This is a genomic window from Actinoplanes utahensis (genome assembly GCF_016862455.1).
Classification (GTDB): Bacteria; Actinomycetota; Actinomycetes; order Mycobacteriales; family Micromonosporaceae; genus Actinoplanes; species Actinoplanes utahensis.
Window position 1 is genome coordinate 1 of record NZ_BOMZ01000102.1, and the last position, 46,493, is coordinate 46,493.

36 protein-coding genes are annotated in these 46,493 nt (G+C 71.6%); 24 read left to right on the forward strand and 12 right to left on the reverse strand.

Annotated features, from left to right (window positions below):
• Nucleotides 1–150: 150 nt before the first annotated feature.
• Nucleotides 151–552: a response regulator gene (locus Aut01nite_RS35825; protein WP_043532569.1), complete on the reverse strand. Its 402-nt coding sequence runs from the start codon at nt 550–552 to the stop codon at nt 151–153.
• Complete coding sequence (locus tag Aut01nite_RS44520; RefSeq protein WP_063958884.1) at nt 549–3,644, reverse strand: response regulator; 3,096 nt, start codon at nt 3,642–3,644, stop codon at nt 549–551. Before Aut01nite_RS44520 ends, Aut01nite_RS35825 begins: the two co-directional genes overlap by 4 nt.
• Nucleotides 3,645–3,721: 77 nt before the next feature.
• Between Aut01nite_RS44520 and Aut01nite_RS35835 the strand changes: the two genes are divergently transcribed.
• From Aut01nite_RS35835 to dapB, 5 genes are all read left to right on the forward strand, one after another.
• Complete coding sequence (locus Aut01nite_RS35835; protein WP_043532567.1) at nt 3,722–4,654, forward strand: bifunctional riboflavin kinase/FAD synthetase; 933 nt, start codon at nt 3,722–3,724, stop codon at nt 4,652–4,654.
• 114 nt (nt 4,655–4,768) lie between these two features.
• Complete coding sequence (gene rpsO / locus Aut01nite_RS35840) at nt 4,769–5,038, forward strand: 30S ribosomal protein S15 (RefSeq protein ID WP_043532565.1); 270 nt, start codon at nt 4,769–4,771, stop codon at nt 5,036–5,038.
• Between the two features lie 193 nt (nt 5,039–5,231).
• Complete coding sequence (locus Aut01nite_RS35845) at nt 5,232–7,574, forward strand: polyribonucleotide nucleotidyltransferase (RefSeq protein WP_043532563.1); 2,343 nt, start codon at nt 5,232–5,234, stop codon at nt 7,572–7,574.
• Complete coding sequence (locus tag Aut01nite_RS35850; protein WP_043532561.1) at nt 7,575–8,906, forward strand: M16 family metallopeptidase; 1,332 nt, start codon at nt 7,575–7,577, stop codon at nt 8,904–8,906. It begins immediately after the preceding gene.
• 201 nt (nt 8,907–9,107) lie between these two features.
• Nucleotides 9,108–9,866 carry a 4-hydroxy-tetrahydrodipicolinate reductase gene (dapB, locus tag Aut01nite_RS35855; protein WP_043532559.1) on the forward strand — a complete coding sequence of 253 codons (759 nt, stop codon included), beginning with the start codon at nt 9,108–9,110 and terminating at the stop codon, nt 9,864–9,866.
• 53 nt (nt 9,867–9,919) lie between these two features.
• Here the strand turns inward: dapB and Aut01nite_RS35860 are convergent, their stop codons facing one another.
• A complete protein-coding gene (locus Aut01nite_RS35860) occupies nt 9,920–10,483 on the reverse strand; it encodes a GNAT family N-acetyltransferase (RefSeq protein WP_043532557.1) in 564 nt (187 codons plus the stop codon).
• A gap of 42 nt (nt 10,484–10,525) precedes the next feature.
• On the opposite strand from Aut01nite_RS35860, the gene Aut01nite_RS35865 reads away from it, so the two are divergent.
• The 5 genes from Aut01nite_RS35865 to Aut01nite_RS35885 all read left to right on the forward strand — a co-directional run bounded on the left by Aut01nite_RS35865 (nt 10,526) and on the right by Aut01nite_RS35885 (nt 16,567).
• Nucleotides 10,526–11,752: a winged helix-turn-helix domain-containing protein gene (locus Aut01nite_RS35865; RefSeq protein WP_043532555.1), complete on the forward strand. Its 1,227-nt coding sequence runs from the start codon at nt 10,526–10,528 to the stop codon at nt 11,750–11,752.
• Nucleotides 11,753–11,757: 5 nt separating this feature from the next.
• The gene (locus Aut01nite_RS35870; protein WP_043532553.1) at nt 11,758–12,297 is read left to right on the forward strand and encodes a DUF2752 domain-containing protein; all 540 of its coding nucleotides are present in this window, start codon (nt 11,758–11,760) and stop codon (nt 12,295–12,297) included.
• 26 nt (nt 12,298–12,323) lie between these two features.
• Nucleotides 12,324–13,217 (forward strand): 4-hydroxy-tetrahydrodipicolinate synthase, encoded by an 894-nt coding sequence (gene dapA, locus Aut01nite_RS35875; protein ID WP_043532551.1) that lies wholly within the window; start codon nt 12,324–12,326, stop codon nt 13,215–13,217.
• Between the two features lie 13 nt (nt 13,218–13,230).
• Nucleotides 13,231–14,919, forward strand: a complete 1,689-nt coding sequence (locus Aut01nite_RS35880; RefSeq protein ID WP_043532549.1) for a ribonuclease J — start codon at nt 13,231–13,233, stop codon at nt 14,917–14,919.
• Nucleotides 14,920–15,007: 88 nt separating this feature from the next.
• A complete protein-coding gene (locus tag Aut01nite_RS35885) occupies nt 15,008–16,567 on the forward strand; it encodes a S1 family peptidase (RefSeq protein WP_043532722.1) in 1,560 nt (519 codons plus the stop codon).
• Nucleotides 16,568–16,637: 70 nt separating this feature from the next.
• Here Aut01nite_RS35885 and Aut01nite_RS35890 read toward each other — a convergent pair whose 3' ends face one another.
• Nucleotides 16,638–17,063, reverse strand: a complete 426-nt coding sequence (locus tag Aut01nite_RS35890) for a YbjN domain-containing protein (protein ID WP_083999995.1) — start codon at nt 17,061–17,063, stop codon at nt 16,638–16,640.
• 86 nt (nt 17,064–17,149) lie between these two features.
• Between Aut01nite_RS35890 and Aut01nite_RS35895 the strand changes: the two genes are divergently transcribed.
• Entirely contained in the window at nt 17,150–19,672 is a 2,523-nt protein-coding gene (locus Aut01nite_RS35895) for a DNA translocase FtsK 4TM domain-containing protein (RefSeq protein WP_043532545.1), read from the forward strand.
• Here the strand turns inward: Aut01nite_RS35895 and Aut01nite_RS35900 are convergent.
• From Aut01nite_RS35900 to Aut01nite_RS35910, 3 genes are read right to left on the reverse strand one after another with little or no spacing between them, the layout of a single operon-like run.
• The gene (locus Aut01nite_RS35900) at nt 19,669–20,121 is read right to left on the reverse strand and encodes a DUF3291 domain-containing protein (protein WP_043532543.1); all 453 of its coding nucleotides are present in this window, start codon (nt 20,119–20,121) and stop codon (nt 19,669–19,671) included. The genes Aut01nite_RS35895 and Aut01nite_RS35900 overlap by 4 nt on opposite strands.
• A gap of 32 nt (nt 20,122–20,153) precedes the next feature.
• Nucleotides 20,154–20,801 carry a helix-turn-helix transcriptional regulator gene (locus Aut01nite_RS35905; RefSeq protein WP_043532541.1) on the reverse strand — a complete coding sequence of 216 codons (648 nt, stop codon included), beginning with the start codon at nt 20,799–20,801 and terminating at the stop codon, nt 20,154–20,156.
• A complete protein-coding gene (locus Aut01nite_RS35910) occupies nt 20,798–22,024 on the reverse strand; it encodes a putative hexosyltransferase (RefSeq protein ID WP_161790753.1) in 1,227 nt (408 codons plus the stop codon). Before Aut01nite_RS35910 ends, Aut01nite_RS35905 begins: the two co-directional genes overlap by 4 nt.
• Before the next feature lie 141 nt (nt 22,025–22,165).
• Between Aut01nite_RS35910 and rimO the strand changes: the two genes are divergently transcribed.
• The 6 genes from rimO (at nt 22,166) to pspM (ending at nt 27,162) form a co-directional block, all read left to right on the forward strand.
• Nucleotides 22,166–23,629, forward strand: a complete 1,464-nt coding sequence (gene rimO / locus Aut01nite_RS35915) for a 30S ribosomal protein S12 methylthiotransferase RimO (protein ID WP_043532539.1) — start codon at nt 22,166–22,168, stop codon at nt 23,627–23,629.
• Nucleotides 23,626–24,213, forward strand: a complete 588-nt coding sequence (gene pgsA / locus Aut01nite_RS35920; RefSeq protein ID WP_043532537.1) for a CDP-diacylglycerol--glycerol-3-phosphate 3-phosphatidyltransferase — start codon at nt 23,626–23,628, stop codon at nt 24,211–24,213. The genes rimO and pgsA overlap by 4 nt, the downstream gene beginning before the upstream one ends.
• Before the next feature lie 19 nt (nt 24,214–24,232).
• Nucleotides 24,233–24,724, forward strand: a complete 492-nt coding sequence (locus tag Aut01nite_RS35925) for a CinA family protein (RefSeq protein ID WP_043532535.1) — start codon at nt 24,233–24,235, stop codon at nt 24,722–24,724.
• 159 nt (nt 24,725–24,883) lie between these two features.
• Nucleotides 24,884–25,264: a helix-turn-helix domain-containing protein gene (locus tag Aut01nite_RS35930; protein ID WP_043532533.1), complete on the forward strand. Its 381-nt coding sequence runs from the start codon at nt 24,884–24,886 to the stop codon at nt 25,262–25,264.
• Between the two features lie 225 nt (nt 25,265–25,489).
• Nucleotides 25,490–26,350: a PspA/IM30 family protein gene (locus tag Aut01nite_RS35935; RefSeq protein WP_204037871.1), complete on the forward strand. Its 861-nt coding sequence runs from the start codon at nt 25,490–25,492 to the stop codon at nt 26,348–26,350.
• Between the two features lie 29 nt (nt 26,351–26,379).
• Nucleotides 26,380–27,162, forward strand: coding sequence for a phage shock envelope stress response protein PspM (gene pspM, locus Aut01nite_RS35940; protein ID WP_043532531.1), 783 nt, complete (start codon nt 26,380–26,382; stop codon nt 27,160–27,162).
• Nucleotides 27,163–27,362: 200 nt separating this feature from the next.
• Here pspM and Aut01nite_RS35945 read toward each other — a convergent pair whose 3' ends face one another.
• Both Aut01nite_RS35945 and Aut01nite_RS35950 read right to left on the reverse strand, forming a co-directional pair.
• Nucleotides 27,363–28,154, reverse strand: coding sequence for a DNA-formamidopyrimidine glycosylase family protein (locus Aut01nite_RS35945; RefSeq protein ID WP_043532529.1), 792 nt, complete (start codon nt 28,152–28,154; stop codon nt 27,363–27,365).
• A 448-nt stretch (nt 28,155–28,602) separates the two neighbouring features.
• Nucleotides 28,603–29,391, reverse strand: coding sequence for an SAM hydrolase/SAM-dependent halogenase family protein (locus Aut01nite_RS35950; RefSeq protein WP_043532527.1), 789 nt, complete (start codon nt 29,389–29,391; stop codon nt 28,603–28,605).
• 73 nt (nt 29,392–29,464) lie between these two features.
• Between Aut01nite_RS35950 and Aut01nite_RS35955 the strand changes: the two genes are divergently transcribed.
• Nucleotides 29,465–30,394: an LLM class F420-dependent oxidoreductase gene (locus Aut01nite_RS35955; RefSeq protein ID WP_043532525.1), complete on the forward strand. Its 930-nt coding sequence runs from the start codon at nt 29,465–29,467 to the stop codon at nt 30,392–30,394.
• 223 nt (nt 30,395–30,617) lie between these two features.
• Here Aut01nite_RS35955 and Aut01nite_RS35960 read toward each other — a convergent pair whose 3' ends face one another.
• On the reverse strand, nt 30,618–35,165 hold the full coding sequence (locus Aut01nite_RS35960; RefSeq protein WP_425551449.1) for an ATP-dependent helicase: 4,548 nt from the start codon (nt 35,163–35,165) through the stop codon (nt 30,618–30,620).
• Between the two features lie 285 nt (nt 35,166–35,450).
• Here Aut01nite_RS35960 and Aut01nite_RS45150 point away from each other — a divergent pair, with 285 nt between their 5' ends.
• The gene (locus Aut01nite_RS45150; RefSeq protein WP_373871563.1) at nt 35,451–38,618 is read left to right on the forward strand and encodes a serine/threonine-protein kinase; all 3,168 of its coding nucleotides are present in this window, start codon (nt 35,451–35,453) and stop codon (nt 38,616–38,618) included.
• A 6-nt stretch (nt 38,619–38,624) separates the two neighbouring features.
• On the opposite strand, the gene leuE is transcribed toward Aut01nite_RS45150, so the two are convergent.
• Both leuE and Aut01nite_RS35975 read right to left on the reverse strand, forming a co-directional pair.
• Nucleotides 38,625–39,290 carry a leucine efflux protein LeuE gene (leuE, locus tag Aut01nite_RS35970; protein ID WP_043532523.1) on the reverse strand — a complete coding sequence of 222 codons (666 nt, stop codon included), beginning with the start codon at nt 39,288–39,290 and terminating at the stop codon, nt 38,625–38,627.
• Nucleotides 39,291–39,316: 26 nt separating this feature from the next.
• Nucleotides 39,317–40,555 carry a bifunctional pyridoxamine 5'-phosphate oxidase family protein/GNAT family N-acetyltransferase gene (locus Aut01nite_RS35975; protein WP_043532521.1) on the reverse strand — a complete coding sequence of 413 codons (1,239 nt, stop codon included), beginning with the start codon at nt 40,553–40,555 and terminating at the stop codon, nt 39,317–39,319.
• Nucleotides 40,556–40,617: 62 nt separating this feature from the next.
• Here Aut01nite_RS35975 and Aut01nite_RS35980 point away from each other — a divergent pair, with 62 nt between their 5' ends.
• The 5 genes from Aut01nite_RS35980 to Aut01nite_RS36000 all read left to right on the forward strand — a co-directional run bounded on the left by Aut01nite_RS35980 (nt 40,618) and on the right by Aut01nite_RS36000 (nt 44,935).
• Complete coding sequence (locus Aut01nite_RS35980; RefSeq protein ID WP_043532519.1) at nt 40,618–41,964, forward strand: aminotransferase class I/II-fold pyridoxal phosphate-dependent enzyme; 1,347 nt, start codon at nt 40,618–40,620, stop codon at nt 41,962–41,964.
• 41 nt (nt 41,965–42,005) lie between these two features.
• On the forward strand, nt 42,006–42,668 hold the full coding sequence (locus tag Aut01nite_RS35985) for a UdgX family uracil-DNA binding protein (RefSeq protein ID WP_043532517.1): 663 nt from the start codon (nt 42,006–42,008) through the stop codon (nt 42,666–42,668).
• A 35-nt stretch (nt 42,669–42,703) separates the two neighbouring features.
• On the forward strand, nt 42,704–42,904 hold the full coding sequence (locus tag Aut01nite_RS35990) for a DUF3046 domain-containing protein (protein WP_043532515.1): 201 nt from the start codon (nt 42,704–42,706) through the stop codon (nt 42,902–42,904).
• A gap of 196 nt (nt 42,905–43,100) precedes the next feature.
• Nucleotides 43,101–44,153 (forward strand): recombinase RecA, encoded by a 1,053-nt coding sequence (gene recA, locus Aut01nite_RS35995; protein WP_043532513.1) that lies wholly within the window; start codon nt 43,101–43,103, stop codon nt 44,151–44,153.
• A gap of 14 nt (nt 44,154–44,167) precedes the next feature.
• Entirely contained in the window at nt 44,168–44,935 is a 768-nt protein-coding gene (locus tag Aut01nite_RS36000; protein WP_043532511.1) for a regulatory protein RecX, read from the forward strand.
• Nucleotides 44,936–46,493 lie beyond the last annotated feature (1,558 nt).

The following is a 46,493-nucleotide window of genomic DNA, read 5'->3' on the forward strand; positions in this document are numbered from 1 at the left end:
CAGCGGTGAGAGCCAGCCGGGGGCGGCTCAGCACGCGAACGGCGGAGTGACAGCTCACGAGCAGGTGGCGAGACCGGGGGGAAACCGGCAGGAGGCGCGGCCACGACTCGACGGCTGACGGCGCGTCGATGGGCGGGTGCGGGTGGTGGTTCAGGGGTCGGTGGGCAGGTGGCGGGCGACGGTGGCGACCAGGTCTGCGGCGGCGTAGGGCTTGTCGAGGAAGTCGTCGCACCCGGCTTCGAAGGCGGCTTTCTGGTCCTGTGGCAGGACGCTGGCGGTGACCGCCACCACGGGCGGTTTCCGGGAGGGGGAGTCGGCGGCGGCGAGTTCGCGGGCGAGGGTGAGGCCGTTGCCGTCGGGCAGGTTGAGGTCGAGCAGGATCAGGTCGACCTCGGTGTCGGCCAGGCGTTCGCGGGCGGCGGACAGGGTGGCGGCGTCGATGAGCTCGGCGTTGCGGACGGTGGCGATGTCGGCCCTGGCCAGGACGGCCTTGACCAGCATGCGGTTCAGTTCCTCGTCCTCGACCAGAAGGATGCGGTGCGGTTGGCTCATGGACGGTTCCTTCTGTCGGGTGGTGGGACTGCCCGGCGCAGTCTGATGGTCAGCGGAGCCCGCGCCGGGTCGTCCCGGGTGGAACCGGAGGCGGGCGAGGTTCCTGCCGCACCGGCGGAGGCGGCCTCTTCGGCCCCGCGGGCATGCGATGCCACGCCGGCGCTGACGGCATCTCCCCCCGCCGGGCCGGGCGTCGAGGCCGATCCGGTTTCGCCGGCGGGCGATGAGCCGGTGGGCGATGCGGCGGTGGGCGATCCGGCGGTGGGCGATCCGGTTCCGGCGGTGGGGGATGGGGCGGAGGGGGAGGGCGGACCGGGTTCGGTGGGTTCCGAGAGGTGCATGCCGCTGCCGCCTTCCGTGGATGAGGTGAGAACCGCCGGATCCGGCCCGGAAGCGCCCGGTACGCCGGTGGCGGGGAACGAAGCGGGCCGGGACGGGGAGGAGACGGCCGGCGGCGTACCGGAGGCAGGGTTGCGGGCGGTCGACGGGGTGAGGGCGGCTTCGGGCGTACCCGGAAGGGATCCGGTGAGGCCGCGCCCGGCCGTGGGGTGGAGATCCCACCGGGAGGGAAGGTGTTCCGTGCCACCGGAGATGGCTTCCGCGACGGCGCCGCCCACCATGGCCGTCGCGATGAGTGGCGTGGTGTCGCCGGAGGCGAGGGCCGCCGCGCTGAGGCCGAGGACGGGTGTCTGCCGGTCGGCGGAGATCTCGGCGAGGAGGCTGAACCCGTCCTCCTCCGGGGTGTGCATGTCGCAGACGATGAGGTCGAAGTTCTCGCTGCGGGACAGGGCGACCCCGTCCCGGGCGTCGGCGCAGGCGACCACGTCGGCGCCGCCCGCGCGTAGTCCTTCGGAGATGGCTTCGCGGGCCGCGTCGTCGTGGTCGACGAGCAGGACGCGGGGTGCGGGGCGGGCGGCGACGGCGTTGGCGAGGGCGCTGACCAGGGTGGGCTGGTCGACGGGTTTGACGAACCAGTCGTGCGCGCCGAGGGCGAGTCCGGTGGGCGCCTCGTCGAGGATGCTGGCGAAGAAGACCGGGATGCCGGCCAGCCGGTGGTCGGCTTTGAGGCGCCGGATCACCTCGTAGCCGTCGATGCCGGGCAGGGTGACGTCGAGGACGACGGCGTCGGGCCGGTGTTCGCGGGCCAGCGCGAGGCCGCTCTCGCCGGTGCCGGCCACCTCGACGCGGTAGCCGGCGTTGCCGAGTTGGGTGCGCATGAGTTCGGCGGACTGCGGGTCGTCCTCGATGAGCAGGACGTACGGCCCGTCGCCGGCTCCGGCGGTGGCGGGTACGACCGCGGCGGCCGGCAGTTCGACGGTGAATTCGCTGCCCCGGCCGGGTTCGGAGGTGAGGGTGATGGTGCCGTGGTGGGCGTCGACGAGCCGCCGGGTCAGGGCGAGTCCGAGACCGGTGCCGGAGTGCCGCCGGTCCGGGTCGCCGGCCTGCTGGAACTCCTCGAAGACGCGGTCCAGGTCGGCGGCGGCGATGCCGACGCCGGTGTCGGCGACGACGACCTGGACGCGGTCGCCGGCGGCGCGGGCGGTGACGGTGATCCGGCCCTGTACGGGTGTGAACTTGACGGCGTTGGAGAGCAGGTTCTCGACGATCTGCCGAAACCGGAGCCGGTCGGCGAGCGCGGTGACCGGGGCCAGGTCGGCCCGGACCGAGAGTTGTCTGCCGGTGAACAGCGGGGCCAGTGAGGTGAGCAGGTCGTCGATGGCGGTGTCGACGCGAATCGGGGCGGTGCGCAGTTCCATCCGCCCGGCTTCCACCTTGACCATGTCGAGGATGTCGTTGATCAGGCTGAGCAGGTGCCGGCCGCTGCTGTGCACGTGGTCGACCCAGACGGCGGGGACCCGGCGGCGGTCGCCGTCCGGTTCTTCGAGGCGCATCAGGTCGCTGAAGCCGATGATCGCGTTGAGGGGGGTACGCAGTTCGTGGCTCATCGCGGCCAGGAAGTCGCTCTTGGCCTGGCCGGCCCGGGTCAGCGCGGCCACCGAGGCGCTGAGTTCGGCCGTGATCGCCTGCCGTTGGGCGAGGACGCCGGCGTGGCCGCCGAGGTCGGCGAGCAGCCGCAGGTCGTCTTCGCTGAACAGGTTGCGGTGCCGGTTGAACAGCAGGACCGCGCCTTCCACGTCGGGTGGCACCCGCATCGGCAGCATGCGGACGAAGTCGTCGGCGAGTCCGGCGCCGAAGTGCGCGACGATCTCCGGGGCGGCGTCGCGCAGCCGGATCGGGACGTCGTGCCGGGTCAGTGGGGTCAGGGCTGCCCTGATCGGGTCGGTGGAGGCGGGCAGCACCGGGCCGGCGTAGGCGAGCCGGGTCAGCACGCCGCCGTCGCCGTGCAGCAGGACGGCGACCGCGTCGGCTCCGGTCTGGGCGCGCATGATCTCGGCGTACGTCTGCCAGACCTGTTCCGGTGAATCGGCCGGCGCGTGCAGCAGCCGTTCGGTGACCGACCGTGCCGCGGTCGACGAGAACAGCCGCCGCAGCCATCGCGGCGGCTGGAAGGCGATCAGGTAGCCGACGGCACTGACCAGGGCGAGGACCAGGCTGACGCCGTTGCCCCCGATCCGCAGCATGATCACGACGCCGAAGATGAAGGTGGCGCCGGCCGCGGTCATCAGGCGGGCCCGGTTGGCGCCGGTGCGCCCGCGGGCCTCCCGGAGGATCAGCATCGCGGCGATGATCTCGAAGGCGCTGAAGTACGTCACCGCGGCGAGGAGCGCCCAGCCGGGCAGCGGCCGGGGTAAGAGCACCACCGGGCCGAGTGTCGCGGCATAACCGATCAGGGCGGCCGGGAACAGGGCGCGCGGCACCGAGCGGAGCCGGCCGACGAGGCGGAGCGTGAGGTACGGCTGGCTGAGCACCGCCGCCGCGCTGACCGCGCTGAGCCATCGGGGCTGCGCGCCGCCGTTGGCGACGCGCAGCATGTCGGCGCAGAACGCCACCATCAGCGGGGCGAAGAGCAGGGTGACGTCACGGCGCAGCGGATCGCGGCGGCGCAGGTACGCCAGCAGCGCGCGGAGGAAGAGCACCGCGAAGGTGACCTCCGCAGCGAGGAGGACGAGGCGGGTCCACTCGACGCTCATATCGGGATTTATCGTATCCAAGCGGGCGTGGCGGAAGGGGCGATACCCGGCTGCCCAGGGATCGATACGCTAGGCGCATGCAGCGATGGCGGGGGTTCGAATCGGTTCCGTCCGGTTGGGGCCGGTCGGTGGTGACGATCGGGGTCTTCGACGGCGTGCACCGTGGTCACCAGGCGATCATCGGGCACGCCGTGAAACGTGCCCGTGACCTGGGGCTCCAGTCGGTGGTGATGACTTTCGACCCGCACCCGGCCGAGGTGGTGCGCCCCGGCTCGCACCCGGCCGTGCTCACCGAGCCGGTCCGCAAGGCCGAGCTGATCGAGGCGCTCGGTGTGGACGCGCTCTGCGTGGTGCCGTTCACCCCGGCCTTCTCCCAGCTGACGCCGGACGAGTTCGTGCACGACGCCCTCGTCGAGTCGCTGCACACCGCGGCGGTGGTGGTCGGCGACAACTTCCGGTTCGGGCACCGGGCCACCGGCGACGTGGCGATGCTGGAGTCGCTCGGGCGCACGTTCGGTTTCACCGTCGAGGGGGCTCCGCTGGTCTCCGAGGACGGACTGGTGTTCTCCTCCACGTACATCCGCAGTTGTGTCGACGCCGGGGACGTGCGAGCCGCGGCCGCCGCGCTCGGCCGCCCGCACCAGCTCACCGGCGTGGTGGTCCGCGGTGACCAGCGGGGGCGTGAGCTGGGTTACCCGACGGCCAACCTGATGGCGCACCGCTATGCGGCGGTGCCGGCCGACGGCATCTATGCGGCCTGGTTCACCCGGGGTGGGGAGCTGGGCGTGCGCCGGCCGGCCAGCGTTTCGATCGGCACCAATCCCACATTCTCCGGAAGGGAACGCCGGATCGAGGCTTACGTTCTCGATTTCGAGGGTGACCTGTACGGCGAGCGGGTGAGCCTCGACTTCGTCGGGCACCTCCGTGAGCAGCGCAGATACGACGCGATCGAGCCGCTGATCGCCCAGATTCGGGCCGACGTCGAAGAGACCCGGATGTTGCTGGGTTGACCCCCTGGTAGGGTTGAATCGTCGTTGGAATATCCGACACCGGTCCCGCCTGCCTGCCCGACGCCGCGGGTCGCGGGGTAACCGTGAAATCGGCAACACAGAAGTCCGGAGAACATGGCGCTCGATCAAGAGACCAAGAACAAGATCATGACCGAGTACGCGACCAAGGAGGGCGACACCGGTTCGCCCGAGGTTCAGGTCGCGATGCTCACCAAGCGGATCGCCGATCTGACCGAGCACCTCAAGCAGCACAAGCACGACCACCACAGCCGTCGTGGTCTGCTCCTGCTCGTCGGTCAGCGCCGCCGCCTGCTGAACTACGTTCAGAAGAAGGACATCGCCCGCTACCGGACGCTCATCGAGCGCCTCGGCCTGCGCCGATAGTTTCACCCCCGGGGGAGCGGCGCTCCCCCGGGAAGCACCACTGACACCCCACGGACCCGCGCGGCTCACACCCGTCAGCACCGGTCCTCGGTAGTGGTTCCCAGGTGACTTCCCTGGGCACTTCGATCGAAGACCGGCTCGACTGAACCGCGCTGTCGACCGCCGGGTCCTCGACGAAGGAGTACCGCACTTCATGACAGAGCAGAACAACAACGCTCTCGGTAACAAGATCAGCACCGCTGTCATCGACAACGGATCGTTCGGCACCCGCGAGATCGTCTTCTCCGCCGGCCGCCTCGCTCAGCAGGCCGCCGGCTCGGTGATCGTCCAGCTCGGCGACACCACCGTCCTCTCCGCGACGACCGCCAGCAAGCAGCCGAAGGAGCACTTCGACTTCTTCCCGCTGACCGTCGACGTCGAGGAGCGGATGTACGCCGCGGGCCGCATCCCCGGCTCGTTCTTCCGGCGTGAGGGCCGTCCGTCCGAGGACGCCATCCTCACCTGCCGCCTGATCGACCGGCCGCTGCGCCCGTCGTTCACCAAGGGCCTGCGCAACGAGGTCCAGGTCGTCGAGACCGTTCTCGCGCTCGACCCCGCCCACCCGTACGACGTCGTCGCGATGAACGCCGCGTCGATGTCGACCAAGCTCTCCGGCCTGCCGTTCAGCGGCCCGGTCGGCTCGACCCGCGTCGCGCACATCGAGGGCCAGTGGGTCGCCTTCCCGACCCTCGAGGAGCTCGAGCGCGCCACGTTCGACATGGTCGTGGCCGGTCGCGTCACCGCCGAGGGCGACGTCGCGATCATGATGGTCGAGGCCGAGGCCACCCCGCACGCGATCAAGCTGATCTCCGCCGGGGCCACCGCGCCGACCGAGGAGATCGTCGCCAGCGGCCTGGAGGCCGCGAAGCCGGCGATCCGCGAGCTGTGCCGCGCGCAGAGCGAGCTGGCCGAGGTCGCCGCCAAGCCGGTCGCCGACTTCCCGGTCTTCCTCGACTACCAGGACGACGTGCTGGCCGCGGTCTCCGAGGCGGTTCGCGCCGAGGTCGCCGAGGCGCTGAAGATCGCCGGCAAGCAGGAGCGCGAGGAGTCCCTCGACCTGGTCAAGGCGAAGGCGCACGAGCTGCTCGACGAGCGGTTCGAGGGTCGGGAGAAGGAGATCAGCGCGGCTTTCCGCTCGATCACCAAGTCCGAGGTCCGGCAGCGCGTGCTGCGCGAGCAGGTCCGTATCGACGGTCGTGGCCCGCGGGACATCCGCCCGCTGACCGCGCTGACCGGCGTTCTGCCCCGCGTGCACGGCTCGGCGCTGTTCGAGCGCGGCGAGACCCAGATCCTGGGTGTCACCACGCTGAACATGCTCCGCCTGGAGCAGTCGCTGGACACTCTCGCTCCCGAGAAGACCAAGCGCTACATGCACAACTACAACTTCCCGCCGTACTCGACCGGTGAGACCGGCCGGGTCGGTTCGCCGAAGCGCCGCGAGATCGGCCACGGCGCGCTGGCGGAGCGGGCCCTGGTGCCGGTGCTGCCGTCGCGCGAGGAGTTCCCGTACGCGATCCGCCAGGTCTCCGAGGCTCTCGGCTCCAACGGTTCGACGAGCATGGGCTCGGTCTGCGCCTCGACGCTGGCCCTGCTCAGCGCCGGTGTGCCGCTGAAGGCCCCGGTCGCCGGCATCGCCATGGGCCTGATCTCCGACGAGGTCGACGGCAAGACCGAGTACGTCGCGCTGACCGACATCCTCGGCGCCGAGGACGCGTTCGGCGACATGGACTTCAAGGTCGCCGGCACGGCCGAGTTCGTCACCGCCCTGCAGCTGGACACCAAGCTCGACGGCATCCCGTCGGACGTGCTGGCCGGCGCGCTGCAGCAGGCCCACGAGGCCCGCGCCACCATCCTCTCGGTGATGACCGCCGCGATCGAGGGCCCGGCCGCGATGAGCGAGTTCGCGCCGCGGGTCACCACCGTGAAGATCCCGGTCGACAAGATCGGCATGGTGATCGGCCCGAAGGGCCAGACCATCAACGCGATCCAGGACGAGACCGGCGCCGACATCTCCATCGAGGACGACGGCACCATCTACGTCGGCGCGACCAACGGCCCGGCCGCCGAGGCCGCGGTCGAGCGGATCAACGCGATCGCCAACCCGACCATGCCGAAGGCCGGCGACAAGTTCCTCGGCACCGTGGTGAAGACGGCCGCGTTCGGCGCGTTCATCTCGCTGCTGCCCGGCCGCGACGGCCTGCTGCACATCTCCAAGGTGGGCGACGGCAAGCGGGTCGACAAGGTCGAGGACTTCCTCAACGTCGGCGACAAGGTCGAGGTGTCGATCGCGGACATCGACCAGCGCGGCAAGATCTACCTGGACAAGGTCCGCCCGGAGGGCGAGGAGGCCCCGGCCGCCGCTCCCGAGGCGTCGGGCGAGGCCCAGTCGGAGAGCCGCCCGCCGCGTGAGGACCGCGGTCCTCGCGAGGGTGGCGGCGAGCCCCGCCGTCGCCGGTCGCGCCCGGCCGGTGAGCGTGGCGGCGAGCGCCGCGACTAAGTGACAGCGAACCACGAGCGCGGGCCGGCCAGCAGGCCGGCCCGCGCTTCTACCCGGACCCTGCAGGACGGTGTGAAGAAGACCGTCCTGCCCAGTGGACTGCGCGTCGTCACCGAGGCGATCCCGACCACCCGCAGCGCCGCGCTCGGCATCTGGGTCGGGATCGGCTCCCGGGACGAGACGCCGGCCCTGCACGGCGCGTCGCACTTCCTGGAGCACCTGCTCTTCAAGGGCACCCACAAGCGCACCGCCCTGGACATCTCCTCGGAGATCGAGGCGGTCGGCGGCGAGACCAACGCCTTCACCACGAAGGAGTACACCTGCTACTACGCGCGGGTGCTCGACGCGGACCTGCCGCTGGCGGTGGATGTGCTGGTGGACGCGGTGGCCGATTCGCTCCTCGACCCGGCGGACGTGGAGACCGAGCGCGGTGTCATCCTCGAAGAGATCGCCATGCACGAGGACGAACCGGGCGACGAGGTCCATGACGTCTTCGCCGAGGCGATCTACGGCGACCACCCGCTCGGGCGGCTGATCTCCGGCACCCCGGAGTCGATCACCCCGATGACCCGGGACCAGATCAACCGCTTCTACCGGCGGCGGTACACGGCCCCGGAGATCGTGGTCGCGGCCGCCGGCAACCTGGATCACGCCACGGTGGTGCGGCTGGTGCGCAAGGCCCTGGCCGGCACCCCGCTGGACACCGGACCGGCGGCGCCGGCTCAGCCACGTCCGGCGGACCGGCGGGTACGCGTCCGCAAGGCCCACGACGTCGTCCTGCACCGTGACACCGAGCAGGCGCACATCGTGCTGGGCGGTCCCGGGATGGGCCGGCACGACGAGCGGCGGTTCGCGCTCGGCGTGCTGAACAACGTGCTCGGCGGCGGCATGTCGAGCCGGCTGTTCCAGGAGATCCGGGAGAAGCGCGGCCTGGCCTACTCGGTCTACTCCTACGCCGGGCACTACGCCGACAGCGGCCTCTTCGGGGTCTACGCCGGCTGCGCCCCGGCCAAGTCGCGCGAGGTCCTCGAACTGATCCGGGCGGAACTCGCCCTGGTCGCGGAGAAGGGCATCACGCCGGAGGAACTGGTGCGGGGCAAGGGCATGGCCAAGGGCTCGTACGTGCTGGGCCTGGAGGACACCGGCTCCCGGATGAGCCGGCTGGCCAAGTCGGAGCTGCTGCACGGCGACCTGATGGGCGTCGACGAGCTGCTCGCCCGGGTGGACGGGGTCACCGTCGACGAGGTGAACGCGGTCGCCGCCGACCTGCTGGCCCGGCCGCTGTCGCTGGCCGTGGTGGGCCCGTTCGACGAGGACGAGTTACCCGCGTAGCACCTCCGCGTTCGATCCGGTGTGTCCGAGACGACACTGGAGAAAGCGCCGACATCCCGATGCCGCCGCCGGCTCCCCGGCGGCGGCTCGCCGGAACGCTGGTCCGGGTGATCGACGTCCTGGTCGGGTGGGCGTACACCGGCCTCGTCCTCCTCGCGGTAGGCCTCGGGGAGCAGCGGCGCCGTACGTTAAGTTGACGATGTGAATGATGTGCTCGAACCCCTCCGTGTCGGAGTCCTCGGCGCCCGTGGCCGCATGGGCCTGGAGGTCTGCAAGGCGGTCGACGCCGCCGGCGACCTCACCCTGGTTTCCATGATCGACGCGGGTGAACCGCTGTTCAACGCGTCCGACGCGGGCGCCCAGGTGCTCGTCGACTTCACCAACCCCGACGTGGTGATGGAGAACCTGCGCTGGGCCATCGAACAGGGCATCAGCGTGGTGGTCGGCACCTCCGGCTTCACCGAGGAACGGCACGAGCAGATCCGCGGCTGGCTCGCCGACCGGCCCGGCGTCGGTGTGCTGATCGCGCCGAACTTCGGCATCGGCGCCATCCTGATGATGCAGTTCGCCGCCCGCGCGGCCCGCTACTTCGACTCGGTGGAGATCATCGAGCAGCATCACCCGCGCAAGCTGGACGCCCCGAGCGGCACCGCGATGCACACCGCCAAGGTGATCGCCGAGGCGCGCGCCGCGGCGTCGTGCCCGCCGATGCCGGACGCGACGAAGGAGGAGCTGGCCGGCGCGCGCGGCACCGACGTCGACGGCGTGCGGGTCCACTCGATCCGGGCCGCCGGTCTCGTCGCCCACCAGGAGGTGCTGTTCGGCGCCACCGGCGAGACGCTGACCATCCGGCACGACTCGCTGGACCGGTCCTCGTTCATGCCGGGCGTGCTGCTCGGCGTGCGCAACGTGCGCAACCGCCCGGGCCTCACCATCGGCCTGGACGCGCTGCTCGACTGACCCGGCCCGGTGTGTGCTCCGGGCGCGCCGCACGGCCCGAGCACACACCGGATTCAGTCGCCGCTCACCGCGACGTGCAGCCGGATCTGGGGTACGAGCAGGTCGTCCACGTCCAGGGCGCGGCTCGCCCCGTCCGGCTCCCAGCCGGTCGAGCCGAGGAATTTCCGCATCACGCTGTCGGCGTCGTAGACCCAGGCCACCGCGGTGCGGAAACCGTCGTCGCGCCAGTTGTCGACCGCGGCCGCCAGCAGCCGGCTGCCGTGGCCGCGGCGGCCCCAGCGCGGCTCGATGAGCAGGTCGGTGACCGCCGCGACGTCGTCGGTCAGCGGTTTCTCCTCGGGCGCGAGAGCCTGCTCGTCGGCCGGCCCGGACGCGGCGAACCCGACCACGTGCGCCGAGCTCTCGCCCTGCTCGACGGCGATCAGGACGCGGTGCCGCCCGGACGGCGGCGCGGTGATCGCCTCGGTCCAGCCGCGGGCCAGGTAACCCTCGTCGAGGGTGGCCAGCACGTGCGGCGGGAACATCCGGCGGTAGGCGGTCCGCCAGGTGGTGAGCTGGACGCGGGCGATCTCCGCGGCGTCCTCGGGACGGGCGGGACGAACGAAGCCGAGAGCCATGGCGGCAACTTTGTCACACCCCACGGCTAACCTCTCTTCTCGATGGCCGTGTCTGAATCTCTCTCCGTCTCCCAGGCCCGCCGGATCACTCTGGCGGCCCAGGGCTTCACCGACCCCCGCCCGGGTGGCGCCACCGATCTGCGCCACCTGCGCCGGGTGCTGCGCCGCCTGCATCTGATCCAGATGGATTCGGTGAACGTGTTGCAGCGCGCCCACTTCATGCCGCTCTACAGCCGGCTCGGGCCCTATCCGGCAGGTCTGCTGGAGCGGGCCGCCTATCGCAGGCCCCGTGAGCTGTTCGAGTTCTGGGGCCACGAGGCCTCCCTGATCCGCGCCGATCTGCAGCCGCTGTTCCGCTGGCGGATGGCCCGGGCGCACGAGCTGGCCTGGGGCAACATGCGCCGGGTCGCGGTCGAGCAGCCCGAGCTGGTCGCCTGGGTGCTCGACGAGGTGCGGGACCGCGGCCCGATCACCGCGGCCGAGATCGAGCACGACGCCCCCCGCGCCAAGGACCACTGGGGGTGGAACTGGTCGGTCGTCAAGCAGGCCCTGGAGTGGCTGTTCTACACCGGTCAGGTGACCGCCGCCGAGCGCACCTCGTCCTTCGCCAGGCGTTACGACCTGCCCGAGCGGGTCCTGCCGGCGGCGGTGCTGGCCGCGCCCACGCCGGAGCCGGCGGAGGCGTTCCGGGCCCTGGTGGAGCTCTCCGCCCGCGCTCTCGGGGTGGCCGCCGAGGCCGAGCTGCGGGACTATTTCCGCCTTCCCGCGAAGCCGGTGCGGGCGGCGGTCGCCGAGCTGGCCGAGGCCGGGGTGCTGCGCCCGGTGACGGTGCCGGGGTGGCGATCGGCGTGGCTGCACCACGAGGCCCGGCTGCCCCGCCGGGTGGACGCGGCCACCCTGATCAGCCCCTTCGATCCGTTGATCTGGGAGCGGGCCCGCACCGAGCGCCTGTTCGGGATGACCTACCGGATCGAGATCTACGTGCCGAAACCCCAGCGGTTGTACGGGTATTACGTGCTTCCCTTCCTGATGGGCGAGCGGTTCGCGGCCCGGGTGGACCTGAAGGCCGAGCGGCGTTCCGGCGAGCTGCAGATCCCGGCCGCCTGGCTGGAGGAGGGCGCCGACCCGGAGGAGACGGCCACGGCCCTCGCCGCCGAGTTGCGCCGGCTGGCCGGCTGGCTGGGCCTGACGACGATCGCGGCCCCGGAGGGCGGCGATCTGGCGGTCCCGCTGGCCGGCGCGCTGAGAAGCCCCGCGGGTGTACCGTGACGCCCATGAGCACTGCCGAGCTGCCCTCCTGGCTGGCCGACCGGCCGGTGGAGGGCCCGCCGGTGCCCCCGGAGTGGTTCACCTACGCGCGGCCGGCGCCGGACCGGTTGACCCGCCTGGCCGACCGGCTCGCGGCGAGATCGCCGGTGTGGCTCGCCCCGCTGGCGGTGCTGACCTGCGCCGGCGCCGCGATCGGTTACACCGTGGCCACCGACCCGACCACCGCGAGCGCCGGCGACGCCCCGTCCTGCCTGCTCAAATACCTGACCGGCTTCGTCTGCCCGGGGTGCGGCGGCACCCGGGCCGCCTGGTTCCTGCTGCACGGCGACGTGCCCGACGCGGCCCGCCACCACCTGCTGTTCGTCTTCGCGGTGCCGTTCCTGGTCTATATGTACGTGGCCTGGGCCGGCCGCAAGGTCTTCGGGTGGCGGCTGCCGGAGCTCTCGATCCGTCCGTCCGTCATGATCACATTCATGGCGGTCTGGGGCGTGTGGAGCATCCTGCGCAACCTACCCTGGGCGCCGTTCACCGCTTTCTACGTGTGACGGACGCGTCCGATAGGTTGTCAGGTATGACGCACGACCCGCGGCCCTTCGGTAGGCTGCTGACCGCCATGGTGACCCCGTTCACCCCGGACGGTTCCCTGGACCTGGAGGGCGCCGCCCGGCTGGCCGCCCACCTGGTCGACGAGCAGCGCAACGACGCCCTCGTGATCAGCGGTACCACCGGTGAGTCCCCCACCACCACCGACGCGGAGAAGGAGTCCCTGCTCCGCGCCGTGATCGAAGCCGTCGGGGATCGGGCGAAGGTGCTGGCGGGCGTGGGCACCAACAACACCGCCCACACCCTCGAGCTGGCGCACACCGCGGAGAAGGCGGGGGCGCACGGACTGCTGGTCGTCACGCCGTACTACAGCAAGCCGCCGCAGGCAGGCGTCGAGCGGCACTTCCGCACGGTCGCCGACGCCACCGGCCTGCCGATCATGGTCTATGACATCCCGCACCGGGCCGGCACGGCGATCGCCACCGACACCATGCTGCGGCTGGCCGAGCACGAGCGGATCGTCGCGGTCAAGGACGCCAAGGGCGACCTGATCGGCAGTTCGCACGTGATGGCCCGCACCGACCTGGCCTACTACTCCGGCGACGACGCGGCCACCCTGCCGCTGCTGTCGGTCGGCGCGGCCGGCCTGGTCGGCACGTCGACGCACTTCACCGGTGTGCTGGCCAAGCAGATGATCGAGGCGTGGGAGCGCGGCGACACGGCCGCCGCGCTGACCCTGCACCGCACGGCTCTACCCCTGTTCACCGGCATCTTCCGGACGCAGGGGGTCATGCTGGTCAAGGCCGGCCTGAACGCGCTGGGCCTGCCCGCCGGGCAGGTGCGCGCGCCGCTGGTCGACGCCAGCGCCGAGGAATTGAACCAACTGCGCCAGGACGCCGCCGCGGCCGGCATCGTGCTCTGACAGGAAGAGGCGAATGACTAACGCTCACGTGGAGCTGGGTCCGCCGCCGCCGCTGCCGGAGGGCGCCCTGCGCGTCATCCCGCTCGGTGGGCTCGGCGCCATCGGCCGCAACATGACGGTCTTCGAGTACGACGGCAAGTTGCTGGTCGTCGACTGCGGGGTGCTGTTCCCCGACGTCGAGCAGCCGGGTGTCGACCTGATCCTGCCCGACTTCGCGCCGATCCTGGACCGGCTCGAGGACGTTCAGGCGATCGTGTTGACCCACGGCCACGAGGACCACATCGGCGCCGTGCCTTATCTTCTGGCCCACAAGCCGGACATCCCGCTGGTCGGCTCGGAGTTCACGCTGGCGCTGGTCGAGGCGAAACTCGCCGAGCGGCGGCTGGACCCGTACACGCTCACCGTCCGCGAGGGCGGTGTGGAGCGGCTCGGCCCGTTCGAGTGCGAGTTCTTCGCCGTGAACCACTCGATCCCGGACGCGCTGGCGGTCGCCGTGCGGACCCCCGCGGGCCTGGTCCTGCACACCGGCGACTTCAAGATGGACCAGGTGCCGCTGGACGGCCGGATCACCGACCTGGCCGGGTTCGCCCGGCTCGGGGCGGAGGGCGTCGACCTGCTGCTGTCCGACTCCACCAACGCCGAGGTGCCCGGGTTCGTCACCCCGGAGCGCGACATCGGCCCGGTGCTCAGCTCGATCTTCGCCAAGGCCCGCGGCCGGATCATCGTGGCCAGCTTCGCCTCGCACGTGCACCGGGTGCAGCAGGTGATGGACGCCGCCTGGGAGTACGAGCGCAAGGTCGCCCTGATCGGCCGGTCCATGGTCAGGAACATGGGCATCGCCCGTGACCTGGGCCTGCTGCGCATCCCGGAGGGCCTGCTGGTCGGCCTGGACGAGGCCACCCACCTGCCGCCGGACGAGATCGTCTTCATGTCCACCGGTTCGCAGGGTGAGCCGATGAGCGCGCTGGGCCGGATGTCCACCGGCGACCACCGGCACATCACCATCGCGTCGGGTGACACGGTCGTGCTGGCCAGCTCGCTGGTTCCGGGCAACGAGACCTCGGTCTACCGGGTGATCAACCAGCTGTCCCGGGCCGGCGCCACGGTGATCCACAAGGAGACGGCGAAGGTGCACGTCTCCGGCCACGCTCCGGCCGGCGAGCTGCGGTACCTGCTCAACGTGACCCGCCCCAGCAACCTGATGCCGGTGCACGGCGAGTGGCGGCATCTGCGGGCCCACGCACAGCTCGGCATCGAGACCGGGGTGGCGCCCGACCGGGTGGTGCTCTGCGAGGACGGTGACGTGGTCGACCTGGTCGAGGGCCACGCCCGGGTGGTCGGCCGGGTCAAGAGCCGGTACGTCTACGTGGACGGCCTGGCAGTCGGCGACGTCAGCGAGTCGCTGCTCACCGAGCGTCGGATCCTCGGCGACGGCGGGTTCATCGCGGCCACCGTGGTGATCGACTCGGTCACCGGCAAGGTGGTCGGTGAGCCGGTCATCTCGGCGAAGGGCTTCTCCGAGGACCCGGACGCGTTCAACCCGGTCATCCCGTTGCTGACCACGGCCCTGCACCGCTCGGCCGAGGACGGGATCACCGACACCCATCAGTTGCAGCAGGTCGTCCGCCGGACGGTCGGCCGCTGGGTGAACGACGCGTACCGCCGCCGGCCGATGATCGTGCCGACCGTGGTCGAAGTCTGACACTTTTTGAACCGATTGCGCTCTTCGGCGCGTACTCCCCGGCACCGGTGCCGCCCCCACGGCACCCGTGTCGGAGGGAGTGCTCCAGATGCAGCGCAGACCGATCGCCGTGGCGGCGGTTGTTGCGGTGGCGGGTGCGGCGGCGGTCGCCTTCACCCTGCCATCGCTTGCCGGAACCGAGGAGAAGAGCGGATCGCGGGCCGCGAGCGACACCCCCGGGGACCTGTCCCCGCAGTTGCTCGCCGCGATGAAACGCGACCTCGGTCTCGACGGTGAACAGGCGGCCACGCGGTTGGCCCGCTCGGAGTGGGCGGGTGGTGTCTCGGCGACCCTGGCGGCTCAGACCGGCGAGGACTTCGGCGGGGCCTGGCTGGCGTCCGACGGCACCACGCTCAAGGTCGCGGTGACCGATTCCGGCGCGGCGTCGGCGGTGAAGGCCGCCGGTGCCGTCCCGGTTCTGGTCAAGCGCAGCGAGGCCGAGCTGGACGCGGCGAAGACCCGGCTGGACGCGGCGGCGGCCAGGGCCGACGGACTGACCGGCTGGTACGTGGACGTGGCCACCAACAAGGTGGTCGTGGTCGCCGAGCCGGGCGAGAAGTCCGAGGCGCTGGCGCTGGCCAGGAAGGCCGGCCTGGCGTCCGACGCGGTCACCGTGAAGATCAGCGACGCGCAGCCGAAGCCGTTGTTCGACGTGCGCGGCGCCGACCCGTACTTCGTCGACGTCGGTGGCGGGCAGGCCCGGTGCTCGATCGGCTTCTCGGTGACCACCGGCTTCGTCACCGCGGGCCACTGCGGCGAGGAGGGCACCGCCACCACCGGCTTCAACAATCAGGCGCAGGGGACCGTCGAGTTCTCGGTGTTCCCGGGCGCCGCCGACATGGGCTTCGTGGCGGTGAACGGCAACTGGACGCCGCGCCCGGTGGTCAACGACTTCAAGGGCAACGAACTGCCGGTGGCCGGCAACACCGAGGCCCCGGTCGGCGCGGCGATCTGCCGGTCCGGTTCCACCACCGGCACGTTCTGCGGCACGGTGCTGGCCAAGAACCAGACCGTCCGTTACCCGGAGGGCGCGGTCACCGGCCTGACCCGTACGAACGTCTGTGCCGAGGGCGGCGACTCCGGCGGCCCGTGGCTCTCCGGCGATCAGGCCCAGGGCGTGACCTCGGGTGGTTCCGGCGACTGCACGGCCGGGGGCGAGACCTTCTTCCAGCCGCTCAACGAGATCCTGGCCGCGCAGAACCTGACGCTCGTCACCACGGCCGGCGAGGAGTCGACCACGCCGCCGACGGCCGCGCCGACCACCGCGCCGCCCGCGGGTGAGGGCGCGGAGGCGAGCGCGTGCGACGCGCTGCCGGTGCAGCGCGACGGCACGATCAACCGGGCCGGCCAGGCGCAGGCCCAGCCGAACGGCGGGGCCTACCGGGCCCGGGCCGGCACACACTCCGCCTGCCTGGACGCGCCCGCGGGCGCGGACTTCGACCTGTTGCTCCAGCAGCGGAACAACCGGGGCCAGTTCCGTACCGTGGCGCGGTCCACCGGTGCCGGCGACAAGACGCTGAGCTTCGCCGGCCGCTCGGGCACCTACCGGTATGTGGTCGTGGCCACCGCCGGCACCGGCGCGTACAGCCTGGGCTTCAACGTCCAGTAGTCCGGTCCCGCCGGGTCCCGGAGACCTCAGCCCGGCCGGGAATCCGAGACCCGGCGTCTGATCGGGGTCCTCACGCCGTGCGTGGGGGCCCCGATTTCAGTTCACCGAGCGCCTCGCCCAGCCGGCACCCGGTCGCCACCCCGCAGAGGATCACCTGATCCAGCTGCTCGACGGTGGCGCCGTGCTCCCAGTCGGTGGTCACCTCGCCGACGACGATGGCCTGGCCGTCGTCGGTGACCTGGACGTAGGCCTTCGGCCAGAGCTGGTCACGGTTCCACGCGTTGCAGAACTCGTAGAGCCGGGTGATGTCGTCGACGGAGAAGACGTGTTGCATCATCGCCCGAACCTGGAGGATCTCCTTCCGCTCGCCGAGCCGGAAGAAGTAGATGAGATTGCCCTGGAAGTTGCCGGCGATGTCGCCGTCGGCATCGACGAAGTAGGCGAACCCTCGTCCGTCCAGCGCGGTTTTGATCAAGTCGTTGCTGAGAGGCTGCACCTTACGATGGTAAATGCCGGGAAAGTGAAAAGCAGTCGCGGTGCGCCTTCTCGGCGGAACGGTCTCACACCGCTACCGTGACATCCATGGCGGGCCGAACTCCTCCGGCGGGCCGGAGCCGCGCCGCGTCCACGACCAAGGGCGCGGCGGTCAGCCGTGCCCGGCAGCCGGCCGCTCGCAAGAGCACCGGCGCCAAGGCGGCCGCGCGCAAGCCGGCGGCCAAACGTCCCACCGCCGTCCGTAAGGCGCCGCCGGCGGTCGGTCCCGGCGTCGCCCGCGGCATCGGCGCGGTCTGGCTCGGCCTGGCCGGCAGCGTCGGCTGGCTGGCCCGCGGCGCCGGCCGGCAGGCCGCCACCGCCCGCGGCATCGCGCCCGAGCACCGGCGCGACGGGGCCGGGCTGTTCGTGCTCGGCGCCGCCATCCTGATCGCGGTCGCGGTCTGGGCGGGCAGCGCCGGCCCGGTCGGCGACTGGGTGGCCGACACGGTCCGGCTCTTCCTCGGCACCCTCGCGGTGCCCCTGCCGCTGCTGCTCTTCTACGGCGCGATCCGGCTGATGCGCCAGCCCGCCGACCCCGAGCACCGCGGACGCAGCCTGGTCGGCTGGTCGGCGATCATCGTGGCCACCGGCGCGCTCCTGCACATCTCCGGGCCGGAGACCGACAACCCCACCGTCGACCAGGCGGGCGGGCTGCTCGGATTCGGCATCGGTGGCCTGCTGGAGCGGGCGGTGACCGCCTGGGTGGCCGTACCGCTGCTGCTCCTGCTCTTCGCCTTCGGTCTTCTGGTGATCACCGCGACGCCGATCGCCAAGATCCCGGAGCGGGTGGCGCTCCTGCTGGACATGGTCTCCGGCCGCTCGGGCCGGCACCAGCCGGCCGTGCCGCCTCCGCTCGTGGCGGACGACGACGAGGAGGAGACGGCCCCCGCGCCGCGCCGCCCGTCCCCGCGGCGGCGGCAGGCCGCGATGGCCGAGCCGGTCGTCCCGCTGGTCGAGGAGCCGCCGGACGACTTCGACGAAGAGCTGATCCTGCACGACACGGTGGCTCTGCCGAAGTTGCCGAAGACCCGCAAGAAGCCGGCGCCCGAGCACTCGCCGATGCCGCCGACCCGCGCCGAGCAGCTGGAGATCTCCGCGGTCAAGGGCGACTACCGCCTGCCGCCGCCGAACATCCTGGCCGTCGGCGCCCCGGCGAAGGCCCGCAGCCGCGCCAACGACGAGATCATGGCCGCGCTGACCGGGGTGTTCGAGCAGTTCAACGTCGATGCCCTCGTCACCGGGTTCACCCGCGGCCCGACCGTCACCCGGTACGAGGTGGAGATCGGCCCCGGCACCAAGGTCGAGCGGATCACCCAGCTCTCCCGCAACATCGCCTACGCGGTGAAGTCGCCCGACGTGCGCATCCTCAGCCCGATCCCGGGCAAGAGCGCGGTCGGCGTGGAGATCCCCAACACCGACCCGGAGAACGTGTCGCTCGGTGACGTGCTGCGCTCCCGGGCGGCCGCCGCCGACCACCACCCGATGCTGGTGGCGCTCGGCAAGGACATCGAGGGCGGGTTCGTGGTGGCGAACCTGGCGAAGATGCCGCACATCCTGATCGCCGGCGCCACCGGCGCCGGCAAGAGCTCCTGCCTCAACTCACTGCTGGTGTCGCTGCTGACCCGAGCGACCCCGGACGAGGTACGGCTGCTGCTGGTCGACCCCAAGCGGGTGGAGATGACCGCGTACGAGGGGATCCCGCACCTGGTCACGCCGATCATCACCAACCCGAAGAAGGCCGCGGACGCCCTGGAGTGGGTGGTCCGCGAGATGGACATGCGGTACGACGACCTCGCCGCCAACGGGGTCCGGCACATCGACGACTTCAACCGCAAGGTCCGCAGTGGCGAGATCGTCGCGCCGCCGGGCAGCGAGCGGGAGATGAAGGCGTACCCGTACCTGCTGGTGATCATCGACGAGCTGGCCGACCTGATGATGGTCGCCCCGCGCGATGTGGAGGACTCGGTCGTCCGGATCACCCAGCTGGCCCGGGCCGCCGGCATCCACCTGGTGCTCGCCACCCAGCGGCCGTCGGTCGACGTGGTCACCGGCCTGATCAAGGCGAACGTGCCGTCCCGCCTCGCCTTCGCCACGTCGTCGCTGGCCGACTCCCGGGTCATCCTGGACCAGCCCGGCGCGGAGAAGCTGCTGGGCCGTGGTGACGGTCTCTTCCTGCCGATGGGCGCCTCGAAACCGACCCGGATCCAGGGCGCCTGGGTCGACGAGTCGGAGATCGCCGCGGTCGTCAAGTTCTGCAAGGACCAGCGTGAGCCGGAGTTCCGCCCGGACGTCACCGAGGTCCCGCAGAGCAAGAAGAAGGAGATCGACGAGGAGATCGGCGACGACCTCCAGCTGTTGATCCAGGCCATCGAGCTGGTGGTGACCAGCCAGTTCGGCTCCACCTCGATGCTCCAGCGCAAGCTGCGCGTCGGGTTCGCCAAGGCCGGCCGCCTGATGGACCTGATGGAGACCCGCGGCATCGTCGGGCCGTCCGAGGGATCCAAGGCCCGCGACGTGCTGATCAAGCCGGACGAGCTGGAGGAGTCGCTGGCCGCCCTCCGGGTCGACTAGACCCGCACCGGCGCGGGGTACGGCTTACGGAAGCTGAACGCCTCCGGGCCGGGGCCGTCCGTGCCCAGCCGGTGGAGGCGCTTCAGGCCCTCCGGGACGTCCGGGATGTGGCCGGCGTCGACCCACCACAGCACCATGGCCGAGCCGCCCGGGACGAACCAGTCCCGGCGGCGGCGCAGGTAGTCGAGGTGGGAGGACTGGTAGACGTACGCCCGCAGGTGTTCCAGCGACTCCCAGACCGACATCGTGGCGATCATGGCGGGGTCCCGTGGGCCGGGCAGCGTGGACTCGTCGACATCCTCCTCCTTGAGCCGCCAGACGAAGCCGGGTGAGCGGTCGGCGAGGTCGTTCATCAGGTCGACGCCGTCACGGAACCCGGCGATCGACGGGTCTTCCAGCGGGGCTCGGAGGCGGGCGATGTTCATCTGGGCCAGGTGGAAGTCGGTCATGACGCTCACTCCACCAGCCGCGCCGTCTTTAGTCAATCAGAATTGTTTTTAGAGAGTGTGACGCAGCAGCGGTCGGGTCCCGGGTCCATCCGGGCCGTCCAGCCCGAGCCCTCCACCAGTCCGCTGATCAACTCCAGGTTCATCCCGCAGATCAACGGCGGGAACTGCTCCGCGAGCCGGTGGAAAGGGCAGTTGCGCAGCTCGATCCGGTCCACGCCGGGGATCGGCGCGTAGCCCTGCCCGGCGAGAACCTCGGCCGGATCGGCGCCGTCCCCCCGGCTCTGCCGGCCCTGCTCCCGGGCCACCTCGTAGAGGACCTGCTCGGCGCCCGCCCGCTCGACCGACTCGGCGAGCATCTCGGCGGCGCCGCGGTAGGAGCGGGGCGGCACGCTCACCGCGTGCTCCCGAGGCGCGATCCGGTACAGCTTGGCGGGACGGCCGGCGCCCGGCCCGGTGCGGCCCGAGCGGCGGGCGTACGACACCTCGAGCAACCCGGCGTCCACCAGCTTGTCCAGGTGGAACGCGGCAAGCGTGCGGCCCACCCCGAGGGTCTCGGCCACCTCGTCCCGCCCCACCGGGGCCGGTCCCGCCCCGGCCACCGCGTGGTAGGCCGATCGCCGCACCCCGTCGGTGAGTGCGGCGACCACGTCGAGATCGTTCAGATCGTCGGCACTCGTCACCCGTCGATCGTATTGCCAACCGGCTTTGGCGCTAGAGCGTCCGCCGGTTCGGGCCCCGGCTCCGGTACGGCCGGCCCACCGCGCAGCAGCTCCCGGATCACGAGCACCAGGGCGGCGAACATCGCCAGCGCCAGCAGGCGCATGTCCACCGGCCGGGGCTGGCGCCAGCCCTGCAGGTACGGCACGTAACTCAGGAACGAGGCGACCTGCACCAGGATCGGCACCAGCCGCAGCCGGGGCACCCAGAACGCCGCCACCACCGCCAGCACGTCCGCCTGCATGAAATAGCGCTCGTGCATGCCGGGCAGCAGGAACGGGGTCAGCAGGCTGGACGCGGCGGCGGTCAGCACGATCCGGGCCGGGTCCAGCGTCCCGCCCCGGATCAGCGCGATGTAGGCCAGCAGCAGCACGGCCGCGACCGCGAACAGGACGCCCGCCCGGCGGAACACGGCGAGGTCCGCCGCGGTCGGGTGGAGGAACGCGTAGATCGTCGGCGCGTTCAGGCCCAGGAGCCGGTACTGCCCGCTCTGCTTGGCGTAGACCAGCATCAGGTCGGTGAACGGGCGGCCGCACAGCCAGGCGGGCACGGCGAGACCGATGTACACCGCCGGGATGACGAGCAGATGACGCACGTGCACCCGGCCGGCCAGCAGCAGCACGATCAGGACCGGGAAAACGAAGACGGCCTGCAGCTTGAAGGAGACGGCCAGCCCGAAGAATGCCATCGCGAGCCAGAGCCGGTCCCGCAGGACGTAATACAGCCCGGCCATGGTGAATGCGCTGTAGATCGAATCGCACTGGCCCCAGAAAGCGCCGTTGAGCACCACGGTGGGCAGCAGCAGCACCACGATGCCGGCGAGCGCGGTGACCCGCCGGTCCGGCCATCGCAGGCCGACGATGCGCGCGGCGTAGACGGCGAGCACCACGTCGAAGACCACCGAGAGGGTCTTGACCAGCGTCATCACGGACAGGGGGGTGTGCGTGTGCAGCCAGGTGAGCCCGGTCAGCAGATAGAGATAAGGGGCGTTGTAGTTGGCGAAATCGTCGCCCATGGCCAGAAAGAATCCATGGCTCGCGATGTATTCGCTCCATGGCCGGACGTACGCCGTGAAATCGTGGGTGGCGAAATCCAGCCCGACGAATCTGATCATGGCGGCGACGACGACCATCGCGCTGACGAGCAGGTGATCGGGGTGCAGTAAACGGTGCTGGAATGCCCTCACGATCACGGGATTTTAATGTCTCGATGTCCGGAACGCCGTCGCTCGACCGGACGATTGGCATCTTCGGGTGAGGCGGGGTGGCCGATGGCTACCGGCCGAGCGGTGGAAGGAGGACACACCGGTGCCCGGTAACCTTGCAGGGTGTCTGCATCTCCCTCTTCCCGCCGTGTAGCCCTGCTGACGCTCGGCTGTGCCCGCAACGAGGTCGACTCGGAAGAGTTGGCCGCCCGTCTCGACGCCGGCGGCTGGGAGGTCGGCACCGACGCCGAGGGCGCCGACGTCGTCGTCGTCAACACCTGCGGCTTCGTCGAGAAGGCGAAGCAGGACTCGATCGACACCCTGCTCGCCGCCGCCGACACCGGGGCCAAGGTGGTCGCCGCCGGCTGCATGGCCGAGCGGTACGGCAAGGAGCTCGCCGACAGCCTCCCCGAGGCGAACGCGGTGCTCGGCTTCGACGACTACACCGACATCACCGACCGGCTGGAGAGCGTGCTGCGCGGCGAGGACCACCTCTCGCACGTGCCCCGCGACCGCCGCGAGCTGCTCCCGATCACGCCGGTCGAACGGCACGCCGCCAAGATCGTGGTCCCCGGCCACGCCACCGTCGACGAGCACACCCCGGCCCACCTGCGCAAGGTGTTGCGCCGCCGGCTCGACGACAGCCCGGTGGCCTCTCTCAAGCTGGCCAGCGGGTGCGACAGGCGCTGCGCGTTCTGCGCGATCCCGGCCTTCCGCGGCGCCTTCGTGTCCCGCGACCCGCAGGAGCTGCTCGCCGAGGCGGAGTGGCTGGCCAAGTCCGGGGTGCGCGAGCTGGTCCTGGTCAGCGAGAACAGCACGTCCTACGGCAAGGACCTGGGCGACCCGCGCCTGCTGGAGAAACTGCTGCCGCAGCTGGCCGCGGTCGACGGCATCGTCCGCGTCCGGGCCAGTTACCTGCAGCCCGCCGAGACCCGCCCCGGCCTGGTCGAGGCGATCGCCACCACGCCCGGCGTCGCGGCCTACTACGACCTGTCGTTCCAGCACTCCAGCGAGCCGGTGCTGCGCCGGATGCGGCGGTTCGGCTCCACCGAGCGCTTCCTCGAGCTGCTCGACTCCGCGCGCAAGCTGGCGCCCTGGGCCGGCGCCCGGAGCAACTTCATCGTCGGCTTCCCCGGCGAGACCAAGCAGGACGTGGACGAGCTGGTCCGCTTCCTCACCGAGGCCCGCCTCGACGCCATCGGCGTCTTCGACTACAGCGACGAGGATGGCACCGAGGCCGCCGGCCTCTCCGGGAAGCTCAGCGACGCGACCGTCAAGCGGCGGTACGACCGGGTCGTCGCTCTCGCCGAGGAGCTGTGCAACCAGCGCGCCGAGGACCGCATCGGCAACACCGTCGAGGTGCTCGTCGACACCGTCGACGGCGACGAGGTCGAGGGCCGTGCCGAGCACCAGGCCCCCGAGGTCGACGGATCGACCACCCTCGTCAGCGGCGCCGGGACCGAAGGCGTCGACCTGTCCGTGCTGCGCCCCGGCGACCTGGTCCGGGCCCGGGTCACCGGGACCGAGGGCGTGGACCTGATCGCGGTTCCGGTGGAGATGATCTCGGCAGCCCCGGTGAAGCGGTGACCAACGAGCCGGTGCCCGCGCCGCGCGTGGTGTCGCTCTACAACGCGGCCAACGCGCTCACCGTGGTCCGGATCGTGCTCATCCCGGTCTTCCTGGCCCTCGTCGTCGTCTCCGAGATGAACGACCCGGACTGGCGGATCGCGGCGTGCCTGGCCTTCTGCATCGCCTCGGCGACCGACTTCGCGGACGGCTGGATCGCCCGCCGGTGGCATCTGGTCACTTCGTTCGGCAAGGTGGCCGACCCGATCGCGGACAAGGCGCTGACCGGGACGGCGCTGGTGCTGCTCTCGGCGTACGGCGCGCTTCCCTGGTGGGTGACCGGCGCCATCCTGATCCGCGAGTGGGGTGTCACCGCCCTGCGGTTCTGGGTGATCCGATACGGCATCATCCCGGCGTCGCGGGGTGGCAAGCTCAAGACCGGCCTGCAGACCCTCGCCATCGCCTGGTACCTGTGGCCCGTCCCGGAGCCGTTCCATCTGATCGGGGTGGCCCTGATGGGCGGCGCCCTGGTGGTGACGGTGGTTACCGGGGCCGACTACGTGGTACAGGCGCTGAAGCTGCGGCGGGACGCCCGCCGCGCCTGAATCCTTATCGGAGGCTGTGATGGACATGTCGGTGGCCGCGGCGGCGGCCGTGCACGCCCTTGTCGAGCGCCGGGAGACCCTGGCGACCGCGGAGTCGCTGACCGGCGGTCTGGTCGCCGCGACGATCGTCGAGATCCCCGGCGTGAGCGCCGTCTACCGGGGCGGACTGGTGGTCTACGCCACCGAGCTCAAGGGGCGGCTGGCGGGCGTGCCGGAGGGGTTGCTGGCCGAGCGCGGCCCGGTCGACGGCGACGTGGCCGCCCAGCTCGCCGAAGGCGCCCGGAAGCGGTGTGGCGCGGACTGGGGCGTGGCCACCACCGGCGTGGCCGGCCCGGAACCGCAGGACGGCAAGCCGGTCGGCCTGGTCTATGTCGCGGCCGCCGGTCCCGCCGGCACCGAAGTACGGGAATTGCAACTCACCGGAAACCGGGAAGCCATCCGCACCGAAAGTGTGACGGCCGTCCTGCAATTGCTGACCGACTCTCTCCGTGCTCTGCCGGTGGAGGTCTGAGCTGGGAATACATCCGGTCCTGCGCCTGTTGTCCGGTTCGGTTACGGGCCGGGCGGCCGATTGATTCGGCGGGGCGGGATGTCGGCGCGGCTCGGGCCAGGTACGGTTGCGGGAAGCCTCCGGCTTCAGCCGGCGGCCCCGCCCGCAGGAGGAGGTGCCATGGTCCTGCTACGCCGCGTTATCGGCGACGCACTTCGTGCGCGCCGGCAGGGGCAGCACCGCACGCTGCGCGAGGTGTCGACCGCCGCGAACGTCAGCCTGGGATATCTGTCCGAGATCGAGCGAGGCCAGAAGGAAGCGTCCAGCGAGCTGCTCGCGGCCATCTGTGACGCGCTCGGCGCCCGGCTCTCCGAGTTGCTCAGCGAGGTCAGCAACACGCTGTCCCTGGCGGAGAACATGGAGGGTGTCGTGCTGGTGCCGATGGAGGACCAGGCGGCTGCCGAGCGGGACGTCTCCGTCTCGGTGCGCCAGGAATCGCCGCTGAAGGCCACGCTGCACGCCACCCGCAAACCCAAGCGGGACATCGTCTACGCCGCTTGATCATGAAAGCTTCAGAGCCGGGCCGTTCCCTGGGGACGGTCCAGCCCTTTTCATGTATCGCTCTGATTACTCAGGGGGGCGTAGCCTCGATGCCGGGGGAAGACCCTGAGATCCCCCGGAGGGCCCGTGACGCCGGTGGCGTCCAGCTGTCACGATGGGTTTCGCGTTACCGATGAAAACCACGGTGACGCGTCCGGTAGAGCGACATTGAGGGGACACCACGAGATGGCGAATCCGTTCGTCAAGGGCTGGCACTACATGATGGCGCTCTTCGGCGCGAAGATCGATGAGTACGCCGACCCGAAGGTCCAGATCCAGCAGGCCATCGAGGACGCCCAGCGTCAGCACCAGGCTCTCGTGCAACAGGCCGCAGCGGTCATCGGCAACCAGCGGCAGCTCGAGATGAAGCTGTCCCGGCAGATGTCCGAGGTCGAGAAACTGCAGGGCATGGCCCGCCAGGCCCTGGTTCTGGCCGACCGGGCCCGTGCCGCCGGCGACGAGTCCGAGGCGCAGAAGTACGAGTCGACCGCGCAGACGCTCGCCACCCAGCTGGTCGCCGGCGAGCAGTCGATGGAGGACCTGAAGACCCTCCACGACCAGGCGCTCGCCGCCGCCGGTCAGGCCCGCAAAGCCGTCGAGAACAACGCGATGGTGCTCCAGCAGCGCATCGCCGAGCGGTCCCGCCTGCTCAGCCAGCTCGAACAGGCCAAGATGCAGGAGACCGTCGCCAAGTCGCTGGAGTCGATGTCGGAGCTCGCCGCGCCGGGCAACACGCCGTCGCTCGACCAGGTGCGCGACAAGATCGAGCAGCGCTACGCGAACGCGATGGGCCGTGCCGAGCTGGCCTCCAACTCGGTCGAGGGCCGCATGCTCGAGGTCCAGAAATCCAGCCTCGACCTGGCCGGCTCGTCGCGCCTGGAGCAGATCCGGGCCAGCATGGCCGGGGAGAAACTGGGCGGCGCCACCGAGCGGCCGGCCGTCGAGCAGCCCGCCACCCCGGCCGCTGACCCGGCCGGCGTGGCCAGGCTCGACGAGATCCGCGCCAGCCTCAACCAGAAGCGGGGCGACACCAGCGCCGCGGGCTGAGCATCGCAGCGACGACGAGAGGATCGACGGTGGACGAGCGGGCCAAGCACTTCCGGCGGCTCAAGCGGCTGCGGGGTTCGGCGCGGCGGTGGAGCGTGCTGGGGGGCGGCCTGACCGCGGCCGCCACGGTTCTCACGCCGTACGCGGGGATCGGTCTCGCCGACGCGGCCTGGGCGGCCGCGGCCGGCGGATCGGCGGTGCTCGCCTGGTGGCGCTGGAGTGACCACCGGGAGATGGCCGCCACCCCCGCGCCACCGCCCAGCCTCCCGGAGGACCGGCTCACCAAGGCCCTCGAGCGGTTCCCCACCGGGCAGGCCATGGTGCGGGAGGTCCGCCGTCAGCGCAACCGTTACGCGCTGCGCGGCTCCGCGATCGCCGACGCATGGGATCGGCTGGAACGGGCCTCGACCGCGATGGCCGGGCTGGCCGGCCGTCTCACCGGATCCGGCGAGACGGCCCTGCTGGAGGCGGCGACCGCCGAGCGGTGGCTGCGCGACCTGGGCCAGCGGGTGGCGAGCGTGGAGAAAGCGATGCCGCTCGGGCCGGCCGGCCGCCGGGAGCCGCTCGCCGAGTCGCATGCCGGGCTCACCGAGCAGTTCATCGACGGTGTCCAGGCATACGAGGATCTCGTCGTCGCCGCGGCCAGCTACGTCGCGGAGGACGGGCATCCGGTCGCCGACGTCCGGCATCCGGGCCATACCAGCCTGCTCGACGCCACCGACCAGCTTCGTGGCCTCGCCGAGGCCCTCGCCGAACTGCGAGCCTCGGAGATCCGGGTGCCACCACAGTCACCGTCGGCGGCCGCGGGCTGACGCTTGCCCACGGGGCAGCGAATCTTCCGGCACCCGTGGGACCGGCGGCGCTCCGACCGCGCAAGCGATCACCGGGCGTCCGGCATGGTGGGGTTGCCACCGTGTCTCCGGCTATGACGGGACGTCAGTGGGCCGCCGGCATCGCTCTATGCGGGAGGTCAGTGGGCCGCCGGCATCACCGGCTCCCGGTCGGTGGGTGGTCAGCGGGTCTCCGGCTGGCAGCGGGGACACCAGTAGGTGACGCGTTCGTCCTGTTCGGCCTTGCGGATGGCCGTGCCGCATCGGCGGCACGGCTGGGCGCGCCTGCCGTACACATAGCTGGTCTGGCCCTTGCGCAGGGAACCGGTGGTGGTCTGCGTCCAGCGGCCGCGGTTGGAGGCCACCAGCTTCTGTGCCATCTCGACGGTGCCGGTGAGGTCCGGCACGTCGGCAACCGGCGTCCAGGGCCAGAGGCCGCGAAGGAAGAGCGTCTCCGCCTTGTAGAGGTTCCCCACCCCGGCGAGATTTCGCTGGTCCAGCAATGCCTCAGCGATACTGGCCGACGGTGTGGCCGTGATCCGGTGGACCGCCTCGGCCGGGTCCCAATCGGCGCCGAGCAGATCCGGGCCCAGATGGCCCACCAGAGTGTCCTCGTCGGCCGTGGGAATCAGCGTCACGTCGTGCAGGTGGTACCCGACGGCCACCGAACGGGCGGTCCGCAGCACCACCCGGATCAGGTGGGCGGGACGGGCGGTCCAGCGTTCACCGGGGGCATAGGCCCGCCAGGCGCCCTCCATCCGCAGATGCGAGTGCAGCGTGTGCGCGGGACGTCCGTCCCGGGTGAGCCGGAGAAGCAGATGCTTCCCACGGCTGGCGGACTCGGCGACCGTCCAGCCGGCGAGATCGGTGGTGGCCAGCCGCGGCAGCCGGAAATCGGAGCCGGTCAGGACCTCACCGGTCAGGGCCTTCTCCAGCACGCGGGCGGTGTTCCAGACGGTATCCCCTTCCGGCATGCCTCCATTCTGCCGGTTCGTGACGTACTCCGCCGGTTCGTGACCCGCCGAACTTCATCCTCGTCCCTTCCGATCGTCCCTGGCCTGTCACCCCGGCATTCCGTCTCGCTCTCGGCCGGTCCGCCTTGTCGCTGCCCTGCTCGCCTTGTTCCGGTCCGTCGTCGCAGCCTTGTAGCTGACCCGTCCCGCCCCTGTCCCTCGCTGTCGTCCTCGGAACCGGACCGACCGTTTGTCGACGGCCCGACCTGCCCCGCTCGCCCGTTCTCGCCGCCGGACTGACCCGGCCCGTCCCCGTCGAGGGCCGGGATTCCTGGCTGCTCGTGGCTTCGACCGTGAGGACGGGCATGAGCCGGCGGCGAGCGGCCGCCGTAAGGGAAGGCCTGCCGCAGCCGCCGCGAGTCACGGGACGTGGGGTGGCCCGTACCGAAAGAAGGGCTTTGTCTTCGGGTCAGCGGGCGGTGATGCGGACGGTGTCGCCGGGGACGACGGACAGCAGGACCACGGCGCGGCCGTTGTTGACGGCGATCGCGACGCGGTCGGCGGAATCGGGGAAGACCAGTAGTTCGCCGACGTTCACATCGGCGAAAGTGGTGCCGCGACGGGCCCGGACGTTGCCGTTGACGAGGAGTTCGGAGCCGAGTCCGGACAGCGCCGACGCCTCGGCTGCCAGCTGCACGTTGCCGAACCGGTCGACGGTCAGCACCTCGGCCTCGATCCAGCCGTCGCCGATGGTGACCACCGGGTCGGGCAGCCGGATCAGCGTGGCCGGATCGATCGCCGGTCCCGCCTCCGCGGGCGCCGCGCCGGCCGCCAGACGGGCCGCCGCCGGGGCGAACACGTCACGCCCGTGGAACGTGCGGGCGACGTCGCCGAGCCGCCAGTCCTCGTTGTCCAGCTCGTGAGCTGCGGTGATGCCGCCGAGGGCCACGGCCGCCCAGATCAGCAGGCCGTTGTCGGGGCCGACCAGAAGCCCGTTCGGCGTGGTCAGAACGACGCCGCGGCGGGCCGTGCCGACGCCCGGGTCGACGACCGCGAGGTGCACCGAGGCCGGCAGGTAGGGCGCGGTCTGCGCCAGGACGGCGGCGCCCCGGCTGACGTCAGCCGGCGGAACATGATGAGTGACGTCGATCACTCGGACGTCGGGCGCGACGCGGGCGATCGACCCATGGCAGGCGGCGACGAAGCCGTCGAAAGTGCCGTAATCGGTGGTGAAACTGATCCATCCATAACCGGCCATGGTGTTCAACGTTACTGCCTGTTGTCGGTCGATGTGGGGCGGGCGCGCCGCGGTGGCGTGGCAGTGTTGATCCATGCGTCTCGTGATCTTCACCGAACCCCAGCAGGGCGCCACCCACGACGATCTCCTGCGGGTCGCCAAAGCCGCCGAGGACGGCGGATACGACGGGTTCTTCCGCTCCGACCACTACCTCAAGATGGGCGGAGTGTCCGGTCTGCCCGGCCCGACCGACGCGTGGATCACGCTGGCCGCGCTGGCCGTCCAGACCTCGCGGATCCGGCTCGGCACCCTCGTCAGTTCGGCCACCTTCCGGCTGCCCGGCCCGCTCGCGATCGCGGTGGCCCAGGTGGACGCGATGAGCGGCGGCCGGATCGAGTTCGGCCTCGGTGGCGGCTGGTTCGAGGAGGAGCACCAGGCCTACGGCATCCCGTTCCCGGCGCTGGGCGAGCGTTTCGACCGTCTCGAGGAACAGCTGGAAATCATCACCGGCCTGTGGGAGACCCCGGCCGGCTCCACCTACGACTTCGGCGGCAAGCACTACCAGGTCAGCGGTTCGCCCGCGCTGCCCAAGCCGGTCCAGTCGCCCCGCCCGCCGGTCATCGTCGGTGGCCACGGCAAGAAGCGCACGCCGTACCTGGCGGCCCGCTACGCCACCGAGTTCAACGTGCCGTTCTCCAAGATCGAGGACATTCCGGCGCAGTTCGACCGGGTCCGCGCCGCCGCCGACGCTCTCGGCCGCACCGAACCCCTGGCCTTCTCCGCCGCCGCCGTCCTCTGCGTGGGCCGCGACGACGCCGAGGTCCGCCGCCGCGCCGCCGCGATCGGCCGCGAACAGGAGGAGATGCGTGCCAACGGCGGCGTCGTCGGCACGCCGTCCGAAGCGGTGGACATCATCCGTCGCTACGCCGAGGCCGGTGCTTCCCGGCTGTTCCTCCAGGTCCTCGACCTGTCCGACCTCGATCACGTCGAACTGGTCGCCTCCGAGGTCGCGCCGCGGCTCTGACCTGCGGCCGACTCTCTCCGGCTTTCGTCAACCGCGTTCGGCACGGCAGGTGGTCGCCCTTTTCTGGTCGGCCGCCTGCCGTGCATCGTGGGTCGGCCCTTTCTGGTCGGCCGCCTGCCGCGTATCGCGGGTCCGCCCCTTCTGGTCGGCCGCCTGCCCCGCGCATCACGGGTCCGCCCCTTCTGGTCGGCTGCCTTCTGCCGGCTGTTCGGAAGTGGCTCGGTCAGGCTCGGAGGCGGAGCCCACGGGGGGTGGTGCGGAAACCGGCCGCGGTCAGCGCGTCCCGCAGCGGCGACGCGTGCACCGACTCGCCGTCGGCGCGTTCCACCGACAGGGGGCCCAGAGCTCCCGATCGAACCGCGCCGGCGAGGCCGTGTGCGGCCTTGCCGAGAGCCTCCGTGTCGTCCATGAACGACAGCAGGGTCCGCCCGCCACGCTCCACGTAGAGCACCAGATCGCCACCGGCCAGCACCACCAGGGCGCCCGCTTTCCGGCCGGCGCGGTGACCGGCCTTGGCGACCGGCTCGCCGTCGCCGCTGTCGACGATCCGTTCCGGCCAGGGCAGCGCCGCACCGTAGGGGTTGGCCGGATCCGTCGCTGCCAGGACCACCGCGGGTGCGCCGCTCCGCCGGTCCTCGTCGGGCTCGCTGAGCGCCCGCAGCCGGTCGACGGCGCCCGGCACCGCGAACTGGGCGGCGCCGAGACCCTCGACGAAATAGCCCCGACGTGCCGCCCCGCGCTCCTCCAGGGCCGCGAGCACCGGGTAGACCGCCGCGAACCCGCCGGTCACCCCCTCCGCCATGGCCGCACCGCGGGTCACCACACCGTGCCGCTCCAGCAGCAGGTCGGCGACGGCCGCGGCCCGCCGGGTGGGGTCCAGATCCCGCTCGGGAAGCCGTGACCAGCGGCCCGCCATGTTCGGCGGCCCGCCGCGAGCGGGGAGTTGCGGACGGCCCGGACGCCGGTACCGCGCGCGGGCGGGGGCGGCTTTCGCCCGGTGCGCGCCGCTGCCGCCGAGCAGGGCCCGCAGCGGCGCGAACGTGTCGTTGGTCAGATGCCCGGCCCACACCAGATCCCACACCGCGGCGGCGAGCCCGGTGTCGTCGGTCGCACCGACCCGGTCCGAGAGCGAACGGAAGAACAGAGCCTGACCGTCGTCGAGGGCTGCGAGGATGCTCTGATGCAGCGGCGTCGTGGCGAACTCCTCGTCCGGCGGAGGCAGTAGAAGCGGCGCGCTCTCCGCATAGGCCAGCGTCACCCAGCCGTCCCCACCGGTGATCGAACCGGACCCGGCCCACACCACCTCACCGGAGGCGCAGAGCTCGTCGAGCAGGGGTGGCGCGTAGTCGGCGACCCGGGCCGGCAGCACCAGCCGCTCCCAGGCCGAGGCGGGAACCGCCACCCCCTGCACCTGCTCGATCGCGGAGGCGAGCGCGTCGATGCCGCGCGCATTGCCGCCGACCTGCTGCCAGCGGGGAAGGAAGGTGGCCAGCACCCGGGGTGGAACCGGCTCGATCTCGCGGCGCAGCGCCGCCAGCGACCGTCGCCGGAGCATCCGCAGGACCTCGGCGTCGCACCACTCGGTGCCCGCGCCGCCGGGGGAGAACTCGCCGGAGGTGACCCGTCCCGTCGAGCTGAGCCGCTTGAGGGCCTGCTCGACGACGAAGACGCCGAGCCCGAACCGGGCCGCGCAGGTCGCCGCCGCGAACGGCCCGTGCGTCCGGGCGAACCGGGCGACCAGATCACCGAGCGGATCGGCGACCGGCTCGAGATAGGCCTCCGGAACGCCGACCGGCAGCGCGACCCCGAGCGCGTCCCGATAGCGGCCGGCGTCGTCGATGCCGATCCAGCGGTCCTGCCCGGCCACCCGGATCCGGATCGCCCGGCGCGCCGCCGCGAGAGCCTCCACCCACTCCTCCGGGACTCCGCGCACGGCCAGCTCGTCGGGGGACAGGTCGCCGAGGAGCCGGAGCAGCTCGGCGGCGTCCTCCGCGTCCCGGGGAGTGCGCTGCGTGGTGAGCCACTGCAGCTGCGCCTCGGTCTCGGCCACCACCTCCGGGTCGAGCAGCTCCCGCAGATCGACCCGGCCGAGCAGCTCGCCGAGCAGCGTGGAATCCAGGGTCAGCGCGGCCGCCCGCCGCTCGGCCAGCGGCGCGTCCCCCTCGTAGAGGAAAGCCCCCACGTAACCGAAGAGCAGCGACCGGGCGAACGGCGACGGCCGTGCCGTCTCCGCCTCGACCAGCCGGACCTTGCGGCCGGAGATCTCCCGCATCAGGCCGACCAGGCCGGGGACGTCGAACACGTCCTGCAGGCACTCGCGGGCCGCCTCCAGGGTGACCGGGAAGTCGGCGAACTCGCGCGCCACGTCCAGCAGCTGCGCCGACCGCTGCCGCTGCTGCCAGAGCGGCTGCCGGCGGCGCGGGTCACGGCGCGGCAGCAGCAGCGAGCGCGCGGCACACTCGCGGAACCGGGAGGCGAACAGCGCCGACGTGCCGACCGTCTCCTCGACCAGCCCAGCGATCTCCTCCGGATCGAAGGTGACCAGCTCGGCGCCGGGCGGCTCGTCCGCGGTGTCCGGCAGGCGCACCACGATGCCGTCGTCGGAGGGCATCACCTGACCGTCCACCCCGAACCGCTCGCTGAGCCGCCGGGCGATCGCCAGCGCCCACGGCGCGTTGACCCGCGCGCCGAGCACGCAGTGCACGGTCATCCGCCAGTCGCCCAGCTCGTCGCGGAACCGCTCGACCACGACGGTCCGGTCGTCGGGCAGATGCCGGGTCGACTCCCGCTGCTCGCGCAGATAGGAGATCAGGTTGCCGGCCGCCCACTCGTCCAGCCCGGACTCGCGCAGCGCCGAGGTGGCGGCCTCGTCACCGGCCTTGACCAGACCGCGCAGCCGGGCGCCGATCGCACGGCCCAGCTCGATCGGCCGGCCGGGGGAATCGCCTTTCCAGAACGGCATCCGGGCCGGCGCCCCCGGCGCGGGGGAGACCAGCACCCGGTCGGGCGTGATGTCCTCGATCCGCCAGGAGGTGGAGCCGAGCAGGAAGACGTCACCGACGCGGGACTCGTAGACCATCTCCTCGTCGAGCTCGCCGACCCGGGACACCCGCTCCGAACCGGCCAGGAAGACACCGAACGTGCCCCGATCCGGAATCGTGCCGCCGCTGGTCACCGCCAGGCGCTGGGCACCGGGCCGGCCGGTGAGCAGGTCGGTGGCTCGGTCCCAGACCAGCCGCGGGCGCAGCTCGGCGAACGCGGTCGACGGATAGCGCCCGGACAGCATGTCGAGCACCGCGTGCAGCGCCGACGACGGCAGCTCGGCGAACGGGGCGGCCCGCCGGACCAGCGCGGCCAGATCGTCGACCTGCCACTCGTCGAGGGCGACCATCGCGACGATCTGCTGGGCGAGCACGTCGAGCGGATTGCGGGGATAGCGCAGCTCCTCGATCGCGCCGTCGCCCATCCGCTTCGCCACCACGGCGCAGGACAGCAGGTCACCGCGGTGTTTCGGGAAGACCACACCCCGGGAGACCGCGCCGACCTGGTGCCCGGCCCGGCCGATGCGCTGCAGACCGGCCGCGACCGACGGCGGCGCCTCGATCTGCACCACCAGGTCGACGGCGCCCATGTCGATGCCCAGCTCCAGGCTGGAGGTCGCCACCACCGCGGGAAGCAGCCCGGATTTCAGCGCCTCCTCGATCTGTTTGCGCTCCTCACGGGAGACGCTGCCGTGATGGGCGCGGGCCACGACCGGTGGCGCGCCCCGAGTGCCACCGGCCTGCGCCATGATCTCCGCAGGCGTGCGGCCGCCGGTGACCACCTGGGCGAGCGCCGGGTCGGCACGCTCGGCGGCCAGCTCGTTGAGGCGGGCGCAGAGCCGCTCGGATCCGCGCCGGGAATTGGTGAACACGATCGTCGACCGGTGCGCCTCGATCAGGTCGAGGACCCGCTCCTCGACCGCCGGCCAGATCGACGGCGTGTGCCGGCTCGACCCGGGATCGTCCTGGCCGGGGTCGGGCCGCTCGTCGAGGCGGGTCATGTCCTCCACCGGGACCTCGACCGTGACCTCGATGGTCTTGGCGCTGCGGGGCTGCACGATCTCGACATCGCGCGCGCCGCCGAGGAACCGGGCGGTCTCGTCGATCGGCCGCACCGTCGCCGACAGGCCGACCCGTTGCGCGGGCGTCTCCAGCAGAGCGTCCAGCCGCTCCAGCGACAGGGCCAGGTGAGCGCCCCGCTTGGTCGCCGCGACCGCGTGCACCTCGTCGATGATCACCGTCTGGACGGCCCGCAACGACTCCCGCGCCGCCGAGGTGAGCAGCAGGAACAACGACTCCGGCGTGGTGATCAGAATGTCCGGCGGGGTGCGGGCGAAGCCGCGCCGCTCCTCCGCCGGGGTGTCGCCGGTGCGCATGCCGACGGTGATGTCCGGTGGCGGCAGGCCCAGCCGCCCGGCCGCCTGGCGGATGCCGGTCAGCGGCGCGCGCAGGTTGCGCTCCACATCGACCGCCAGCGCTTTCAGCGGGCTCACATAGAGCACCCGGCACCGCTGGCGTGGCTGCTCCGGAACCGGCTCACGGGCCAGCCGGTCGAGCGACCAGAGGAAGGCCGCCAGCGTCTTGCCGGACCCGGTCGGCGCGACCACCAGGGCGTTGCGGCCCGCGCCGATCGCCCGCCACGCCCCGGTCTGAGCGGCGGTGGGCGCGGCGAAGGCGGCCGTGAACCACTCCCGGGTGGCCGGACCGAACTTCTCGAGCACCTCTCGCACGCCTCACATCCTGCCTCGCGGGTATGACAAAAACCGGGCCCGGCGAAGCGGTCCGGCAAGATTTCCGGGCCGCTCACGGTCGCCGCCCTCCAGAACCTTGCGGGGTACGGGGAAAGCAGGCCGCCTGCTTCACCCGTACCCCCGAAAGGTCGTGATAGGCCGTCAGGCCCCGCTCGTGAGGGTGTCTCGGATTCGCCGGAGCCGCACGCGGGGACCGGGTGATCGTCATTTCTTGGGCGGTCTGTGCGTGATTATCCTGATACCCGACGTGATGGGTGGGTGCCGATGGCGGTCAGGCAGATGCTCGTCGCCGATCGGTACCGTCTCCTGGAACCGGTCGGCGCGGGCGGGATGGGCCGGGTCTGGCTGGCCCGGGACGAGATGCTGCACCGCGACGTGGCCGTCAAGGAGATCATTCCGCCGGACTGGATGACCGATGCGGAACAGGACCGGCTGCGGGAGCGCACGCTCCGCGAGGCTCGCAGCGCCGCCCGGCTGAACCATCCCAACGTGGTTCGCATCTACGACGTGGTGCACACCGGAGGGCTGTCCTGGATCGTCATGGAGTACGTGCCGTCCCGGTCGCTCCACCAGGTCCTGAACGACCAGGGGCCGTACGATCCGGCGATCGCCGCCCGGATCGGACTGGCCGTGCTGGACGCGCTCGACGCCGCGCACCAAGCCGGTGTCCTGCACCGTGACATCAAGCCGCACAACGTCCTGATCGGAACCGACGGACGGGTGGTGCTGACCGATTTCGGTCTCGCCACGTTCGTGGACGACGGATCCGTGACGGCGCCGGGGCTGATCGTCGGCTCACCGCAGTACGTCTCCCCGGAACGGGCCCGGGAAGGCGCGTCCACGGTCGAATCCGACCTGTGGTCGCTGGGTGCGACGCTGTACGCGGCGGTCGAAGGACGCTCGCCCTACGCGCGGGAGACCGCGATGGCGACCCTCGCCGCCCTCGCCACCGAGCCACCCGACCCGCCGGTCCGGGCCGGGCCGCTGACGCCGGTCCTGGACGGGCTCCTGCGCTATGAGCCCGCCGCCCGACTGACGGTTCCCGAGATCGAACGCCGGCTTCACATGATCGTGTTCGCCGGCTCGCCGGAGGCCCCGTTCCCGGCCGGTCGCCGGGAACGTTCCCGCCGGTCCTCCGGCGAGAACCCGGAGGTGGAGGTGCTGCCGGTGGCGTCGGGAGGATCCGGGGTCGGCATCCCGGCCGACGACGCGGGGCTGCGGCGGCGCAGGAACACGACGCAACCGGGGGTGACCCGCCGAGGCCCGGCCGCGGCGTCCGCGCGTCCCTCGCCCCGTTCCCAGGCGAGACCGGCTCCGGCATCGTCGCCGCCGCAGCCCAGGCCGGCTTCGCCCTTGTCGCCGCCTTCGCCGCAGCCCGAGCCGGCTTCGCCCTTGTCGCCGGCGCCGCAGCCGCAGCCCAGGCCGGTTCGGGGTGGGGAGTCGACGGAGCGGGTTCTGAGTCCGCAGCCGTCCGGGCCGGCGCGCGAGGGTCCTCCGAGTGGCCGGGCGGTTCCGGGCAAGCCGCCGGGCGACCCGGCACCGCAGACGGGGCCGGTGGTCCCCGCGCCGCGTTCGCCCTCGGGTGTCGCCGTCACCGGCTCCCGCCGGCCCGAGGCGCCGGCGGAAGGTGCCGCCGTGCCGCCTGTGGATCATGACCGGAACCGCCCGGACGAGAACGAACCCGTAGCCGGAACCGGATCAGGCCCGGCCGGCACCGAACGATCCCTCGAACCCGCGACGTCGGATCCAGCTGAGGCGAGACCTCAGACCGGTCCCGTCCCGGTTGATCCGGGACCGGCGAGGCCGCAGATCGACCCCGCTCCGGCCGAGTCGAAGCCGCGGATCAATCCTGCTACGGCTGAGCCGATGTCGCGGACGAGTCCTGCTACGGCTGAGCCGATGCCGCAGGTCAAGGCTCTGCCTGCTGAGCGGAGGCCGCAGATCGTGCCTGTTGTGGCTGATCCGGCAGAGGCCGGCCGTGCTTCTGCTGGAATGCGGAAGCAAGCGGGGCCTCTTCCGGCTGAAGCAGCGGAGGTACGGCCGCCGGCCGGACCCGGCACGACCGGCCCAGCGGGCGTGGAACCGCCGGTGAGGCCCGGCCTCGATGACGCGGCGGGTGCGGAGTCGCGTGCCGGGGCCGGGGACGGCGATCGAGCGAGTGGGAAGCCGCTGCCCGTAGTGGTGGGCGATCCGGCGAGCACCGAGCCGAGATGCGACGCTGAGCCGGGGGGCCGTTCCGAAGCCGGACGGCGGGAACCCGTAGCGGAGGTGGCCGTCGCCGGTGCGGGGCCGGGCGGTTCGGCCGCGGTGGAACCGGTGGGCGCGCACGAGCGAGCGGCTCTCACGGGGCCTACATCCGAGGAGATCACCGATCCGATCCCGGCGGAACCCGAGACGACCCCGTTGTCCCGGCCGCCGGGTCAGGCCCTCGTACGCGTCACCCCGGGCGCCTCCACCCGGACGGCGCGGCGGTTCCGCCCGCTCCGGGTTCGGGTGGCCCAGGCCCGTCTCGCCATCACGGCCCTGGTCGTGCTGTTCGCTGCCGGCAGTGTGCTGACGGGTTACGTCGCGGAACTGAACGAGCCCCGGCCGCAGGTCTTCTTCCCGTCGCCGGTGGCGCCGTCGGCCCTCGTACCCTCGCCGGGCTCACCGGTGCCGGGCGTGCCACTGCCCACCGGCGTGCCCGGCTTCTCCGCGAGCCAGGGCGGAGAACCGGCGGGACCCGGCCCGGCCGCGTCGCCCGGTCCCGGGCAGCTCCCGCCAGGCTCATCCGGTGCCGGGCCGTTCTCTTCGATGCCGTCCGTGGCCGCATCGGCGCCGGTGTCCTCCGTGGCCGCATCGGCGACCGCCGAGCGGACGCCGTTCTCGCCGGCTCTCTGTGACAGCCCACCGCCCGCTGGCCTGCCCGTCACACCGCGGAAGGGCGCGGCCCGCGGGGTGAACGGGTGGATGCTGCAGGCCGGCTGGTCGTACTTCACGGACGGATCCGGTTTTCACATCGCCGTTCCCGACGGGTGGAGCTACCAGCGGACCGGCGACACCTACTGCTTCCGGAGCCCTCGCAACACCCGGGTGATGAGCCTGGACGTCGGCCGGGATCCCGCTGCCGACCCGCTGGCGGCGATCCAGGCCGAGGCCCGCCGCCTCGCGGATGCGCGGAGCCTGCCGGGTTACGCCCTGTCCGGTGTAGCCCCGGTGCCGTTGCTGCACAAGGCCGCCGATTGGGAGTACCGGTACCGCTCGGCGGCGGGGGCGGCCCGGCGCTGCGGGATCCGATGGTTCGTCATCGACGGCCGCGGTTACGCGCTGGGGTGGAGCACCCCGGAGAAGACCTGGTCGGCCGACCTGGTCAAGATCCAGTTGATCCGCGGTACCTTTTACACCGACCGGACCCCGCCGGACCCGCGCCTGGGCGCTGCGGGCCGGCGTTGACCACGGTCATGAGCCGACGCCGGCGGTCGCGAGCTTGACGCCGAAACCCACGAACAGCGCGCCGACAGCGGTGGACGCACCGGTCGCGAGCCCGCGCCGCTGCCGGAACTGGCCGGCGAGATAGCGGCCACCGAAGATCAGCGCCGTGAGGTAGAGGCCGCTGAAGAACTGCACGACCGCGCCGAGGATCAGGAACGACAGCGCGGGGTGCGGGTACCCGGGTTCGACGAACTGGATGAAGAACGACACGAAGAACAGGATCGCCTTCGGGTTGAGCAGGCTGATCACGGCGGCACGCCGGAACGGCCGCTGCAGGCCGGCCGCCGGCTCCTCCGCCACGGTGAGTTCAGCGGCGGCCGGTTCGGCACGGTGCCGCCACCGTTTCCAGGCGCTGCGGATGATGTTGACGCCCACCCAGCCCAGGTAGGCCGCACCCGCGTACTTCAGCACCAGGAACAGCGCCGGGTAGGTGCCCAGCAGGGAGGCGACGCCGGTAGCGGAGAGGATCATCAGCACGGCGTCGCCGAGGAAGACGCCGCCGGCCGCCTGATATCCGGCCCGGATGCCCCGCTGCGCGCCGACCGAGAGCACGAAGATCGAATTCGGCCCGGGGAGCAGGATGATGGCGACGACGCCGAGGACGTACGTCCAGAAGTCGGTGATGCCCAACATCGGTCGATCTTTCTCGAAACGGCGGGTCAGCCCGCTGCCAATCGGTCTCGGAGGCGTTGTGCCGCGGCCGGCCACTCGTCCGCGGTCAGAGCGAACACCACGGTGTCGCGCCAGGTGCCGTCCGGCCGCCGGCGCTGGCGGCGGATCATACCGTCCCGGCTCGCGCCCAGACGTGCGATGGCCTGCTGGGATCGCTCGTTGCGAATGTCCGTGTACCAGAACACCCGCTCGGCGCCGAGCACGTCGAACGCCCGCTCCAGCAGCAACAGCTTGGCCTCGGTGTTGACCCCGGTCCGCCACCATCGCCGGCCGACCATCGTGTGCCCGATCGCGACGGCCCGGAGGTCGACGTCGATGTCGTGATAGGTCGTCATCCCGATCGCCGCGCCGCTGGCCGGGTCGACCTGCGCCCATGCCGACCGGTGGCCCAGCCATTGGCCGCGCAGCACACCGGCGACGTCCTCGGCCAGCTCGTCCGCGGTCCGTGGCCGGGGGAACGGGATGTGCCGCCAGACCTCTTCGTCGTCGAGCGCCTCGAACAGCGCCGGCACGTGACCCGGGGTGAGCGGCTCCAGCCGCACGTGGCGGCCCTCCAGGACGACCGGGGTCTGCCACGGCGACGGGGAGCCGGGCAGGTAGGACGGCGGCGCGGCCGCGACGCCCGGCTCGGTCACCGGTGGGCCGGTGACCAGGCGCACGGGGAGGACACCGGCCCAGTGCGGCAGCGCCAGGTCGTCGGGGTCGTCGTTGACGCCGCCGGAGCGGGCCCGGACCGACACCTCGGTCAGGGGCAGCGCGAGCACGGTGGTCTGGGCGAGCTCCTGCCGCGTGGGTGGTCTGCTGTCCGCGGCCCGGCCCGGCCCGATCTTCTCGGTCAGCGCGGTCAGCACCCGCAGCTTCTCCGCCTCGTCGGTGACCGGGCGGGCCAGACCGTGGGCGACCACGGAACGGTAGTTGGCGCTGTGGCTGAACTGGGACCGGGCATAGACCAGCCCGTCGAGCACGGTCACCGAGACGCAGACCGGAACGCCCTCGCCTCGTGCGGCCAACCCCAGCCGCGACCCGGTGGAGCCGTGCAGATAGAGCGTGTCGTCCACCCGGACGTGCAGGTCGGGCAGCACGCGGGGCTCGCCGTCGACGACGAAACCCACCGCGCAGTCGAACGCCTCGTCGAGAATGGCGTGTGCGGCCTCGATCCCATAACTCATCCGTGTGCGGGCGCGGTGGGGGATCGTCCGTGGGGTGGGGGCGTAGAGGTCGGTCATCGGATCCTCCCCGTGGGGCTCTCGGCTTGCTCCGGCGTCTGTACTAGTACAGAATCCTCGCTGTGGCAGAACAATATCAGGTCAGTGGTGAGAGTGCCGCTGAGATTTCGGCCAGCATCGAGGCGGGCGTCGTCCGGGGTGACTGGGTGTCCGGGGCGGCGCTTCCGCCGGTGCGGGTCCTCGCGGGCGCCCTCCACGTCAGTCCCGCGACGGTCGCCAAGGCCTATCAGGAGCTGCGGCAGCGCGGGGTGATCGAGACCGAGGGCCGGCGCGGCACCCGGGTCCGTTCCCGGCCCGCCGTGGCCGGCCCGCGGTCCGGCCTGCGCACGCCGGTCCCGGCCGGCCTGCGTGATCTCTCCACCGGCGAGCCGGACCAGCGCCTGCTGCCGTCCCTGGGCCCGGCTCTGACCGCCGTCGCGGCCCGCATCGGCCCGGCCCAGGGATATGCGTCCGCCGTCACCATGCCGGAGCTGGCCGATGCGGCACGCCCCCGCCTGCTCGGTGAGGGCGTGCCGGTCGACGGGGCGGACATCGTGGTCACCGCGGGCGCTCTCGACTCGATCGAGCGGGTGCTCGGCGCCCACCTGCGGCCGGGCGACACGGTCGCGATCGAGGACCCGGGCTGGGCGGCCCTGATCGACCTGCTGGCCGCGCTGGGCCTGCGGGCCGCGCCGGTGGCGGTCGACGAGGAGGGCCCGGATCCGGAGGCGCTCGCGGCCGCACTGCGCTCCGGTGCCCGTGCCGTCGTCGTCACCGTCCGCGCGCAGAACCCGACCGGCGCCGCGGTGAGCGCCGAGCGTGCCGACCGGCTGCGGAGTCTGCTGAGCGGCCATCCCGGTGTCGTGGTCATCGAGGACGATCACGCCGCCGAGCTCGCCGATCGGCCGCCGTACTGCATCGGCCCGGTGACCGGCTCCTGGGCCTTCATCCGGTCCGCCTCGAAGCCCTTCGGCCCGGACCTGCGCATCGCGGTGCTCGCCGGTGACGAGACCACGGTGGCCCGGGTGGCCGGCCGGATGCGGATCGGCACGGGCTGGGTCTCCACCGTCCTGCAGCGCATGCTGCTGTGGCTGTGGCAGGACCCGGGGGTGACGGAACTGGTGGCCCGGGCCGCCGAGACCTACGGGACGACCCGCAGCCGTCTGCGCGCCGCCCTGCGTGCGAAAGGTGTCGAGGCTCACGGTGACACCGGCATCAACGTCTGGGTCCCGGTGCCGGACGAGACCCGTGTGGTCACCGGGCTCCGCGATCGGGGCTATGCGGTCGCCCCCGGCGCGTTCTTCCGCCTGGAGTCCCCACCCGGGATCCGCATCACGATCAGCACGCTGGGCCACGGGGAGATCGATGATCTGGCCGGGGCGATCGCGGCCGCCGTCCACCCGACGGGAGCCGCCGCCCCGATGAGGTGACCGGGCCGGTTCTTGTCGGGGGGTACGGGTAGAACGTTCCCATGTCGAGGACGGAAGCGCCGGTGGGCGCGCAGCAGTGGGTACCTCCGCACGCTCGGAGCATCGACGAGCTGAAGTCGGCGGCGACGGACTGTCACGGCTGCGAGCTCTTCGAGAACGCGACCCAGACCGTGTTCGGGCGCGGCGCGCCGGACGCGCGGATCGTCTTCGTCGGCGAGCAGCCCGGTGACGTCGAGGACCAGCACGGCCTGCCGTTCGTGGGCCCGGCCGGCCGGCTGCTCCGCACCGCGGTCGACGACGCCGGCATCAACCCCGCTGAGTTGTACATCACCAATGCCGTGAAGCACTTCCGCTTCGTCCAGCGGGGCGCCCGGCGGATCCACCAGACCCCGGAGACCACCCACATCACCGCCTGCCGGCCCTGGGTCGTCGCCGAGTTCGCGTTGCTCAAGCCGGAGTTGGTGGTCATCCTCGGTGCCACCGCCGGCAAGGCCCTGCTCGGCCCGTCGTTCCGGGTGACCCGGTCGCGCGGGCAGCTCATGCCGTGGCCGGCGTCGGCCCAGCACCCGGAGGACTTCCCGGTGGCGCAGATCCAGGCACTGGCCACCATCCACCCCTCGGCGGTGCTGCGGGCCGACGATCGTGAGACGGCCTACCGAGGGCTCGTCGACGATCTCCGGGTCGCGGCGGCCGCGGTCGCCTGAGGGGTGACGATCCCGCGCGTGGGTACCCTTTGCCGGTGCGGCTGACAGACTTCTGGGAACGGTTGGAACAGAGCTTCGGCTCCGCGTACGCCCACAGCATCGCCGCCGATCACGCCTTCACGGCGCTCGGCGGGCGGACGATCGACGAAGCCATCGCTCAGGGTGTCGACACCGCCACGATCTGGCGCGCGGTGGTCTCGGCATACCCCGATCGGGTGCCGTCGCGGCTGCGCTGAGCAGGGGTTAGAACATCTGTTCTGGCGTGTCGGTCGATCGTCGTACAGGTGTTCGGCTATTGTCCACGGCGGCTCGGTCATCCACAGCACACGACGGGGCGGAGGATTTTTGTCATACCCACCGCCTACCGTGTCGACCGTGGTGAACAAAAGCTCGTCCGCGAAGAACGCGAAGTCGAATACAGGGGTGGCGGGAATGGCTGCAGGAACACCTGATCGGGAGAAAGCGCTCGAACTGGCGCTGGCGCAGATCGACAAGCAGTTCGGCAAGGGTTCGTGCATGCGGCTCGGGGAGCGGCCGGTCATCCAGACCGCCGTCATCCCGACCAGCTCCATCGCCCTCGACGTGGCGCTCGGTGTCGGCGGCCTGCCGCGTGGCCGTGTCATCGAGGTCTACGGGCCGGAGTCGAGCGGTAAGACCACGGTCGCGCTGCACGCCGTGGCCAACGCGCAGAAGGCCGGCGGCATCGCCGCCTTCATCGACGCCGAGCACGCCCTCGACCCGGAGTACGCGCGGGCGCTCGGTGTCGACACCGACGCCCTGCTGGTGTCCCAGCCGGACACCGGTGAGCAGGCCCTGGAGATCGCGGACATGCTGATCCGCTCCGGTGCTCTGGACATCATCGTCATCGACTCGGTGGCCGCCCTCGTGCCCCGCGCCGAGATCGAGGGCGAGATGGGCGACAGCCACGTCGGCCTCCAGGCCCGGCTGATGAGCCAGGCCCTCCGGAAGATCACCGGTATCCTCAACAACTCCGGGACCACCGCGATCTTCATCAACCAGCTGCGCGAGAAGATCGGCGTCATGTTCGGCTCGCCCGAGACCACGACCGGTGGCCGCGCGCTGAAGTTCTACGCGTCGGTCCGTCTCGACGTCCGGCGTATCGAGAGCCTGAAGGACGGCACCGACGTCATCGGTAACCGGACCCGGGTCAAGGTCGTCAAGAACAAGGTGGCCGCGCCGTTCAAGCAGGCCGAGTTCGACATCATGTACGGCAAGGGCATCTCCCGCGAGGGTTCGCTCATCGACGTCGGTGTCGAGCAGGGCTTCATCCGCAAGTCCGGCGCCTGGTACACGTATGACGGCGACCAGCTCGGCCAGGGCAAGGAGAAGGCGCGCGAGTTCCTCAAGGAGAACCCCGACGTCGCCGCCGAGATCGAGAAGAAGATCCTGGAGAAGCTCGGTGTCGGCCAGGCGGCGAACAGCGACGCGACCGGCGGGCCCGAGCTGCCGCCCGTCGACTTCTGATCCGGTAATCCGCGATGGCGGGACGACGCGGTGCACGGTCGGGGCGCGGATGGGATGCCATCCCGCCCCGGACCGGCGCCGGTTCACCGGATGACGAGGCGGGCGAGCCGCGACGAGCCGCCGGGCGCAGAGGCCGTCGTGGCACGCCCGGTTCGGGGTGGCCGTCCGATTCCGGCTCCGATGCGGGTCTCGGGGATGCGGGCGGCGCCGGGGAGACCCGGAGCGGGAACGACGGCGGGCCGCCGCGCAGTGAGTCGGAGGTGGCCCGGGAGATCTGTCTGCGTCAGCTCGCGGTTCGGCCACGGACCCGTGCCGAGCTCGCGAAGGTGCTGCAGCGCAAAGAGATCTCCGAAGAGGTGATCGCCGAGGTTCTCGATCGCTATGACGAGGTCGGGATCATCGACGACGCGGCATTCGCCCGGGCGTGGGTGTCCAGTCGGCATCACGGCCGGGGGCTGGCACGACGGGCGCTCGCCAACGAGTTGCGCCAGCGTGGAGTCGACGCGGAGGTGGCCGGTGCGGCTCTCGAAGCCGTCGACGACGAGGCGGAGGCCACGGCGGCGCGGGCGCTCGTCGATCGTAAGCTCCGCACGGCGACGGGTTCGCCCGATGCGGTCTTCCGGCGCCTGGTGGCGATGCTCGCCCGTAAGGGTTACCCGGCCGGCATTGCCATCCGTGCGGTGAAGGACGCGCTGGCGGCACGCGACGCCGAGGCCGCCGAGTTCGCCGACGCGATCGACGCCGACGCCCTGGCTGATGAGGCGACCGACCCGCAGTCCTGACCCGTGCCGTGATCGGCGGCGGCAGACCGGCGTGCACGAGACTGGCCGCCAGGAGACCTGCCGCCAGGAGCCTGCCGCCAGGAGACCCGCTGTCGGATGACCGGCCGACGGGAGGCTGTCCGGCGGATTTCGGCTAGCAGGAGACCTGCCGACGGGAGGCTGTCCGGCGGACGATCGGCCAGTAGGAGAGCTGCCGACGGGAGGCTGTCCGGCGGACGATCGGCCAGTAGGAGAGCTGCAGACGGGAGGCTGTCCGGCGGACGCTCGGCCAGTAGGAGAGCTGACGACGGGAGGCTGTCCGGCGGACGCTCGGCCAGCAGGAGACCTGCGGGCGGAGGGCTGTCCGGCGGAGGGCTGTCCGGCGGAGGACCGGCTGGCGGGAGGCTGTCCGGCGGCGGATTCGCGCGCACGAGCGGGCGTGGAAATTCGATCACCGGCTACGGACGGCTGAGGGCCGGAGCCCGTCGTGGCGGATTCGAGTGAGTGTCGGCTGCCCGGTTCGGGTGAACATGGACGTCCCGTGCCGCGTGGCCGTTGCGGGTGTGTGGAGAGGCCGGCCGGCTTCGGAATCCCGTACCGATGAGGGAATGTGTCGCCGTGACCAGGGCTCCGCGGCGTTGGCACCGGCTCCTCGGCCCATCGCCGATATAGTCATGATGTGAGGATTGACCCTCTGGTGCGTATTCGGATGGATATCACGCGACGGGGTCACGGCGGGGGCGGCTGATACGCTCAGTGACTACGGCTCTTGGTCACGCTCCGTGTCGTGGGCTCGGGTGTGCCGCGGTGATGATGATCGCCGTGGGTGTGCCGGTGCGGGAGCGGTGTGATCGCACGGTACGTCTGGAATTGTCCCGTGGGATCGTGAGCAGGGCGTAAGCATCTCTGTGCCGTACGTCCTATCCGCTGCCGAATCATGAGTCCTTGACCGAAGTGGTGCTCGCGACCTAGCCTCGCGTTACACAAGGTTTGTTCGACCATCGCATGCAACAGGCACAACATAGATCGCATTACATTACGGCATCACTTGGGCGCTTATGGTCCAGGAGAGGCTTCCGTCGGCCGCTGACCGCGCGGCGGACGGCGCGACATACCGGCGGTCAACCCCACAACTCCACACACTCCTGATTCGAGCGGCTGATCACTGGCTCGCTGACGGGCTTCCGGTGCTGCCGGGGGAGGGTCGAATGGGTTTCGGGCGGTGATGTCCGTTCGAGACGTCGATCATTTCCACGGACGGTGACGGTGCCCTCGTTCGGTGAGACGGCTTGAGGCTACGCAGGGGAATACTGTCCGGTCGCCGCATGGTGATCATCGGGCGGTGTTGTCCTCGTCGGCGGCTCCGGGCGGTTGTTCCGAGTGCTTTCGGGACGCCCGGCACCGGAGAGCGGCAGGGTCTCCGGTTCGGCACGTCATCGGGTCTGATCGGCGTGAGGCGGCAGCATCATGATCAAGCCACCTCGCCGTCGTTGCGGGTCGGAAGCGGGCCGAGCGGTCCGGATCGCCGAGGCAGCCAGCCACGGCGTCCGATCAACCGAAGGCGAACGCCAGGCCGATC

Coding starts and splice junctions, on each gene's coding strand:
- Aut01nite_RS44520 (WP_063958884.1), bottom strand. CDS start 3,644: ATGAGCGTCGAGTGGACCCGCCTCGTCCTCCTCGCTGCGGAGGTCACC.
- Aut01nite_RS35945 (WP_043532529.1), bottom strand. CDS start 28,154: ATGCCGGAAGGGGATACCGTCTGGAACACCGCCCGCGTGCTGGAGAAG.
- Aut01nite_RS36000 (WP_043532511.1), top strand. CDS start 44,168: ATGGCGGGACGACGCGGTGCACGGTCGGGGCGCGGATGGGATGCCATC.
- Aut01nite_RS35825 (WP_043532569.1), bottom strand. CDS start 552: ATGAGCCAACCGCACCGCATCCTTCTGGTCGAGGACGAGGAACTGAAC.
- Aut01nite_RS35895 (WP_043532545.1), top strand. CDS start 17,150: ATGGCGGGCCGAACTCCTCCGGCGGGCCGGAGCCGCGCCGCGTCCACG.
- leuE (WP_043532523.1), bottom strand. CDS start 39,290: ATGTTGGGCATCACCGACTTCTGGACGTACGTCCTCGGCGTCGTCGCC.
- Aut01nite_RS35975 (WP_043532521.1), bottom strand. CDS start 40,555: ATGACCGACCTCTACGCCCCCACCCCACGGACGATCCCCCACCGCGCC.
- Aut01nite_RS35930 (WP_043532533.1), top strand. CDS start 24,884: ATGGTCCTGCTACGCCGCGTTATCGGCGACGCACTTCGTGCGCGCCGG.
- Aut01nite_RS35835 (WP_043532567.1), top strand. CDS start 3,722: ATGCAGCGATGGCGGGGGTTCGAATCGGTTCCGTCCGGTTGGGGCCGG.
- Aut01nite_RS35985 (WP_043532517.1), top strand. CDS start 42,006: ATGTCGAGGACGGAAGCGCCGGTGGGCGCGCAGCAGTGGGTACCTCCG.
- Aut01nite_RS35845 (WP_043532563.1), top strand. CDS start 5,232: ATGACAGAGCAGAACAACAACGCTCTCGGTAACAAGATCAGCACCGCT.
- Aut01nite_RS35870 (WP_043532553.1), top strand. CDS start 11,758: ATGAGCACTGCCGAGCTGCCCTCCTGGCTGGCCGACCGGCCGGTGGAG.
- Aut01nite_RS35900 (WP_043532543.1), bottom strand. CDS start 20,121: ATGACCGACTTCCACCTGGCCCAGATGAACATCGCCCGCCTCCGAGCC.
- Aut01nite_RS35880 (WP_043532549.1), top strand. CDS start 13,231: ATGACTAACGCTCACGTGGAGCTGGGTCCGCCGCCGCCGCTGCCGGAG.
- Aut01nite_RS35885 (WP_043532722.1), top strand. CDS start 15,008: ATGCAGCGCAGACCGATCGCCGTGGCGGCGGTTGTTGCGGTGGCGGGT.
- recA (WP_043532513.1), top strand. CDS start 43,101: ATGGCTGCAGGAACACCTGATCGGGAGAAAGCGCTCGAACTGGCGCTG.
- Aut01nite_RS35860 (WP_043532557.1), bottom strand. CDS start 10,483: ATGGCTCTCGGCTTCGTTCGTCCCGCCCGTCCCGAGGACGCCGCGGAG.
- dapA (WP_043532551.1), top strand. CDS start 12,324: ATGACGCACGACCCGCGGCCCTTCGGTAGGCTGCTGACCGCCATGGTG.
- Aut01nite_RS35865 (WP_043532555.1), top strand. CDS start 10,526: ATGGCCGTGTCTGAATCTCTCTCCGTCTCCCAGGCCCGCCGGATCACT.
- Aut01nite_RS45150 (WP_373871563.1), top strand. CDS start 35,451: ATGGCGGTCAGGCAGATGCTCGTCGCCGATCGGTACCGTCTCCTGGAA.
- Aut01nite_RS35950 (WP_043532527.1), bottom strand. CDS start 29,391: ATGGCCGGTTATGGATGGATCAGTTTCACCACCGATTACGGCACTTTC.
- Aut01nite_RS35935 (WP_204037871.1), top strand. CDS start 25,490: ATGGCGAATCCGTTCGTCAAGGGCTGGCACTACATGATGGCGCTCTTC.
- Aut01nite_RS35955 (WP_043532525.1), top strand. CDS start 29,465: ATGCGTCTCGTGATCTTCACCGAACCCCAGCAGGGCGCCACCCACGAC.
- Aut01nite_RS35925 (WP_043532535.1), top strand. CDS start 24,233: ATGGACATGTCGGTGGCCGCGGCGGCGGCCGTGCACGCCCTTGTCGAG.
- rpsO (WP_043532565.1), top strand. CDS start 4,769: ATGGCGCTCGATCAAGAGACCAAGAACAAGATCATGACCGAGTACGCG.